At 62.6% G+C, this 54,825-nt stretch carries 59 protein-coding genes and 1 pseudogene (2 of these 60 running past the window's edge); 31 read left to right on the top strand and 29 right to left on the bottom strand.

What is annotated here, in order from left to right; translation table 11 throughout:
• A protein-coding gene (locus Hrd1104_RS02660) for a MarR family transcriptional regulator (RefSeq protein ID WP_154551294.1) crosses the window boundary here: on the top strand, window positions 1-75 show its 3' portion. 528 nt of this gene lie to the left of the window's left edge; 75 of the gene's 603 nt are visible here — the last part of the coding sequence; its start codon lies off the left edge, out of view; its stop codon occupies window positions 73-75.
• A 10-nt stretch (window positions 76-85) separates the two neighbouring features.
• On the opposite strand, the gene Hrd1104_RS02665 is transcribed toward Hrd1104_RS02660, so the two are convergent.
• A complete protein-coding gene (locus Hrd1104_RS02665) occupies window positions 86-334 on the bottom strand; it encodes a hypothetical protein (protein WP_154551295.1) in 249 nt (82 codons plus the stop codon).
• 158 nt (window positions 335-492) lie between these two features.
• A complete protein-coding gene (locus Hrd1104_RS02670; RefSeq protein WP_154551296.1) occupies window positions 493-891 on the bottom strand; it encodes a TRAM domain-containing protein in 399 nt (132 codons plus the stop codon).
• Between the two features lie 145 nt (window positions 892-1,036).
• Between Hrd1104_RS02670 and Hrd1104_RS02675 the strand changes: the two genes are divergently transcribed.
• On the top strand, window positions 1,037-1,804 hold the full coding sequence (locus Hrd1104_RS02675; protein WP_229770516.1) for an aldo/keto reductase: 768 nt from the start codon (window positions 1,037-1,039) through the stop codon (window positions 1,802-1,804).
• Between the two features lie 27 nt (window positions 1,805-1,831).
• Here the strand turns inward: Hrd1104_RS02675 and Hrd1104_RS02680 are convergent, their stop codons facing one another.
• Window positions 1,832-2,482: a YkgJ family cysteine cluster protein gene (locus Hrd1104_RS02680; RefSeq protein WP_154551297.1), complete on the bottom strand. Its 651-nt coding sequence runs from the start codon at window positions 2,480-2,482 to the stop codon at window positions 1,832-1,834.
• Window positions 2,483-2,537: 55 nt separating this feature from the next.
• Window positions 2,538-2,816, bottom strand: coding sequence for a helix-turn-helix domain-containing protein (locus tag Hrd1104_RS02685; RefSeq protein WP_154551298.1), 279 nt, complete (start codon window positions 2,814-2,816; stop codon window positions 2,538-2,540).
• A 142-nt stretch (window positions 2,817-2,958) separates the two neighbouring features.
• On the opposite strand from Hrd1104_RS02685, the gene Hrd1104_RS02690 reads away from it, so the two are divergent.
• Together Hrd1104_RS02690 and Hrd1104_RS02695 are read left to right on the top strand one after the other, a co-directional pair.
• Window positions 2,959-3,663, top strand: a complete 705-nt coding sequence (locus tag Hrd1104_RS02690) for a class I SAM-dependent methyltransferase (RefSeq protein ID WP_154551299.1) — start codon at window positions 2,959-2,961, stop codon at window positions 3,661-3,663.
• Window positions 3,664-3,715: 52 nt separating this feature from the next.
• Complete coding sequence (locus Hrd1104_RS02695) at window positions 3,716-4,618, top strand: glycosyltransferase family 2 protein (protein WP_154551300.1); 903 nt, start codon at window positions 3,716-3,718, stop codon at window positions 4,616-4,618.
• 27 nt (window positions 4,619-4,645) lie between these two features.
• Here the strand turns inward: Hrd1104_RS02695 and Hrd1104_RS02700 are convergent, their stop codons facing one another.
• The 6 genes from Hrd1104_RS02700 to Hrd1104_RS02725 form a co-directional block, all read right to left on the bottom strand.
• Window positions 4,646-5,455 carry an amidohydrolase family protein gene (locus tag Hrd1104_RS02700; protein WP_154551301.1) on the bottom strand — a complete coding sequence of 270 codons (810 nt, stop codon included), beginning with the start codon at window positions 5,453-5,455 and terminating at the stop codon, window positions 4,646-4,648.
• Between the two features lie 206 nt (window positions 5,456-5,661).
• Window positions 5,662-6,207, bottom strand: coding sequence for a GTP-dependent dephospho-CoA kinase family protein (locus Hrd1104_RS02705; protein ID WP_229770589.1), 546 nt, complete (start codon window positions 6,205-6,207; stop codon window positions 5,662-5,664).
• 84 nt (window positions 6,208-6,291) lie between these two features.
• Complete coding sequence (spt4, locus tag Hrd1104_RS02710) at window positions 6,292-6,492, bottom strand: transcription elongation factor subunit Spt4 (RefSeq protein WP_154551303.1); 201 nt, start codon at window positions 6,490-6,492, stop codon at window positions 6,292-6,294.
• The gene (locus tag Hrd1104_RS02715) at window positions 6,489-7,061 is read right to left on the bottom strand and encodes a DNA-directed RNA polymerase (RefSeq protein WP_154551304.1); all 573 of its coding nucleotides are present in this window, start codon (window positions 7,059-7,061) and stop codon (window positions 6,489-6,491) included. Before Hrd1104_RS02715 ends, spt4 begins: the two co-directional genes overlap by 4 nt.
• A gap of 1 nt (window position 7,062) precedes the next feature.
• A complete protein-coding gene (locus Hrd1104_RS02720; protein WP_154551305.1) occupies window positions 7,063-7,437 on the bottom strand; it encodes a PIN domain-containing protein in 375 nt (124 codons plus the stop codon).
• Window positions 7,434-8,669 carry a translation initiation factor IF-2 subunit gamma gene (locus Hrd1104_RS02725; protein ID WP_154551306.1) on the bottom strand — a complete coding sequence of 412 codons (1,236 nt, stop codon included), beginning with the start codon at window positions 8,667-8,669 and terminating at the stop codon, window positions 7,434-7,436. Before Hrd1104_RS02725 ends, Hrd1104_RS02720 begins: the two co-directional genes overlap by 4 nt.
• Before the next feature lie 418 nt (window positions 8,670-9,087).
• Here Hrd1104_RS02725 and Hrd1104_RS02730 point away from each other — a divergent pair, with 418 nt between their 5' ends.
• On the top strand, window positions 9,088-9,915 hold the full coding sequence (locus tag Hrd1104_RS02730; protein ID WP_154551307.1) for a hypothetical protein: 828 nt from the start codon (window positions 9,088-9,090) through the stop codon (window positions 9,913-9,915).
• 688 nt (window positions 9,916-10,603) lie between these two features.
• The gene (locus Hrd1104_RS02735; protein WP_154551308.1) at window positions 10,604-11,680 is read left to right on the top strand and encodes an archaeosine biosynthesis radical SAM protein RaSEA; all 1,077 of its coding nucleotides are present in this window, start codon (window positions 10,604-10,606) and stop codon (window positions 11,678-11,680) included.
• A 35-nt stretch (window positions 11,681-11,715) separates the two neighbouring features.
• Here the strand turns inward: Hrd1104_RS02735 and purQ are convergent, their stop codons facing one another.
• Together purQ and purS are read right to left on the bottom strand one after the other, a co-directional pair.
• Window positions 11,716-12,390, bottom strand: coding sequence for a phosphoribosylformylglycinamidine synthase I (purQ, locus tag Hrd1104_RS02740; RefSeq protein ID WP_154551309.1), 675 nt, complete (start codon window positions 12,388-12,390; stop codon window positions 11,716-11,718).
• Complete coding sequence (gene purS, locus Hrd1104_RS02745) at window positions 12,387-12,638, bottom strand: phosphoribosylformylglycinamidine synthase subunit PurS (RefSeq protein WP_154551310.1); 252 nt, start codon at window positions 12,636-12,638, stop codon at window positions 12,387-12,389. The genes purQ and purS overlap by 4 nt, the downstream gene beginning before the upstream one ends.
• Before the next feature lie 293 nt (window positions 12,639-12,931).
• Between purS and Hrd1104_RS02750 the strand changes: the two genes are divergently transcribed.
• The 6 genes from Hrd1104_RS02750 to Hrd1104_RS02775 are packed head-to-tail and all read left to right on the top strand — an operon-like array spanning window position 12,932 to window position 16,828.
• Window positions 12,932-13,198 carry a hypothetical protein gene (locus tag Hrd1104_RS02750; protein ID WP_229770517.1) on the top strand — a complete coding sequence of 89 codons (267 nt, stop codon included), beginning with the start codon at window positions 12,932-12,934 and terminating at the stop codon, window positions 13,196-13,198.
• Between the two features lie 5 nt (window positions 13,199-13,203).
• On the top strand, window positions 13,204-13,785 hold the full coding sequence (locus tag Hrd1104_RS02755) for an NADH-quinone oxidoreductase subunit B family protein (RefSeq protein ID WP_154551312.1): 582 nt from the start codon (window positions 13,204-13,206) through the stop codon (window positions 13,783-13,785).
• Complete coding sequence (locus Hrd1104_RS02760) at window positions 13,760-14,233, top strand: NADH-quinone oxidoreductase subunit C (RefSeq protein WP_154551313.1); 474 nt, start codon at window positions 13,760-13,762, stop codon at window positions 14,231-14,233. The genes Hrd1104_RS02755 and Hrd1104_RS02760 overlap by 26 nt, the downstream gene beginning before the upstream one ends.
• Window positions 14,233-15,486: a nickel-dependent hydrogenase large subunit gene (locus Hrd1104_RS02765; RefSeq protein WP_154551314.1), complete on the top strand. Its 1,254-nt coding sequence runs from the start codon at window positions 14,233-14,235 to the stop codon at window positions 15,484-15,486. Before Hrd1104_RS02760 ends, Hrd1104_RS02765 begins: the two co-directional genes overlap by 1 nt.
• Window positions 15,483-16,472 (top strand): complex I subunit 1 family protein, encoded by a 990-nt coding sequence (locus Hrd1104_RS02770; RefSeq protein ID WP_154551315.1) that lies wholly within the window; start codon window positions 15,483-15,485, stop codon window positions 16,470-16,472. The genes Hrd1104_RS02765 and Hrd1104_RS02770 overlap by 4 nt, the downstream gene beginning before the upstream one ends.
• Window positions 16,469-16,828 carry a 4Fe-4S binding protein gene (locus Hrd1104_RS02775; protein WP_154551316.1) on the top strand — a complete coding sequence of 120 codons (360 nt, stop codon included), beginning with the start codon at window positions 16,469-16,471 and terminating at the stop codon, window positions 16,826-16,828. Before Hrd1104_RS02770 ends, Hrd1104_RS02775 begins: the two co-directional genes overlap by 4 nt.
• A 139-nt stretch (window positions 16,829-16,967) precedes the next feature.
• Here the strand turns inward: Hrd1104_RS02775 and Hrd1104_RS02780 are convergent, their stop codons facing one another.
• Window positions 16,968-17,393, bottom strand: coding sequence for a hydrogenase maturation protease (locus Hrd1104_RS02780; protein ID WP_229770518.1), 426 nt, complete (start codon window positions 17,391-17,393; stop codon window positions 16,968-16,970).
• Between the two features lie 185 nt (window positions 17,394-17,578).
• On the opposite strand from Hrd1104_RS02780, the gene Hrd1104_RS02785 reads away from it, so the two are divergent.
• The 5 genes from Hrd1104_RS02785 (at window position 17,579) to Hrd1104_RS02805 (ending at window position 22,800) form a co-directional block, all read left to right on the top strand.
• Window positions 17,579-19,078, top strand: coding sequence for a complex I subunit 5 family protein (locus Hrd1104_RS02785; RefSeq protein ID WP_154551317.1), 1,500 nt, complete (start codon window positions 17,579-17,581; stop codon window positions 19,076-19,078).
• Window positions 19,075-19,605, top strand: a complete 531-nt coding sequence (locus tag Hrd1104_RS02790; protein WP_154551318.1) for an NADH-quinone oxidoreductase subunit J — start codon at window positions 19,075-19,077, stop codon at window positions 19,603-19,605. The genes Hrd1104_RS02785 and Hrd1104_RS02790 overlap by 4 nt, the downstream gene beginning before the upstream one ends.
• Entirely contained in the window at window positions 19,602-19,886 is a 285-nt protein-coding gene (locus Hrd1104_RS02795) for an NADH-quinone oxidoreductase subunit K (protein ID WP_154551319.1), read from the top strand. Before Hrd1104_RS02790 ends, Hrd1104_RS02795 begins: the two co-directional genes overlap by 4 nt.
• Complete coding sequence (locus Hrd1104_RS02800; protein WP_154551320.1) at window positions 19,880-21,760, top strand: NADH-quinone oxidoreductase subunit L; 1,881 nt, start codon at window positions 19,880-19,882, stop codon at window positions 21,758-21,760. Before Hrd1104_RS02795 ends, Hrd1104_RS02800 begins: the two co-directional genes overlap by 7 nt.
• Before the next feature lie 83 nt (window positions 21,761-21,843).
• Window positions 21,844-22,800 (top strand): formyltetrahydrofolate deformylase, encoded by a 957-nt coding sequence (locus Hrd1104_RS02805; RefSeq protein WP_154551321.1) that lies wholly within the window; start codon window positions 21,844-21,846, stop codon window positions 22,798-22,800.
• A gap of 50 nt (window positions 22,801-22,850) precedes the next feature.
• Here the strand turns inward: Hrd1104_RS02805 and Hrd1104_RS02810 are convergent, their stop codons facing one another.
• Both Hrd1104_RS02810 and Hrd1104_RS02815 read right to left on the bottom strand, forming a co-directional pair.
• Window positions 22,851-23,072 carry a hypothetical protein gene (locus tag Hrd1104_RS02810; protein WP_154551322.1) on the bottom strand — a complete coding sequence of 74 codons (222 nt, stop codon included), beginning with the start codon at window positions 23,070-23,072 and terminating at the stop codon, window positions 22,851-22,853.
• Window positions 23,073-23,404: 332 nt separating this feature from the next.
• Window positions 23,405-24,433: a phosphoribosylaminoimidazolesuccinocarboxamide synthase gene (locus tag Hrd1104_RS02815; RefSeq protein WP_154551323.1), complete on the bottom strand. Its 1,029-nt coding sequence runs from the start codon at window positions 24,431-24,433 to the stop codon at window positions 23,405-23,407.
• Window positions 24,434-24,731: 298 nt separating this feature from the next.
• Between Hrd1104_RS02815 and Hrd1104_RS02820 the strand changes: the two genes are divergently transcribed.
• From Hrd1104_RS02820 to Hrd1104_RS02840, 5 genes are all read left to right on the top strand, one after another.
• Window positions 24,732-26,504 (top strand): PAS domain S-box protein, encoded by a 1,773-nt coding sequence (locus Hrd1104_RS02820; protein WP_154551324.1) that lies wholly within the window; start codon window positions 24,732-24,734, stop codon window positions 26,502-26,504.
• A 70-nt stretch (window positions 26,505-26,574) separates the two neighbouring features.
• Entirely contained in the window at window positions 26,575-27,924 is a 1,350-nt protein-coding gene (locus tag Hrd1104_RS02825; protein WP_154551325.1) for an ATP-binding protein, read from the top strand.
• Between the two features lie 66 nt (window positions 27,925-27,990).
• Window positions 27,991-29,139: a Gfo/Idh/MocA family protein gene (locus tag Hrd1104_RS02830; RefSeq protein WP_154551326.1), complete on the top strand. Its 1,149-nt coding sequence runs from the start codon at window positions 27,991-27,993 to the stop codon at window positions 29,137-29,139.
• A 136-nt stretch (window positions 29,140-29,275) separates the two neighbouring features.
• Window positions 29,276-30,154, top strand: coding sequence for an MBL fold metallo-hydrolase (locus Hrd1104_RS02835; RefSeq protein WP_154551327.1), 879 nt, complete (start codon window positions 29,276-29,278; stop codon window positions 30,152-30,154).
• A 76-nt stretch (window positions 30,155-30,230) separates the two neighbouring features.
• Window positions 30,231-30,464, top strand: a complete 234-nt coding sequence (locus Hrd1104_RS02840; protein ID WP_154551328.1) for a hypothetical protein — start codon at window positions 30,231-30,233, stop codon at window positions 30,462-30,464.
• Window position 30,465: 1 nt separating this feature from the next.
• Here the strand turns inward: Hrd1104_RS02840 and Hrd1104_RS02845 are convergent, their stop codons facing one another.
• Genes Hrd1104_RS02845 through Hrd1104_RS02865 form a run of 5 tightly spaced genes read right to left on the bottom strand, consistent with a single transcriptional unit; the run spans window position 30,466 to window position 35,804 of the window.
• A complete protein-coding gene (locus Hrd1104_RS02845; RefSeq protein ID WP_154551329.1) occupies window positions 30,466-31,431 on the bottom strand; it encodes a DUF5787 family protein in 966 nt (321 codons plus the stop codon).
• 60 nt (window positions 31,432-31,491) lie between these two features.
• Complete coding sequence (locus tag Hrd1104_RS02850; protein ID WP_154551330.1) at window positions 31,492-31,905, bottom strand: VanZ family protein; 414 nt, start codon at window positions 31,903-31,905, stop codon at window positions 31,492-31,494.
• A 36-nt stretch (window positions 31,906-31,941) separates the two neighbouring features.
• Window positions 31,942-33,690: an archaeosine synthase subunit alpha gene (arcS, locus tag Hrd1104_RS02855; RefSeq protein WP_154551331.1), complete on the bottom strand. Its 1,749-nt coding sequence runs from the start codon at window positions 33,688-33,690 to the stop codon at window positions 31,942-31,944.
• 27 nt (window positions 33,691-33,717) lie between these two features.
• Window positions 33,718-35,208 carry a tRNA guanosine(15) transglycosylase TgtA gene (gene tgtA / locus Hrd1104_RS02860; RefSeq protein WP_154551332.1) on the bottom strand — a complete coding sequence of 497 codons (1,491 nt, stop codon included), beginning with the start codon at window positions 35,206-35,208 and terminating at the stop codon, window positions 33,718-33,720.
• A gap of 47 nt (window positions 35,209-35,255) precedes the next feature.
• Window positions 35,256-35,804, bottom strand: a complete 549-nt coding sequence (locus Hrd1104_RS02865; RefSeq protein WP_154551333.1) for an NUDIX hydrolase — start codon at window positions 35,802-35,804, stop codon at window positions 35,256-35,258.
• Between the two features lie 308 nt (window positions 35,805-36,112).
• On the opposite strand from Hrd1104_RS02865, the gene Hrd1104_RS02870 reads away from it, so the two are divergent.
• The 3 genes from Hrd1104_RS02870 (at window position 36,113) to Hrd1104_RS02880 (ending at window position 38,294) form a co-directional block, all read left to right on the top strand.
• Complete coding sequence (locus Hrd1104_RS02870; RefSeq protein ID WP_154551334.1) at window positions 36,113-36,637, top strand: DoxX family membrane protein; 525 nt, start codon at window positions 36,113-36,115, stop codon at window positions 36,635-36,637.
• Window positions 36,638-36,651: 14 nt separating this feature from the next.
• A complete protein-coding gene (locus Hrd1104_RS02875) occupies window positions 36,652-36,963 on the top strand; it encodes a hypothetical protein (RefSeq protein ID WP_154551335.1) in 312 nt (103 codons plus the stop codon).
• An 83-nt stretch (window positions 36,964-37,046) separates the two neighbouring features.
• Complete coding sequence (locus Hrd1104_RS02880) at window positions 37,047-38,294, top strand: cysteine desulfurase (protein ID WP_154551336.1); 1,248 nt, start codon at window positions 37,047-37,049, stop codon at window positions 38,292-38,294.
• Window positions 38,295-38,349: 55 nt separating this feature from the next.
• Here the strand turns inward: Hrd1104_RS02880 and Hrd1104_RS02885 are convergent, their stop codons facing one another.
• Both Hrd1104_RS02885 and Hrd1104_RS02890 read right to left on the bottom strand, forming a co-directional pair.
• The gene (locus tag Hrd1104_RS02885) at window positions 38,350-39,663 is read right to left on the bottom strand and encodes a PH domain-containing protein (RefSeq protein ID WP_154551337.1); all 1,314 of its coding nucleotides are present in this window, start codon (window positions 39,661-39,663) and stop codon (window positions 38,350-38,352) included.
• A 449-nt stretch (window positions 39,664-40,112) separates the two neighbouring features.
• Complete coding sequence (locus Hrd1104_RS02890; protein WP_154551338.1) at window positions 40,113-41,369, bottom strand: hypothetical protein; 1,257 nt, start codon at window positions 41,367-41,369, stop codon at window positions 40,113-40,115.
• Window positions 41,370-41,525: 156 nt separating this feature from the next.
• On the opposite strand from Hrd1104_RS02890, the gene sufU reads away from it, so the two are divergent.
• Window positions 41,526-41,960 (top strand): Fe-S cluster assembly sulfur transfer protein SufU, encoded by a 435-nt coding sequence (sufU, locus tag Hrd1104_RS02895; protein ID WP_154551339.1) that lies wholly within the window; start codon window positions 41,526-41,528, stop codon window positions 41,958-41,960.
• Between the two features lie 11 nt (window positions 41,961-41,971).
• Here sufU and Hrd1104_RS02900 read toward each other — a convergent pair whose 3' ends face one another.
• Together Hrd1104_RS02900 and Hrd1104_RS02905 are read right to left on the bottom strand one after the other, a co-directional pair.
• A complete protein-coding gene (locus Hrd1104_RS02900; protein ID WP_154551340.1) occupies window positions 41,972-42,322 on the bottom strand; it encodes a hypothetical protein in 351 nt (116 codons plus the stop codon).
• Window positions 42,323-42,422: 100 nt separating this feature from the next.
• Window positions 42,423-44,411 (bottom strand): heme-binding protein, encoded by a 1,989-nt coding sequence (locus tag Hrd1104_RS02905; protein ID WP_154551341.1) that lies wholly within the window; start codon window positions 44,409-44,411, stop codon window positions 42,423-42,425.
• Between the two features lie 128 nt (window positions 44,412-44,539).
• On the opposite strand from Hrd1104_RS02905, the gene Hrd1104_RS02910 reads away from it, so the two are divergent.
• On the top strand, window positions 44,540-44,893 hold the full coding sequence (locus Hrd1104_RS02910) for a helix-turn-helix domain-containing protein (protein WP_154551342.1): 354 nt from the start codon (window positions 44,540-44,542) through the stop codon (window positions 44,891-44,893).
• Entirely contained in the window at window positions 44,890-45,198 is a 309-nt protein-coding gene (locus Hrd1104_RS02915) for a hypothetical protein (protein ID WP_154551343.1), read from the top strand. Before Hrd1104_RS02910 ends, Hrd1104_RS02915 begins: the two co-directional genes overlap by 4 nt.
• 302 nt (window positions 45,199-45,500) lie before the next feature.
• Here the strand turns inward: Hrd1104_RS02915 and Hrd1104_RS02920 are convergent, their stop codons facing one another.
• From Hrd1104_RS02920 to pyrH, 4 genes and pseudogenes are all read right to left on the bottom strand, one after another.
• Window positions 45,501-47,267 (bottom strand): site-2 protease family protein, encoded by a 1,767-nt coding sequence (locus tag Hrd1104_RS02920; protein WP_154551344.1) that lies wholly within the window; start codon window positions 47,265-47,267, stop codon window positions 45,501-45,503.
• 105 nt (window positions 47,268-47,372) lie between these two features.
• Window positions 47,373-49,079 (bottom strand): site-2 protease family protein, encoded by a 1,707-nt coding sequence (locus Hrd1104_RS02925; RefSeq protein ID WP_154551345.1) that lies wholly within the window; start codon window positions 49,077-49,079, stop codon window positions 47,373-47,375.
• A 48-nt stretch (window positions 49,080-49,127) separates the two neighbouring features.
• Window positions 49,128-50,767: pseudogene (gene lysS / locus Hrd1104_RS02930) on the bottom strand (lysine--tRNA ligase).
• 60 nt (window positions 50,768-50,827) lie between these two features.
• Window positions 50,828-51,520, bottom strand: a complete 693-nt coding sequence (pyrH, locus tag Hrd1104_RS02935) for a UMP kinase (RefSeq protein WP_154551346.1) — start codon at window positions 51,518-51,520, stop codon at window positions 50,828-50,830.
• 341 nt (window positions 51,521-51,861) lie between these two features.
• Here pyrH and Hrd1104_RS02940 point away from each other — a divergent pair, with 341 nt between their 5' ends.
• The 3 genes from Hrd1104_RS02940 to Hrd1104_RS02950 all read left to right on the top strand — a co-directional run bounded on the left by Hrd1104_RS02940 (window position 51,862) and on the right by Hrd1104_RS02950 (window position 54,393).
• Window positions 51,862-52,122: a hypothetical protein gene (locus Hrd1104_RS02940; RefSeq protein ID WP_154551347.1), complete on the top strand. Its 261-nt coding sequence runs from the start codon at window positions 51,862-51,864 to the stop codon at window positions 52,120-52,122.
• Window positions 52,123-52,257: 135 nt separating this feature from the next.
• Window positions 52,258-53,406 carry a site-2 protease family protein gene (locus Hrd1104_RS02945; protein WP_154551348.1) on the top strand — a complete coding sequence of 383 codons (1,149 nt, stop codon included), beginning with the start codon at window positions 52,258-52,260 and terminating at the stop codon, window positions 53,404-53,406.
• A 54-nt stretch (window positions 53,407-53,460) separates the two neighbouring features.
• On the top strand, window positions 53,461-54,393 hold the full coding sequence (locus tag Hrd1104_RS02950) for an LTA synthase family protein (RefSeq protein WP_229770519.1): 933 nt from the start codon (window positions 53,461-53,463) through the stop codon (window positions 54,391-54,393).
• 42 nt (window positions 54,394-54,435) lie between these two features.
• Here the strand turns inward: Hrd1104_RS02950 and thiL are convergent, their stop codons facing one another.
• Window positions 54,436-54,825, bottom strand: the end of a protein-coding gene (gene thiL, locus Hrd1104_RS02955) for a thiamine-phosphate kinase (protein ID WP_154551349.1). 492 nt of this gene lie beyond the right edge of the window; 390 of the gene's 882 nt are visible here — the last part of the coding sequence; its start codon lies off the right edge, out of view; it ends in the stop codon at window positions 54,436-54,438.

Genomic DNA, 54,825 nt, shown 5'->3' on the forward strand with positions numbered 1-54,825 from the left:
TACGCGGACTCGTTTGGCCCGGACGCCATCGCTTTTGCGGCCACTGCCGACGAGCACATCTCTTATGAAACATAACGCGACGCTCTCAGGCGTCGACCATCCAGGTCGTCGACGAGGAGTACCCCCACTTCTCGACGGAGATGTCGAAGTTGCCCTCCGCAATCGCCGTCATGTTCGTCCCGACTTCCTTGGCCGATAAGTCGAGTTCCTCGCCGATGAGCCGTGATTTGAAGTACGTTTGGTCGTCGGCGTTGCCACGAAGATACTCGAGGATCCGGCGTTGTTTCTTCGAGAGCGGCTGGGTTTCGTTGTCACCGACGGTTCGAACACTCATATCTGCTAGTTCGGCCGAGACCGGTTTAGGGGATTTGGTACAGTCGGTTAAACCGGCTGCTGTCTGTCGATTTTCATTCGACGGTATCGCGATTATAGCGGTGAGCGGCCCGTCGTCCGGTCCGGTCTGGTACAGGCGGGAAAACAGGAGGGAGGGGCTTAGATGTCTTCTTCGATGATCTCGCCGACGGCGAAGTTCGACTTGACTTCGGTGACTTCGACTTTGACACGATCACCCACGTCAGCACCGGGGACGATGATGACGTAGCCACGCTCGACACGGGCGATACCGTCGCCTTGCTTGCCGATGTCTTCGATTTCGACGTACCTGATTTCGCCGTTTTCGACCGGCGGTTGGGGCTCTGACGGTGGCCCCTCGCTGGTCGGCTGTTCTTCGGCCGATTCCGCGTCGCCGGAGATGACCGCAACCCGGTAGGTGTCCCCGGGATCGATCGAGCCGGTCTCGATTTCCCGGCGAGGGACTTCGACGACGTATCGGTCGTCTTCGGCCGTCACTTCCGCACTGAACAGACACAAGAGCTTCTCTGAGATTTCCACAGTCAATCCTCCGTTCGCGGCGTCGGCGCCCTCCCTAAAGAACTTGACGACGCCATCCCCGGTAGAGAGTGTCGGTAACTCGGCTCAATCGGACAGTTACCGCCCTGGCAGTGGACTTTTAGCGTGGCTGGGCGAGAGAGGGCGTATGGACGACCTCCAGGCCGTTGGCCTCGGGACGATGGGTATCGACGACCCCGCGACGATCGAGACAGCGATCGAGCTCGGGTACCGCCACCTCGATACGGCCCAGATTTACGGCAACGAGTCCATCGTTGGCGAGGGGATCGAACGATCGGCGCTCGATCGAGACGCCCTCTTCGTGGCGACGAAAGTGTGGATCGACAAGCTTGGGCCAGAGAGCATCGAGGAATCGACGGCGGCCAGTCTGGACCGATTGGGACTGGCGAACGTCGATCTGCTGTCTGTCCACCGACCCCGTGGTGACTACGACCCCGAAACGACGTTGCCGGCCTTCGACGACCTCCGGGCGCGGGGCGTGATCGAACACGTCGGCGTCTCGAATTTCACCGTCGAACAACTCGAAACCGCCCGTGAATACCTGGCGGTACCGATCTTCGCCAATCAGGTCGAGTACCACCCATTGTACCAGCCAACGGCGGCACTCGCGGACGCCCAGGCCCACGACTACTATCTCGTAGCATATTCGCCGCTGGCAAACGGGCGAGCGAACGACATCCCCGAAGTCGTCGAGATCGCCGACAAACACGATGTGACACCGCAGGCGGTCTGTCTCGCCTGGCTCACTGCAAAGGATAATCTCGTCACGATCCCGAAAGCGAGCAGGGAAACGCACCTGCGTGCGAATCGCGAGGCCCCAGACCTGACGCTCGATCCGGCGGATCACGAGACGATCGACAGTATCCAACGCGAGGACGAAATCTTCCCGGAGTGACGCGCTATCGACGGTGTGGCTCGGCAGTCATCGTGATCCATCCAGGGACGTCCCGTCCGGTCGTTTCTGCCCCTCCGAATCGTGGACGACTACGCCATCGGCGTCGACTGGCTCGTAGTTGTCCCGGACCGCGATAGCCTCTTCGAGTTCTCGAATCGCCCGCTCTTTGAGGGTTGCCGCCAGTTCCTCGGCTTCTTCCCGCGTGATATCCCGGCCGAGTCCTTCACACTCGTGGGCACGGACTGGGCCATCGGTGTCGACAACGCTGCCCATCGGCTCGCTCGTACCGACATCGTCCTCGCCGAGTGTGATACTGAACGGGTAGGTCTCACAGAGGAGCGGTCGATCGTCGTAGATCGAACACGCCTCGCCGTCGGCGTCGTAGAACGTACAATCACCACAAACGTCGGTCTGGAGCGCCCACTCGAAGGTATCGCCACTCGGGTCGTCGTCCGCGAGTCCGAACGGCATCGGGCGAGCGACGTCCCGCCAGTCGTACTCCTCGGAAGCTTGAACCGCTCGGATTTCGTCGGGAAAGACCGTCGCCGTATGCTCCTCGCCCATCCCGCGACAGCAGTGCCCACAGCGCGTACACTCGAAGCCGATTCGGTGCACAGCCTCGGCAATCTCACCCACGTCCAACTCGCGGGCGGCGGCCAACTCGGATTCGAGCGTCATACAACCGGTATCCGATCAGGGGAGAAAAACGCGTCGGGCCGCGACCGGGGCCGGTTCACTCGCTGGTCAGGTAGTACACCTGTTTGCGGGCGTCACGGAAGCTGTACCGAGCCGAAACGAGTTCGGCGTCTTCCAGCCGATTCAGTGCGTACCGGACGGTCCGATCGGGCAGGAGTGACTCTTCGGCGAGTTCGCCCTGCGAGAGTGGCTGGTCCGTCTCCAGAACTTTCGCGATCAACTTTGCGCTCGGTGGCAGTTCGCGCAGGCGCTCACGGAACTCCGCGGCCGTGAGGACGACTTCCGTCCGGGACCCGTCTTCGACTGTCGTGCTCATATCTCTCAGGTCACCGGCAGCGACTGGTAAAGTTTGTCTATATGGAAGACATAATTCCTTAATTTATTTAAGGTCATTCGCCCCGTCGAGAGCGATAGCGATCAATACCGTTTTAGTCACCCCGAGGTGAACACGGAGTAGCGTGAAAGGACAGGAGTGGTACCAGGCCGACGAGATCGCCGAGGCCTACGAGGACAAGCGATTCTCAGGTGGCGGACGGCTCATCGATCGCCGCGAGAAGCGAGCGGTACTCGAAGCGATCGGCCCCGTCGAGGACAAACGAGTCCTCGAAATTGCCTGCGGGACCGGCCGCTTTACCGTCATGCTCGCCGAGCGCGGCGCTGACGTCGTCGGTCTGGACATCTCGACACCGATGCTCCAGCAGGGCCGAGAGAAGGCCCGGGCGGCCGGCGTCGACGAGCATCTCCAGTTTTTCCGGGGCGACGCCGGGCGGCTCCCGTTCCCCGACGATCACTTCGACGCCGTGGTGGCGATGCGGTTTTTCCACCTCGCAGATACGCCGGGTGCGTATCTTGCGGAGATGCGGCGGGTCTCCAAGGAGGTCGTCTTCTTCGATACGTTCAACCGCTTTAGTGCCCGATCGGTTTACAACTGGGCGCTCCCGATGGGGTCGCGACTGTACTCCCGATGGGAAGTCGACAACTTGCTCGAGGAAGCCGCTCTCGAGCTCGTCGGGTCAGATCACGACTTCATCGTGCCGTATGGGTTCTACCGAGCGATCCCCGACGGGCTTGCCTCGGCATTCCGGAGCGTCGATCGGGCGGTGGGTGCGGTCCCGGGTGGCGATCGACTGGCGTCAGTCTCCTACTGGAACTGTCGGGTCTGAGGTGGATCCGATCCCGCGACGTTTTTACTCGTCCATAGCGCTATAGCGTACTATGGACCTGTCCGTGGTCGTCCCGACACTCAACGGGCGCGAACAACTGGCGGCGACGCTCGATTCGCTGTCCGCCAACGCGCCCGACGCCGAGGTGATCGTCGTCAACGGTCCCTCGACGGACGGCACGACAGGTATGGTTCGCCAGCGCGACGATGTCGACGTCCTCGTCGAGATCGCCGACCGCTCGGTCAACGCCGCACGGAACGCTGGGATCGAGTACGCCTCGGGGGACGCCATTACACTTCTCAATCAGGGACTGTCCCTGACCGACTCCTGGCTGGATGCCCTCGAATCCGGTTTCCAGCGTGCCCCTGTCGTCACCGGACCGACTCACCGGCCGGTTCGGGCCGGAAAGACGACCGAGGATGCCGAAACACGCACCATCTGTGGCCGGTCGATCACGTACGTCAACCCCGGCAATCTGGCCGTCACGCGGAAGCTGATCGACGACCTCGACGGATTCGACGAATACCTTGCGGTCGGTGGCGCACGCGACCTCTCACACCGTATCGCCGGGATGGATCGAGACGTGACTTTCGAGCGCCGGATGGCCGTCGAAGCAGTCGTCGGCGCCGATGGCGGGAGTCCGGAGGAAGACTGGGGCTGGAAGTATCGCTCGCTCGCCTATCGCCTCGTGAAAAACTACGGGGTCCGCCCCTCGATCGTGGGCCGTCTCGGCCGCCACGCCGTCGGTGACGCCGCCGACACGTTCCGAGACCTTCTCGACGGTGAGCGTCCTGCTTCGGCGTGGCTTGCCAGTGGCCGTGACGTCCTCGTTGGGAACACTACCGGGTTCAAGGACGGACTGGTCGCCCGGGCGAGCGATCGCACAGATCGACGCAATCCACACGGACGGTCCGTCCACCGCGATCGGGTCGTCACCGATTACGACACCAGGTGACGACCGCGACCAGGGACTCGGGGGCGTCTACGGCGCCAGGGCGTCGACGACGCGACTCGGATTTTTCGAGAGTACTTTCACCATCGCGTCCTCGGGCACGTCGAGCGTTAGTATCTCCATGATCGCCACGGTTGGATGTGCACACGGTGCCCCACTCCCGAACATGATCCGGTCCGGGTGTTCCCGAAGCGCGCGTTCGATCGGCTCTCGGAACCGGACGAAGCTCGTGTCCAGATAGCACTGGTCGTTGCGATCGAGCAGCGCGATGGCTTCGTCCATGCGGTCCCGTCGGAGCGGGTACCCGCCGAAGTGGGCGACGATCGTCGGAATATCGTACGAGAGGATTGTCTCTTCGACCGACATCGGGGGAAACGACTCGCCGCCGTGGACGATCAGCGGGAGGCCCGCGTCTTCGAGCGCTTCGAAGACGGCCTCGTCGGGGAGTCCGTCTGCCTCGGGATGGAGCTTGAATCCGACGAACCGGTCGTCGTAGGCGTACTGTTCGATATCCGCGGGTGACGTGTGCTCGTCTTCGCGGCTCGCAGTGAGATTTCGTAGGCGCGATCCTGGCCCCTCCCCTGGGTCCCGCGGCCCGTTGATGCGGGCGACGGCCACGAACGGGCGCCCGACACTCATTCTGGCGATCGCGTTGTTGGCTTTCAAGTAGTCGTCTGTCTGGGTGTCCGGGAACACCAGCGAGCGAACGATTCCCGCCTGATGCATCTCCCGTTCTAGGCGTTCCGGACTGCCGGCGGCCTCACCTGATCGGCTGTCGGCCCCAGGCTCGAGTCTGGCGTGGACGTCGACCACCCGGAACTCGTGTTCCAGCTCCAGCATCTCCCCCGAACTACCGCAGGTTGCGGTATTAAATCATCGTTCCCGACCAACGATCGGATCGAGTCCACGCTTCCCTCAGTGGCCGTCGTTCTCTGGGACGTATCGCCAGTGAGGACGGCTGTCCCTCCATGTCCATCGTTAGATCCTGTCGGTGAGGGAAATTAGAGCGGGCGAAACTACTGACAGGCTACGGGCTGTCTGCCGGCTCAATCGGCGAGCATCGACAGTGCCCGCGGCGGATCGCCATTCATCCGTTCGAGCAGCGACCGACAGTGCTCTTTGACCGTCGTGTCGACCTCGACGTGTACCATCCCTGCGCCCGGTTGACCATAGACGACGCTCGCTCCATCCGGTGCGGCTACAATCGCTGGGAGGGTTGCCAGATCTTCCTCGCCGTAGACGGTAACAATCGTCGGCGGCCCACCATCGAGCGCCGCGAGGAGTGCCTCGAGCAGGGACACCGTCAGCGTCGCCGAGGGATTGGCGACTTCGAAGCGACGATCGAACCACGCTTCTCCGTTGCCGACGACCGTCTTTCTGACACCGTTATCGATCGCCGATCGCTCGGTCCGCTCGTCGACGAATGCCACGTCTGGCGGACGGCCAGCTTCGACGAGATGATAGGTTACCATGTCGCCGACGGCGATCACCGACTCGCCGGCAACCGAAAGCAGGGCCGCTGGCTCCTCGAAGATCGGCCCCAGCGGATCCTTGAGTTCGGCTCGCAACCCATCTGGTAACTCGAGGACGATCTCGGTTTCCGGTTGGGACTCGGCGCTTTTGACGTCAACAGTTGCACCGCTTTCCGCCTCCGTAGATGGCTCGTCCGTCACGATCTATCTGACCTTCAGCGCGTACTTGCCGGCTTCGCTAACGTCCATTTCCGCAGCGATCTCGCTGTCTGCTGGGTGGGCGATCACGACGTACCCTGCCCAGTCTTCGGTGAGGGAGCTCGATCCACAAGCCTGGCAGATCTCGACTTCCGGCTGGTCTTGGACGCGGTGACACTCCCGACAGACGTACCGGTCAGCCATCAGTTCTCACCCGCAGTCTTCTCACGTTCCTTGCGCTCCTCGTCGAGCCAGCCGTGCTTGCCCAGCCCCACCTGCTTTGCGGTGAGACCGATCTTCGAATCACGGGGATTGCGCTCGTCGATAGACTTGGTGACGATGCGTGCACGAACGCTGTCACCGACCGTCATCGACCGGTTTGAGTCCCGGGAGGCAAGCGTCTGGTTCTCCTCGTCGTATGCCAGATACTCATCGGAGATCTGGGAGACGTGGAGAAGCCCATCCACCGGTCCGATCCCGACGAACGCACCGAAGCTGACGACTTCGACGATCTCGCCGTCGACGACTTCCTGCATCTGGGGATCGAACGTGAGTGCGTCGAACTCGGCTTCGTAGTAGACGCCGGGCTCGTTGGGGACGACCGCCCCTTCACCGACGTCGTGGACCTCGGTCACACTGACGACGCTGCCGACGTCCTCATCCATGCGACCCTCCAGTTTGTCTTGCAGTAGTTTCTTCACCAGCTCCGGCGTCACGTCCGCCAGATGCTCGGGCGGTACCTCGACCGTATCGCGGAGACGAACCCGTTTGTACATGTTATGGTTGAGTGATCGCGAGTTTGTTCCGGCCCCTTAAACCAATTACTGGAACGTCTTGGGCCAGCAGCCGTTCTTTGAGTGGCCCATCGTTGGTGACGGCGTAGGTCTCTTCGGCAGTGGCGAGTTCCAGTACCGCATCGTCAGCGTAGTCGACCTCGTGATCGCGGACTGTACAGCGATCGACGAGATCCCGACCGACACTCGCCGCCGTGGCTTCCTCGGACGCACCCGCAGAGAGGTCGTCGAGTTCGGCAACGACGGCCCGGGGAACCAGCCGCTGGCCGGCACCCAGTAACCGATCGAGTTCCTCGAAAACTCGAACGTCACATTCGACAGGCATCATCAGGGCGTTTGTATCCAGTACAGCAGTCATCCACGGAGCCGTCCGATGCCGATCAGCCGCCAGCGTGCGCCGATCCGCCGGTTGATGGCGATCGTCGCATCTTCGTGGGCACAGACCGGGCGCTTCAGGGCGACTTCGGCCTCCCCGTCGCGGGCGCTCGTGACCGAACCGACGGTCGTCGCCGTACCGATCGTCAGCATGAGTGGCTCACCAGTCGAGATCTCCTCGATATCGTCGTTATCTTCCCCGACGATCCGATCGAGCAACTGGATGTCCATCGTGAAGCTATCGTGGACCGGCGGCAGCGTTCCGGGCGGGCCAGCGACCTGTCCCGCGAGTGCATCGCCTTTCGTCAACGCCGGGTCGAGTCCGGTGCCGACGCCAAGCAAGCCACCGGGTGTTACCTCCTCGACACCCTCGCCGCCGGCCTGCAACGAGCGAGCCGTCGTCGTGACCGGCCGCCACTCTGACTGGCCTTCCTCTTCGACTTCGCGTCCGGGTCGTAGCTCCAGTTCGTCGTCGGGCGCCAAGCGGCCCTGGACGAGACTGCCACCTAGAACGCCGCCCATCAGCGAATCCCACGTCGTACCCGGCCGATTGATGTCGAAGCTCCGCGCGACCAGCATCTCGGGATCGGCGTCGGGGTCGCGGTCGGGCGTGGGGATCTCTTCTTCGACGGCCTCGATGAGGAGATCCATGTTCACGCCTTGTCCGGCGCTGATCGGGACGATCGGCGCATCCTCGGCAACCGTCCCCTCGACGAAGTCCTGAATCTGCTGGTAGTTCTCCCGGGCGCGCTCGGCGTCGACCAGATCGACCTTGTTCTGGGCGACGACGATGTTGTCGATCCCGATGATGTCCAGTGCCATCAGGTGCTCTTCGGTCTGTGCCTGCGGGACGTCTTCGGTCGCCGAGATGACGAGGACGGCTCCGTCCATGATGGCCGCGCCGGCCAGCATCGTCGCCATCAGCGTCTCGTGGCCCGGCGCGTCGACGAACGAGACGGTTCGAAGTACCTCCGTCTCGCTGTCGTGCTCCGAACACGTCTCTGCGACGGTATAGCCGGCTGGCTGTCCACAGTCCGGACAGCTCCGGAACGTCGCATCGGCATACCCAAGCCGGATCGAGATCCCGCGTTTCATTTCCTCGGAGTGTTGGTCCGTCCACTCCCCGCTCAAGGCCTCGACCAGCGTGGTCTTGCCGTGGTCGACGTGCCCGACCAGTCCGATGTTCACCTCCGGTTGTCCGTGTGTTCCCGTCATCTCCACAGTAATCGTGCCCGAACTTTCCCCCGTGGCGAAGATAAACTTACTGTTCTTGGGTCGCTGACTCGAGTGGGTCCAATCGACAGGCAGACTCAGCTATCGCCCCGGTGGGTCCACCCGGCTCCGACGCGCCGGTTTGCCAGCACGACGAGGGGACCGTCTGATCTAACTCTCTTTGTGTGACCAGTTTCGATCATCGTGCTTGGCCATATTCTAACGCTCTCGAAATGGCCAGGGGCACTGGCGTTCTCCGTAGAGCGTGTCCGCTACGAGCGCGACCCTCCAATCGAGCGCGATGATAGTTTCGCCCGAACGACTAGCCAGGCCGTCGAACGCCAGTGTGCGATCGAAACTGTGGGCGGCAGTTTCCGCCCGTTCCGCGGTACTTAGTGGCTTGGCGCCCTACAGGGTTGGTATGGAATGGCGTCTCAGTGCGATGGTGGTTCTGATCGCGCTGGCGGGGTGTAGCGGCTTCGGCGGCGAGACCCCGACAGAGACGTTGAGCCCTGTTCCTGTTCCAAGCGAGGCCCCCGAAAGCGGCCCCGGGTCGACGATCCTCCCCGGTATCTCGCCCGACGGGACAATCGAGTCGGCTGTGTTAGCGGATGCCCACCGCAGTGCCCTCAGGAACCGCTCGTTCGTCTGGACGGAGTCTTACGAACGGCGCGCCCGCTTCGGTAGCGTGACGGATCGAAAACAGGCCGATCGGCACCTCGTTTTCGAAAGTCCAACGGAGTACTTCTACAGTGCTTCGGAGCCCGTTCTCTGGCGTGACAGCACCTCCGTGTTCCTCGATGGCAGTGCAGTCTACGCTGACGGCGACTATCGATATATTCGCCGTTCTGCCGACGGTGACGTCCGATACGATCGCCGGTCGTTGGATACTGCTGCGCCAGCACGCTTCCGATCGCTCTCGGCACGGGCAGTCGAGCGCTATCTCGCCCTTGACTCGGTCGACGTGACGCCGATCCAGGTGGCTGGAACGCGCCAGTACCGCTTGGTCGGCGGACGCCCGGCCGGCAACTGGAGTGACCAGCTCGATGCGTTCAACGTCACTGCTCGCGTCACAGCTGAGGGGCTCGTCCGCAATCTCTCGGTGTCGTACGCCCTCGGCGGTAACAGTTCGTCTCGATACATCACCTATCAGTTTGACTTCACGGCAGTCGGTGCCGCGAGTCCGACCGAGCCGCCGTGGCTGACGGCCGCCAGAAACGCCTCCGACGCACCGACTGTGAGCGGCTGAAAACGCCCAATGCTGCTTTCGGTCGCGAGTGTGTTGGGGTCCGCCCCTGTGGGGTCGACCGCCACCGTTCCGGTCTCATCGCGAACGTGAAACGGTTCGCCTTCCGTTCCCATCTCTTCGATATGATAATTGGACTCTCGGTTATCACCCGTACTGCCTGCGTCTCTGTCATGGTGCTCCCACTCGTACGTCAGACACGTCTGCTCGGCGTATTTTCCTGTTACAGTCCCGTTGAGTTTCGCCGCCGTCCGGTGAACTCGACGGGACCGTCGCTGGCTGTTTTGACAGTCTGGATATCATCCGGATCGTTCTGTCCGAGACGGAATGCTCTGTAGAAGTGCGTGCCCCCGAACAGTACTGTTGGCAGGATGACCACCACGACGAGAACCACAACCACCAGTGGTATTGTCACAGATATATCGATCGTTGATTCGACGACAACGTAACCGATTCACCGACGTCTCTCTGTGAGAAACGAAGTCACCGTGCTGACTGCACTCTCTGTATGCCGGTCTTCTGTAGTCACAATTCCCTAATACGTTTTACGCCGGTTGTACCGCAGTAAATGGGCTGTGAATGGTTCTACGACGTGGCCCTCATGCACTGTCACACTGACTGACTTGCGGCGGTGGCGACGGTCGGCTCCGGCCCGCAGGGGCTTTAGTCCCCCAGTGGCTACCGGAGTGCAATGAGCCAGCCAAGTCCGGACGTCTACGAGGAGGGGCGGGGCATGGACGCCCACAACCAGGTGATGCGGGAGATCCGTGCCCGCAACGATGCGTCGTACGAACCCGACGAACCGACGAGAGTCTGGATCGACGAGGACAACACGCCAGCGGGCGTGCTCGATTCGCTGACGATCGTCCTCAACACCGGCGGGTGTCGCTGGGCGCGAGCCGGCGGGTGTACGATGTGTGGCTACGTCGCCGAGAGTGTCGACGGCGGGACGGTTGCCCACGAGGACCTCCTCGCCCAGATCGACGCCGCTCTCGACCAGGAACGTGAGACCCACGACGGGACCTGCCGCCAGGTCAAGATCTACACCTCTGGCAGTTTCCTCGACGAACGGGAGGTCCCCGCAGAGACGCGCCGGGCAATCGCCGAGCGCTTTGGGGATCGCGACCGGATCGTCGTCGAGTCACTGCCCGATTTCGTCGACCGCGAGAAGATCGCCGACTTCCGCGACCAGGACCTCGAAACCGACGTCGCGATCGGCTTAGAGACCGCGACCGATCGGGTTCGTCACGACTGCATCAACAAGTACTTCGACTTTGCCGATTTCGAGGCTGCTTGTGAAGAAGCTGTCGCCGCCGACGCCGGCGTGAAGGCGTACCTGCTCATGAAACCACCCTTCCTCAGCGAACGCGAGGCGATCGAAGACATGATCTCTTCGATCGAGCGTTGCGGGGCCGTCGAGGGGTGTCACACCGTCTCGATGAACCCGACGAACGTCCAGCGCTACACGATGGTCGAACAACTCTACTTCGATGGCGGCTATCGCCCGCCGTGGCTCTGGAGCGTCGTCGAAGTGCTCCGAGAGACCGCCGATCAGGCCGTGACGGTCGTCTCCGACCCCGTCGGACACGGCTCAGACCGGGGGCCACATAACTGCGGGGAGTGTGACGATCACGTTCAGACCGCGATCAAGGACTTCAACCTCCGGCAAGACGAGAGTGTCTTCGCACAAGTCGACTGTGCGTGTGAGCGTACGTGGGAGGAAGTACGGGACCGCGAGCGAAGTTACTCGCTTCCCTTGGCACAATAAGGTCGTTCTCGTTGTCGCTGGCTCAATGCGGTCGATCAGGCGAACCCTTCCAGCACGCCTCGGCCGTCCGTCGGACCGATATCTGGCAGGGACATGCGCTCGGGGTGGGGCATCATGACGGCGACGGACTCGTCCTCGCCAGTGACGCCCGCGACGTTGTGTTTCGAGCCGTTGGGATTTGCGTCTGGCGTGACCGCCCCGTCGGGCTCACAGTACCGAAACAGGATGCGGTCGTCGGCTTCGAGGGTGTCGAGCCGATCGTCGCTGATCTCGAAGCGGCCTTCGCCGTGGGCGATCGGCAATTGGATGATCTCGCCCTCGTCGTAGGCACGGGTCCACGGCGTGTCGGCGTTTTCGACCCGGAGGTGGACGTGTTCACACTGGAAGCGAGCGCTCTCGTTGGTCGTGAACGCGCCGGGTGTCAGTGAGGCTTCACAGCCGATCTGGGCGCCGTTGCAGATGCCAAGGACAGGCGTCCCGGCGTCGGCGGCCGCACGGACCCCGTCCATGATCGGCGACTGGGCGGCCATCGCGCCTGCACGCAAGAAGTCACCGTACGAGAACCCGCCGGGAAGGACGATGCCCTCGACGCCCTCGGGTAAGTCGTCTTCGTGCCAGACCAGTTCTGCCTCGACGCCGACGGACTCCAGTGCCTGGACGGTATCTCGGTCGCAGTTACTCCCGCCAAACTGGATTACAGCCACCGTCATCGTTGTTCGACGTCGATTTCGTAGTCGTGGATCGTTGGATTCGCCAATAGGCGCTCGGTCATCGCTTCGGCACGCTCGTGAGCCGTCTCGTCGTCGGTCGCTTCGAAGTCGATCTCGAAGCGCTCGGCCGAGCGCAGCGACTCCAGTTCGAACCCGAGCCGTTCCAGGGCTTGCTGGGTCGTCTCGGCCTCGGGATCGAGGACCCCCGCCTTGAGCCTGACAGTGACGATCGCCGTATAGCCAGTCATCGCCTGAACGGGAGAGGCCACCCGCGAAAACTCTTGTGGAACGCCGTTGGCACCGCTGGGCTATCGGTGGGGAGTACGTATGCCGCTCCGCCTGGGTGCTCTCCGCTCGGAGTGGACTTCCTGGATTCGTCTCTATTACCTTTGAAGGCACTCCTCTAGCCACAATCGAGGGAAGCTTTATCTGCGCTACGTCACAATTTCTAGGCACTATGGAGCCTGCGTTTCTTTTGGCGCCCCCGGTCGCGTTTGGGCTGTTCTTACTGCTAGTCGCCCTTATTGATCGTGTTGGCGATATGATCTCGACTGAGCGGGTGAATCCGGGCGACGCGCTCGAGACGTCGTGGGCGAGTGGCGAGGCCCACCCCAACCGAGCAACTGAGCCCCGCTATCGCATGTATCATATCGGGATTGGCTTTACGATCGTCCACGTCGCCGTCTTGCTGGTCGCAACAGTTCCCGTCACCGTCGAGGGCGCTGTCCTGGCTCTGCCGCTGCTGGCGGTCGTGGGGCTTGGATTGTTCGCGTTGCTCGATTCGGATACGCCACACCCAGGGAGGTAACACACATGGGACGCATCATCGATTGGGCACGGAATCGGTCGCCGTGGATACTCCACCTCAACTGCGGGAGTTGCAACGGCTGTGATATCGAGACGCTCGATGCACTGATGCCGCGGTACGACATCGAACGGTTTGGAATCCGCAAGAAAGACACACCCCGACACGCAGACATCCTTGTTGCGACTGGTCCCGTCACCAAGCAGATGGCCCCCCGGCTCGAGCGCGTCTACGAGCAGATGCCCGAGCCGAAACTGGTGCTCGCTGCCGGTTCGTGTGCATCGACTGGCGGTGTCTTCCACGACTGCTATAACTGTCACGAGGGCGTCGACGACGTCATCCCCGTGGATATGTACGTCCCCGGCTGTCCAACCTCGCCGGAGGCACTGATCGACGGGATCGTCAAACTGCTTGACGAGGCTGGCCAGAAAGCACAGGCCGAACGGCTCGCCGACGCCAAACCCGAGATCATCGAAGAAGGCGCACGGATCGATCAGGCCGTCCCACCCGTCGACGAATCGACCGCACAACCGAGTGCCGAGGATAGCCAGGAGGGGCAAACGGATGAATCCGAGCCAGTTGAAGCGTGAGCTCGACGAGCAGTTCGCCGACGTGCTCGCCGCCTCGAACGAACGCGAGGACGGCCGCCTGGAGTTCATCCTGGCGGACCGAGACAACCTCGGAACGGCAGTTCGGACGCTTCGAGACGCCGGCATCACGCACCTGATCACCATCACCGGTGTCGACAGCGACGAGCAAGTCGACGTCCTGTATCACTTCCTCAAGTACGGTGAGTACGATGCTGGCGACCTCGGAGAGGGTATCGAACTGACACTCCGGGTGACTGTGCCCGATGCGGACCCAACCATCGAGACCATCACCGATCAGATCCCGGCTGCGGGCCTCTACGAACGCGAACTGATGGACATGCTCGGTGTCGAGGTGGCGGGCCATCCCAACCCCAAGAAACTCCTGTTGCCTGACGACTACGACGGTGGGCCACCGCTCCGGGCCGAGAACGTCGAGGTGACCGACTGATGGCAGACCAATCTGCCGGGACGGAGATTCCGGTCGGCCCCCAGCACCCCTCGCTGAAAGAGCCCGCCAACTTCACCCTGACCGTCGACGGCGAGGTCATCACCGGCGCGGAGATGAAACTCTCGTACAACCACCGCGGGATCGAGCAGGCCGTACTGGGTAACTCCTACATCGAGAACATCTACCTGCTCGAACGGATCTGCGGGATCTGCTCACACGCCCATACCTCGGCGTTCACGCAGGGCGTCGAGGAACTGCTGGATCTGGACGTCCCACCCCGTGCCCGCTATATCCGGACGCTGATCGGGGAACTCGAACGCATCCACAGCCACATGCTCTGGCTCGGCGTCGCGGGCCACGAGATCGGCTTCGATACGCTCTGGCAGTACGCCTGGCGCGATCGGGAGATCGTGATGGACCTCTTAGAGGAGATCACGGGCAACCGCGTCCACTACTCGATCAACACGATCGGCGGCGTTCGCGAGGACCTGACCGACGAGCAGCGTGAGACGATCCTTGAGGGCATGGACGACCTGCAAGAGCGGATCGACTTCTATCAGGAGACGGTTCCCAACGAGCAAACCGTCCGGATGCGCTGTGAAGACGTCGGGATCGTGCCGGAAGATCTCGCCCGGGAATACTGTGCGGTCGGGGCGGTCGGCCGCGCTTCCGGCGTCCCGACGGACGTTCGCAAGGACGCCCCGTACGCCGCCTACGACGACGTTGACTTCGACGTGATCACCGATGATCGAGGCGACCTACTGGCCCGGACGGTCGTCCGGATCGGTGAGATCGCCCAGGCAATCAGGATCATTCGGCAGGTCACAGAACGGATCCCAGCGGGCGACCTGAAAGCCAGCGCGAAACCGCCCCAGGCGTTGCTCGCCCAGGTGCCCGAAGACGACGTTGTCAGCCGCTACGAGGCACCTCGCGGGGAGTTGATTCACTACATCCGCTCGGATGGGACGGACACGCCCGCCCGCGTCCACATCCGAGTCCCGACCCTGGCCAACTGGCCGACCGTCGTCGAGTCGCTGAAAGGGAGTTACATCGCGGACACGCCGATCGTCGTCGCGGGGATCGATCCCTGCATCTCCTGTACGTCCCGGATCGGCGTCGAGACCGACGGCAGCCACGGCGGCGAGAATGCCTTCGATCTGGACGAACTCCGGGCATACGGCATCGAGTGGTACGACGAGCGCGGCGACGTCGAGCGACCGTCAGTCGATGCCCAGAGAGGTGAGCGTCCGTGAGTCTGGAACTCGATCTGGCGACCGGGTTGCTGTATCTGCTGGTGTTTCCCGGGTTCGCGTTCCTGTTCGCCTACGGCCTGACCGCTGAGTTCCTCGACCGGAAGTTGTACGCACGCCTACAGAACCGCGTCGGCCCGCCGCCGCTACAGCCCCTGGCGGACTTCCTGAAACTGCTCTCGAAGGAATCGGTCGTCCCGGAGAACGCGACCGCCCGCATCTACAACGCTGCCCCGTTGACGGGGCTCGCTGGCGTGTTCACCGCGATGTTGTACATTCCGGTTTGGACCGAACAGGCTGCATTTGCCTTCGAGGGTGATCTGGTCGTCGTCCTCTTTTTCCTCTCGTTGCCGTCCTTTTCGCTGTTTTTCGGCGGCTGGTACTCCGGGAACGTCTTCAGCCGGATCGGGACCACGCGGACGATAACCCAGTTGTTCGGCTACGAGATCCCGTTCTTCCTGGCGGCATTTGCGCCCGCCGTTGCTGCCGGGTCGCTGTCGACCTCCGAGATCACCACCTTCATCGGGGCCAACCCCTGGTACGTCGCGGTGCTGCTACCGGCCTTTGCGATCGCGCTGCTCTCCCTGCAGGCCAAACTCGAACGTATCCCCTTCGACATTCCCGAAGCCGAGACGGAACTGGCGACGGGGACGCTCGTCGAATACTCGGGCCGGAAGCTGGCGCTGTTCCGTCTGACGAAAGACGTCGAGCTGGTCGTCGGCGCGGCACTGCTGTCGGCGCTGTTCCTCGGTGGCCCGTATCCTGCGGGGGCGATCGAAGGGACAGTCGGCATCGCCGCGGGCCTGGGGGTCTTCCTCGCCAAGACGCTCGCAGTCATCGCGCTGCTGACGGTGCTGAAGGCCGTCGTCGCCCGCCTGCGTATCGAGCAGATGGTCAGCGTCTTCTACCGGGTACTCGTCCCGGTGACGTTGGCCCAGATCGCCGTCGTCCTGCTGGTCGGACTGTACACGGAGGGACTGATCCCATGAGCATTCCAGGCAAACTCATTCCAGAAGCACTGAAAACGCTGGGCAAAGACCGCGCGACCGTATCGTACCCGAAAGACAAGCGGACCATGCCCGATCGGTTCCGCGGGGCCGTCGAGTTCGAACCCGACCCCTGTACCGGCTGTGGCATGTGCGAGCGCCACTGTGCGGCCGACGCGATCACCGTCGAGACCGACGCCGACGGCAACGTCACCTGGTGTTACGACGTCGCCAAGTGCATGTTCTGTGGCCAGTGTGAGGAATCCTGCCCGACCGACGCCATCGAGATGGGGCAGAAATTCGAACTCGCCGGCAGCGACAAGCCGCGTTTCGAAGAGCGCTACACGTTCGAGCGGTGACCGTCACTCGCTGAGTGCCCGTTACGCCTTGATCGAGCGGCAAAGATTCGCGCGTGCTCGGGGACAGATAACACAGACAGTCAGTGACTCGTCCCGATCGTCTCGGCTAATCGTCCGGCCAGGTCGTCGAGACGCTCGGTCACTGCCGAAGACAGCCCCTCCCCTGCTCGATCTCGGCCGGTTGGACGCCGAACAGTGCGACCTCTGCCCCGGTCTCCCGGGCAAGGAAGGTCCGCAACATCGCGGGCGTCGACTTGTGTGAGGAGAACGATTCGCCACCGAGGTCGCCGGGATCGACCCACTTGCCCGACCCAGGGTCAGCGCCAAAGTCGACGGCATCGACGAGGACGATCCAGTCCGGGTCGAACCGCCTGATGACCCCAGTATGGTTCTCCGGGGCGACCCCGCCTTCGACGAACAGCAACCGGTCGGCTGCTGAGGCACCTGTCCGGGATTCTAGCCGTCTGAGTAGTTCGAGTCCGGCTGCGTCATCCCCACGCAGCTCCGACCCGATGCCCAGAATGGCGACAGACTCGCCGAGGTCGATCGACGGTGGGTCAGTCACGGTCCCTCCAACGTCACACGCCGCCTAAAGCGACGTGATAGGCTACTAGATGACCGGCGAGAGCCAGCACTCGACCAGCCGCCCTTATGCGCCCAGATGCCGACGAAGGTACTTGCACGTCCGAATAATTCAAGGCCGATTCCGACCAAACTTGCCGGTATGGACATTCCCAGGAGTGTGGTCGTGTGAGTGGCACACCTCTCGCTATCGCACCGTTCGTGGCGCTGTCTGGCGGTGTGTTTGGCACCTATCTGGTAGGTCGATCCCCGCGTGGCCGGTCGGTCGCCTGGGCGGGTGTCGTCGCCTCTGTGGCGGTGCTTCTCGCGTCGGGGACGACCTGGCTCCTGTGGTTGCGATCGCTCCCGATCGAGTACGCGCTGTTTGGTGAGGGCGTCGGTGTGCGGGTCACCGCACTGAGCGTGTTCCTCTCGACGGTGGCCTGCCTGGTCGGTCTGGCCGTGATCGTCCACGCGGCGGGAAGTACCGACAGCAAGGACGCTCCCGAGTTGTACTATCCGCTCGTCCTCGCAACCCTCGCCGGCGTCGTCGGTATCGGCCTCTCTGCAGACCTCTTCTCGCTGTACGTCTTCTTCGAAGTGATGGCCGTTGGGACCTACGCGCTGGTCCCCTTCGCGGTCGACCGAGCGACGGCCGTCGAAGCAGGTCTCAAGTACGTGATCATGAACGCCGCGGGCTCGTTGCTCGCCATCTTCGGCATATCGCTCGTCTATGCCCACACTGGCGGCGTGCTCGACTTCGCGACACTCTCCGGGGAACTTGCCGCGACAACCGGCCCGGGACCCCTGGAGGCGGCCGTCCTCTTTCTCGTCGTCGGGTTCGGCGTCAAGGCAGCGGTCGTCCCGCTCCACACCTGGCTGCCGGACGCTTACACGGAGTCGCCCGCGAGCGCGAGCGCGCTGCTTGCGGCCCTGGCGACGCCGGCCGCGATCGTGGCGATGGGCAAGGCACTCTCGGTAGTTCCTGACGGTGTCTCGGTCGGACTCCTGTTACTGGTGGTTGGTGCGCTGACGATGACTGTCGGCAACTTCCTGGCACTGGGCCAGCGCGATCTGAAGCGTCTGCTGGCCTATTCGTCGATCCCACACGTCGGCTACATTCTCTTTGGACTCGGTGTTGGCTTCTACGGCGGGTTCGGTATTGCCTTCGACGGCGCACTTTTTCACGTCCTTGCGAACGCGTTCATGAAGGGCGGTGCCTTCCTCGCGGTCGGCGCGATCGCCTATCGGCTGGCTGGGGCCGAGGGCAAGCACCGAACGCTCGGGGCACTTGCCGGTGTGGGCTATCAGATGCCAGTCGCCGCAGGCGCGATTGCCGTCGCCGTGCTGGCGCTTGCGGGCGTTCCGCCGCTTGCGGGCTTCTGGGGTAAGTTGTTCATCGTCCTCGGAAGCGCCGAAGTCTCGGGGGCAGTCGGCGTCGGCCTCGCTGTCCTCGTGATCGGCAACTCCTTTCTCTCGCTGGGATACTACCTCCCGGTGCTGGGGGCCATGTTCGATAGCCCGACTGACGCCGTGTCGTCGCTCGACCGGACACCAACACGACTCGCCGTACCGATCCTGGCGCTGACTGGCGGGACGATCCTGCTCGGACTCGCCCCGGCGTTCGGCCTGGATCTGGTCGGGCCAGCAGCCGACGTCTTGCAGCATGGACTGGAGGTGACGCCATGATCGCACTCACCACGGGCGCACTCGCGATCACGCTCGTGCTTGGCTTTGCCGCCGTCGCCGCGCGGGACTTTCTGGTCTCGATTCTCTCGCTATCCGGCGGGAGCGTTGCCCTGGCGGTGTACTTCTTCTTGGCTGGGGCGCCGATCGCGGCCGTCTTCGAGGCGGTCGTCGCCGCTGGACTCATAACCGTCCTCTTTCTGTTCGTGATCAGCCTGACCGAGACCGACACGGCCCAACGCGTCCACCCCGCCAAGCGCACGGTCGTCGGGCTCGCACTCGGGGGCCTCCTCGGTGTCGGGATCGTTGTTTGGGCACTACTCGACCCTGCGGCCGGCGAGGCTACCACGGTGACGACCTTCGCCCAGGAACTGTGGAGTGGCCGGTCGATCGACGTCCTCGCCGTCACGATACTCATGTTCGTTGGCGTCCTCGCCGTCGTCCGGTTGACGGCTGAGCATCTCGACCCTGCGACCGACACGGGAGAGGACCAACCAGGAGCGACCGCTCCTCCGGAGGGAGATACATGACTGCACTCGCCTACGGCGTCGCTGTGGCGCTACTGGTGATCGGTATGGCGAGCATCGTCGCCGGGCGAAACGTGGTACAGACGTTGATCGGCGTCGAGCTCGCCTCGAAGGGCGTCCTCGTCAACTTCGTGGCGACCGACCCGGCAGGTAGCCAGGGGATCGTCGTCCTCCTCATCCTGATCGATGCCGTCGTCGTCGCCGTGCTGCTGGGCGTGGCCGTCGCGGCGTATCGACAGTACGGAACGCTCGATCTCGACGCTATCGGGAGGTTGACATGGTAACGAACCGTCGCACGCTACTCGCATCGACGCCCGGCTTGGTTGTCGCCGGCGCACTCCTGGCCGCTGTCGCGGTGATGGCACCCGGCCAGCCGACACCGGCCGTCTTGGCCCTCGGCGCGATTGTGGTGCCGCTGGTCGGTGCCGTCGTGTTGCCGTTCGTGGCCGTCGCCGGCGATCGCGTCCGGAACGGGGCGGCCGTGTCGATCGGCCTCGCGACCGCTGGCCTGACGCTGGCACTCCTCCCGACGGCCCTGTCGGGCGATCCGACTGTCGTTCAGTACGACCTCGCCTGGGTGCCGGCCGCCGACGTGTCCTTCGGCCTCTACCTGGACGTACTGGGTGTCATGATGGCGACGATCGCGGGGGTCGTCGGCGCGCTCGCACTCGTCTTCTCGACGCGCTTTATGGAACGGGAGGGCGGGCTGACCCGCTACTACGCGCTCACGTTGCTGTTCGTCGGCGGCATGATCGGGTTCGTGCTGACCGACAGCCTCGTCGCGCTGTACGCCTTCTGGGAAGTGCTTGGACTGTGTTCGTTTGGCCTGATCGCCTTCTGGCTGGACGAGGAGACCTCTTTCGCGGCGGGCGTGAAGGCCTTCGTCACGACCCGCTTTGGCGACATCGGCCTGCTTGCCGGGATCGCCGTCCTGTGGGTCGGCGGCGGCACGTTCTCGATCCGCGAACTGATCGATCAGGCCGCGAGCGGCGCACTACCGGAGTGGACACTCGCCGCCGCTGGCGGACTCTTTATCCTCGCCGCGGTCGGCAAGTCCGCACAGTTCCCCTTACACGTCTGGCTCCCCGACGCGATGGAGGCCCCGACGACGAGTACGGCACTGATCCACGCCGCCTGTATGGTCAACGCCGGGCTGTACTTGCTGGTCCGGACCCGCCCGATCTTCGACGGACTCGAATGGTGGACGACCGCCGTGCTGGCCATCGGGACGATCACCGCATTCCTGGCCGCCGTGCTCGCAACTGTCGAAAACGACTTCAAGCGTGCGCTGGCCTATTGTACGATCAGCCAGCTTGGCTACGTGACCGCGGCGATTGGCCTCGCCGGCGGTGTCCTGCCCGCGAGCTACCACCTCCTGAGTCACTCGATCTTCAAGGCCTTGCTCTTCCTCGCAGCGGGGTCGGTCATCTACGGGATCGGCGGGACGGTCCACAAACACGTCGACATGTTCGAGTACCGCGGCGTGGGTAACCGCGAGCAGATGCCCCTGACCAACGTCGCCTTCCTCGTCGGCATTTTGGGACTGATCGGCGTGCCCGGGTTCAACGGCTTCTGGAGCAAGGAACTGATCCTCTCGACGGCACTGGAAGGCAGCGCCATCGAGCAGGTCGCCTTCGCCGTGCTGGCAGTGACGGCCGTGCTGACCGCGGTTTACTCGATCAGGATCTACTATCTCGTCTTCTACGCTGAGCCGACGGCGAGTGCCGAGGAGTCGCCCCTCGCGATGACCGGCCCGCTGGCCATGTTGGCTGGCCTGACCCTCACTTCCTGGCTGGCGATCGGGCCGCTCTCTTCGGGTCTGGAAACGTATTTCCCGGGCGCGGAGATCCACGGCTATACGATCGTGGGCTTCGTCGAGCACACGCTGACGCCCCGGACGGCAGTCCTGACGGCTGGCATCCTCGGCTTCGGCTATCTCGGCTTCCACTCCCGGGCATCGATCAACGACGCCGCACCCGGTGGACTTCTGGCTGTCCTTGAGGCCGGCTACGGCTTCGACCAGCTATACGAAGGGTTCGTCGCGGCCTACCGCTGGTTGTGTACCCGCACGCGGGCCATCCAGACGGGTGATGTGAACTACAACGCCGTCGGCATTGTCGTTGCGCTGGTGATCGCCGCGGTCGTCCTCGTCATCTGACGGCCGAAAACGCACCCTTTTTGCTCGCGTGGCCGCCATGACTGGACAATGAGCGCCAGTACGCGACCCACGAGGTGGCGGCCATGACTCGCGATCTGACCGAGATCACCGTCGTCGGCGACGACTCGACTGGATTGATCGCTGAAGTCACGTCGCTACTCTTCGAGCGCGGGGTCAACATCGAAGATGTCGATCAGGCTGTCCGGGAGGGCGTCTTCCGGATGACGACGATGGTCGACACCAGCGAGATGATCGTTACCCAGGAAACCCTGCGGGAAGATCTGCAGGAACTGGCCGACGACCTCGGGGTCGACATCACTGTCCGATTCCCCGAGGATCGGGACACCCAGTCCATCGCTGTCCTCGTCACCAAAGAGAGTCACTGCCTGGAAGCCATCTTCGAGGCCTGGGCCAGCGGCGATATCGACGCCGACGTCGAGGTCGTCATCGGCAACCACCCGGATCTCCAGCCGCTCGCTGAGAAGTACGACGTTCCCTTCCACGACATCGGTGACGAGAAGGGCACGCCCGACGAGGACGAACTTCTGGATCTGCTCGCCGAATACAACGCGGACCTGATCGTCCTCGCGCGGTACATGCGCATCCTCAGCCCGGACGTTGTCTTCCGCTACGAGAGCCGGATTATCAACGTTCACCCGTCCCTCCTTCCTTCCTTCCCCGGGGCTTCGGCGTACATGCAGGCCATCGAGGAAGGTGTCCGGATTGCCGGCGTCACCGCCCACTACGTGACGACCGACCTCGATCAGGGACCGATCATCTCTCAACGCGTGTTCAACGTCCCACCCGAGGCGACCGAGGAAGAACTCCAGCAGATCGGCCAGCCCTTAGAGGCCCAAGCACTGCTCGAGGCGATCGATCTCCACCTCAATGACGAGATCTACGTCCACCGTGGCCGGACTCGGTTGCGCGACCCCGAGGAGACCGACGCCCAGCTCGGTGCACCCGAGCAACTCGAGCAACTCAATCCGGATCGGCCGATCGACGGACTCGGTGAAATCGTCAGCGACGCTGACGACTGAGCAGTCAGCCTCTGTGTTGGGCCGGCGAGTGCCGCCGGGAGAAAAACCGCTTATTCGAGGCCCAGATCTGCGAGTGAGTGGGTGTGCTGCCACGCGCCAGCGACCGCACCGACGTCGAAGGTAAGAACGCCGTCTGTGAGTTCGAGTCGAACCGTGTCGCCGTCGATCTCGGTGTCGTGGAGGTGAAGCTCAAGCGGCTGGCCGAAGTCCGCGACTGCGACCATCAGCTCACCGTTCGTTTCGAGCATTTCCTGTAGTTCGTTTGCTTCCATAGCACTCGCTGGTAGGCCCGAACGGCCCAAAAAGATTGCTACGTCATGGATATTCCCGACGTTCGTTCCCGCCGTGAGTGGCGCCAGTGTCTGTTTTTGGCCGGCCTAAAAACAGGCAGAACCCGCCTCTTCTAGAAGGGCTAAACACGTCGGTCCCCGCGCTTTGGACATGCAGGTCACCCATTACGACACGTGCCAAGACTGTGGTGCCGAACTCACCGAGACCACGACCTACCGCAAACACGCCTACTGTGGCGATTGTGGCGGGACACTCGCGTGAGCGACGATAGAAACAGTCTGCACAGCGTGGCTTTCACCCCACAGCAGTCTACTTACAGCCGCTCGACCCGCTCGAGTGTGTCCTCGATAGCTGGTGCGTCGAAGACCTCTTGGCCCACATACGCGTTCGTTCCTGCCTGATAGAGGTTACTCGCGACCTCGATACTGTGACCTTCGAGCGGTTCGGGCTGGCGTTCACACAGTGCTTTCCAGTCGGCACGGTTCCGTTCACTCGCCGTCGCTTTTGCCTCGCTGACGGCCTCGACCCACGCCGGCTGCGTTCGCTTGTGATACTGCCGAATGACTTCTTTGCTGACCTCCTTGCCCTCGTAAGAAAAGCGGTTCTCGTCGAACGTCCCTACGACGTCGGCAACGTAAATCTCTCCCTGGTAGTAGAGACATTCGATTTTGCCGTCTTCGTGAGCGAAACCTGCCTCGGCGGCCTGCCGGTTGAGGTACTCGTTGACCTCCCGTGCGACGGCTTCGAGGGCGTCGATATCGGCTTGGCCGGCGATCCGGTCGGCTTCCTCGCGTGGGAGGTAACGGTCCTGTTCCTCGTACTTCGTCGAGAATTCGACGACCGGCTCGGGCAACTCGACCACCTCGTCGGGCCACTCCGCAGTATCGAGTCCGTGGTCTGGCGGGGCCGAGCGCTCGCGTAGACTCGACCCGACAGGGACGGTGTTGCGAAAGACGATCTCCAGGGGCACGAGGTAGTTTTCACCGGCCGTGTCGTGATAGGCTTCGTAGTCGTATCCGTCTGTCTCGTGTGGTAGCTTCGGGACTTGCGTCAGACTGATCGCCATCTCGCGTGGTTGGCTGCCCGCGTCGATGGCCGTCTGTAGGTCCGTCAGTTCCCCGTCGACGAGGACACCCTCGTAGTGGGTTCCGATCCCGGCTGCATCCAGTTGTTCGAAGTTGTACGCGCCCATCGTACACAGCGACGCCCCTTTGGCCGGGATCTCGTCGGGCATCTTCCCCCAGTCGAACACCGAGTAGTCGTCAGTGAAGACAAACGCCCCCTTGCCCAACTCGGTCGCGGTCGGCTCCTCGTCGATCCGGAACTCCTTGACGCTGGTCATCGAATCGGGGTTCCGAGCCGGCGACCTTAGAGGTTGTACATCCACACAGACGCGCGCGTCGCCGTCGAGTGGAACCTACTCACCTCACAGGCATCTCTGCAACTGCTGTGAACGGCGCCCGTCCGTCTCAGTATCGATACTCATGCTACGTGTGTACCCCGGGGACTCAAGAATGGTTATCAGTTACCGAACTGTCGCCCATCTGGAGTAGCTGGCTGAAACGTGAGCCAAATTTATACCAGTGGCTTTTGTTATCAAGATAGACAGAGCCACTCATAGCAACGGCCTCCATTCTACAATGTGCCCCCAAGACGTTCACATTCTCTACGTTCCTGCCCTCACTCCCGATCGGGAGATCGGGACGCGACTTGCCAATATCGACCGATACGACGTACATAGGAAGACACGCATTCAGGCGGCGCTTGACGCCGTCGCGACCGAGGACATCGATTGCATCGTCACAATCGACGACGGGAGCGACGCCAGCACCACGCTGCTCCGCCGTCTCAGGTCGCGAGAGGGCGATACGACACCGTTCGTATTCCTCGCGGCAGATCCGGATGAAACGATAGTACGAGAAGCGTTAAACGCCGGTGCCGATCGATTTCATCGCGTCGACGCGGTTGTCGACGACCCGACGCTGTTGGCTACTGCGATCGACGAGAGTGTTCAGCCTCCGCGCCGAGACTGGCACGCCGCCCAGCAACGGTGGGAGTGTGAGCGGTTGTTCGAACACATGAACGTGGGGGTTGCCTCGCAACGAATCATCACCGATGACGAACACGACCCCATCGATTACGAGTTCGTCGACGTCAACGGAGCTGGCTGTGACACTCTCGGAATCGACTCGGCCCAGGCGTTGCCCGTCTCGGCGTCGGCGCTGTTCGAGCAGGACCCACCGCCGCTTCTCGACCGGTATCAGACTGTCCTCGAAACGGGCGAGCCACTCTCTTTCGAAACGTACCTCCAATCGCTGGAATCGTGGTACAGCAGTGTTGCATACTCGCCCGACGGCACTCGCATTGTGACGGTTTTCGAAGACGTGACGGCCAGACGGGAACGGCAACGCGAGCTAGAACTGTTCCGGGAGATGGCCGACCAGGCCCAGGACGCAATTTTCGTCACCGACGCGGAGACGGGGATCATCGAAGACGTCAACGAGACCGCGTGTGATCGCCTCGGATACGAACGCTCGGAACTAGAGGGTGCAGGCGTCTGGGACATCTCGGGTTACTTTTCGGACCGAGCGGCATTTCGACGCCATCTCCGCCAACAGGACGGTGACCCGTCGTCACACATCGAGACAGTCCACGAGCGCAAAGACGGGACCGAGATCCCCGTCGAGATAATGGCTTCGACCGTCGAGATGGACGAGCATACGTGTCGGGTCGCAATGGCCCGTGATATTACCGAACGCAAAGCGCGTGAACGGGAACTCAGAGACGAAAAAGAGCGCCTCGAAGAGTTTGCAAGTGTGTTGAGTCACGACCTCCGGACGCCTCTGGAAGTGGCGACGGGACGCCTCGAGTTGGCGAGTGAAACAGTCGAATCCGACCACTTGTCCTCGGCCAAGCGAGCGCTCACACGTATCGACGAGATCATCGAAGACGTCCTCACGCTTGTCCGGGACGGGAGCACGGTCGACGCCGACGCGATCGAGACCGTCTCGTTGGCGTCGGTCGCGCGCTCGTGCTGGCAGACAGTGAGCACGGCCGAGGCAGCCCTGCGAGTCGAAACGGACAACCGGATCGACGCTGACCCGGGGCGGCTCCGAGAACTGTTCGAGAATCTCTATCGCAACGCGGTCGAGCACGGCGGGGACGACGTGACTGTCGTGGTCGGTGACTTCGAGGATGGGTTTTACATCGCCGACGACGGCGCAGGGATTCCACCGACAGACCGGGAGGCCGTCTTCGAGGCAGGGTACTCGACCCGGGAGTGTGGCTCAGGGCTGGGCTTGAGTATCGTCGAGTCGATCGCCCAGGCCCACGGGTGGTGTGTCGACATCACCGAAAGCGAGCGTGGGGGCGCCCGATTCGAGTTCACTGGCCTGGAAGCGAGCATCGACTGAGAATCGTCTGACTACTACCTTGCGTGGCGCTTCGAGTGGCTTATGTCGATCGCGCTACAATGGCCCGGAGATGAGCAATCCGGAGCGTGACGTCGTCGAATTCGTCCTGACAGCGGCCGTTTATACCGATCAGGATGACCTCGAACCCGACGATCTGCCACCCGAATATCGGGCGGTGTTCTGGGAGGATGGGACGATCGAGCGACCGGTCGTCGCGACCGCTGAAGCGGCACGGGAAGCGACGGGCGTCGAGCGACCCTGGGCGGCCGTCTCGGAACTGATGTTTACCGACCGCGACGAATTCACCGGGGAAATCGAGTTCACGGATCGGGAGATGGCCCACGAGTGGCTCGAAAAGCGCGTCGACGCCGCACACGTACTCGAGAACCCGACCCTCGCAGCGGCCTTCGAGGACAGTTTCGAAGACGTCGGCCGCGAGCAGGCTCGCCAGCAGGTCCGCCCCGCGCGGGCCGATCGGGCCTGGATCGACAGTCTGCTACAGGAGTACTTCGCCGAGGAAGAAGAAGAGGAGATGCTCGATCTCGTGGAGATCCGCGCCCCTGAGGAAGTCGACATGACTCTCGACGAACTCGTCCTCACGTCGGATCAAGAAGACGAGATCAACAAGCTCGTCAAGGCGATCGAACACCGCGAGTATCTCGCGAAGATCGGCCTCCGAGAGATCGGGAAACTCCTGTTCGTCGGTCCACCAGGCACGGGCAAGACGAGTGTCGCGCGCGCACTTGCCCACGACCTGGATCTGCCGTTCGTCGAGGTGAAACTGTCGATGATTACCTCTCAGTATCTCGGCGAGACTGCCAAAAACGTCGAGAAGACCTTCGAGGTGGCAAAGCGCCTCTCGCCGTGTATCCTGTTCATGGACGAGTTCGACTTCGTGGCCAAGACTCGGGCCAGCGACGAACACGCCGCCATCAAGCGCGCGGTGAACACGCTCTTGAAATCGATCGACGAGGTGAGTCTGATCCAGGACGACGTGCTGTTGATCGGCGCGACCAACCACCCGGATCAACTCGATGCCGCAGCCTGGCGACGCTTCGACGAGATCGTCAACTTCCCCAAACCGGACGACAAGATGCGTGCAGACATTCTGGGCGTCGTCACTCGCGACATGGAGATCGTCGACTTCGATCCCGCGGCCCTGGCGGAGATGACAGAAGGGCTGACTGGCAGCGACCTCCGACTCGTTCTCAGGGAAGCAGTCCTGGATGCACTGACCGAAGAGCGGACGACGCTCACTCAGACTGACCTCGAAGACGCCGTTGCCAACTTCGAGGAACGGGATAACCTCAAGAACCTCGATATGATCGAGGGAGACCACGACGCTCTGGTCGCCGGCGGGACTCCGGACACGGGTGACGAGCACGATCACGCCGAACACGCAGACCACGCCCAGGATTGATCGTCGTCCGCTCCCCCGAGTCTTTGTCGACCCAATCTTTATTCTCCGTCCCTGGGTGAGTTCCCTATGACGATCGATATCGGCATCGTTGGTGCTGGGGATCGCGGGCACACCCACGCAGGTGGGTACGCAGCAATCGACGCGGCCTCGGTCGTCGCCGTCGCAGACGTCGATCGAGAAGCAGCGACGGAACTCGCCGAGGCGTTCGACGTTCCGGCCGTCTACGAAAGTGTCCGAGCGATGCTTGCGGACGCGGATCTCGACGCGGTCAGCGTCTGTGTACACAACAACTTGCACCGGCCCGTGGTTGAAGCCGCAGCCGAGGCCGGCGTCGATGCCTTCTGTGAGAAACCCCTGGCTGGGACCTATGCCGATGCGAAAGCGATGGTTGAGGCTGCTGAGGGTGCGAGAATCGAAGTTGGCGTCCAAAACGATGACTTGTTCTCCCCGGAGACGCGGGCTGCAAAGACACTCATCGAGGGTGACGATCTCGGCGACCCGTACTACGCTCGTGGCGTCGTCTCCCGGCGGCGTGGGCGACCGTTCGTCGACGGGTACGGCACTCCGGAGTTCGTCTCGAAGGAATCTGCAGGCGGCGGACCAGTCATCGATATCGGGACCTACGTCCTGGGCCAGTTGCTCTATCTGCTCGGGAACGCCCGCGTCCAACGAGTCGGTGGCGCCACCTTCGAGCACACCGACGCTACCTACGACGCCGCCCTCGTCGGCGAGAACCGAGACACCTACGCCGACCGACTGGCGTCGTCGGGCTACGATGTCGAAGATGTGGGTCTCGGGTGGGCGCATCTGGCCGATGGCTCGGTACTCGAACTTCGGGCTGCCTGGCACATGTTCCTCCCCGATCGCCCGAGTGTCGTCGCCGGGACACAGGGCGGCCTCCAGCTCGACCCCTTCGAGTTCTACACGACGACCGAAGACTACGAGGCGACCGTTTCGATCGACCTCGAAGAGTACGAAACCCGCCAGGCACTCTTAGAGAGCGAGAGTGGCTACGACTTCGAGCGGGACGTCGGTCAGTTCCGCCACTGGATCGAGACGATCGACGGTCGGGCCGAAAATCCGATCGATACGGCCGGGCTGGCGCTGAACGCCATGCGGATCATGGACGGAATTTATCTGTCGGCAGCGGCCGGACGCGAACTGACCAGCGAAGAGATCGCCCAGCGCTCGGGCTCAACCGCCGCCGATCTGTGAGCCTCGGTCCGGCGAGTCTGGCCCCTCCCATGGACACCGTTCCGGCACGACCCGAGCCTGTGTAGACGTTCCGGGACGGAGACTGGCCGACTCCCAATCGTGTGCTTTAGGCGCCTCCGGAGCGTGGCAGGCCTCGATGGAAGTCACCCTCCTCGGGACGGGCGATACGACTGGCACGCCGACGGTCGGCTGTGACTGTGCGGTCTGTCACCGTGCCAGGAACCCCGAGCCGTCCCTCCGTGACAAACTCGACACGCGCGGCGTCGAGATCGGACCCCGCGGCGTCGAACGAACACGGTTCTCGCTTCACATTCGCAACGAGCACACCGACGAGACACTGCTGATCGATGCCAGTCCGGACTTTCGGCGGCAATTTCTCCGCGAGGACTTCGATCCCCCGGATGCCGCTCTTATCACGCACGTCCACTTCGACCACCTCGACGGGCTGGGCAACGCCTATCGGCTCTGTCGAGAGCTGCCGGTATACGCCTCGGGCGTGGTCGATCCGGAAACGGGCCAAAGCGTCGCCGAACACGTCCGTGATCGCTACGACTACCTCGACCCGCTCGATGTCCGGGCTCGCCAGCCGTTCGAGTCGTTTTCGGTCTGTGGACTCACGATCCGACTGGTGCCTGTCGACCACCCCCCGCTCGATACGTACGGCGTGGTCGTCGAAGATCCCAACACCGGCGGGCAACTCTCGGTTACGGGCGATACGAGCTATCAGCTTCCAGCTGAATCGAAGGACGTACTGGCCGAGCCAGACTTGCTCGTCGCAGACGGGATCCTCCCGGCGGATCGCTGTGAGTCCCACCCGGCCGGGGGAACCCATCACGACGAGCACGGCGTCCCGATGACCTATGGCACCAAGCATATGACCATCGAGGGAACGCAATCCCTTGCTGCCGATCTCGGCGCGACCGAGATGCGTGTCGTCCACCTCTCACACTATCTCCCGGCTGAGACAGCGTTCGACCGTCCGCTTGGTGTCGACGGCGAGCGGTTCTCACTGTGAGTGTGGCCGAGCCTCTCTCGGAACTGGCACTCGACGCCCAGCATAAGGCCTTTGTGCTGGCGACCGAAGCCAGCGCATGGACATCGATTCGGAGCTCGATCCGGCGACGGTCGAAGGGTTGCCCGCCCAGCGGCCCCTCGTCGCGATCGGCCTCGCCGCCGTCGTCGCGACGGTCGTCTACCTGGCGATCCAGCTGGCGATGGATGGGACGGTCGAACTCGTCGAAACAGCCGCGTTTACGATCGTCTTCACTGGCGTCTACGTCGCTTTCTTGTACCTCCGACGCCAGCTCCAGACGTCCGAATCGTAATTCACTCGTAGCGATCGAGCCCCGCCTGCCGTCGTGTCCGCCCTTCTGGATCGGGCCGCCACGGACTGGCGTTGGCCCGTCTTGCCGTCAGATCGACAGGCGGACACTCGCCCGACTCGTATCCCCGACAATCCGGCCCGCACTCACTCGCCGGGTCGACGATCCGACCGGCCCATTCGCAGTATGGGGCTGTCTCGGTCGGGCCATCACCGGGGACACACCGTGTACAGCCCGGATAGTCGAACGTGCGCCACCCTTTCCCGTATGCACGCTCGGCAAGTCGGCGACGCGCCCGTGCCTTCTCACTTGGTGAGACTGTTCGAATGTCAGTCTGTCCCGGCATTCGATCGAGGATTTCGATGCCCGTCCGGTCGGTAGCAAGCGACGTCGGATCCCTGAGGACGTCTCGCTCACCCGACTCGGGATCGAACTGCCAGATGCCGACTTCTTCGGGGATCCGGTTTCGGTGGGCACCGGTCACGTGGGAGGCCGTCGCCAGCACGACCGCATCGAAGATACCCAGCGAGACGTCGGTCTGGAGTTGGCCCTGGAGATCGCCAGGCCGGTCGAGATCCGGCTTGTTCTCGATGCCGACGAGTCGGTCGAACCACCGTTCGGGATAGCGACACACTTGCCGGACTGCCGGGTCACCACCGACCCGCTCGCGCTCGAAAAAGCCCGCTTGCACGGCCCGCTCGACGAGCCGCCCGCGTTGCTCGGGACGCCGATCTGGAAAGACATCTCGGAGCGCCCTGGCAGTCCCCGGGCCGACTGGCGCCTCGATCGCGGCGGATGGGATCGTCCCATCGGTGATCGCGGCCCGACGATCGACGGCTGGCCCCGGCTCGATGGCGACGACATCGATGATGCGACGGCCCTGGACGTGTGCGCCCAACTGGCGAGCAACGAGTGTCTCCTCGTCTTCGATCGCTCCACACAGCGCCAGTTCGAACGCGTACTCGCGCACGCCAATTGCTCCGGTAGCGACGCGCAAAAACGTCTCGCCCGGGCGGTCGGCCCCCTCCTCTCACCAGCGACGAGATTCAAGATCGCCAAGCCAGCGACGGCCCAGCGACCAGACGACCGCGACGAGTACCGCGCCGGCGGCGTTCGTGAGGATGTCCCCGATGGCAAAGGTCCGATACGGCAGCGTCGCCTGGAGGAGTTCGATGACTGCCCCGAACCCACTCACTGCGATCGGAACTGTGGCGGCCGAGACGGCGGTTTTGAGGGGGCTTGCAAGTAGCGCGTAATAGACGGTCAGGGTCAGAAACCCGTAGCCGCCGAGATGGGACCACCTCGCCCACGTCAGCCCGAGCGGGCCGGAACGAGCGATGCCAGCCCCCGGATCGACGACCGAGCCGAGAACAATCGCCGTCGCGACGACGATCGCCAGGAGCCATCGGATCGTCCGGGGAACGCGACGCGACACGTGAGCCATAGCTCCCGTTTCCGGGGCCCCAGACTAAACTCCTTCTCAGCGCTCGGTGACGTGGCGGACGTCACTGGCGATACCGCGTGTGCTCTGTACCATCTCCGGACCGCTCATGTTCGCCCGGCCGACCGCGAGCGCCGACGGCCCCTCAAAGACCACTTCGTCCCCGACGCGGATCGACTCGTCGGCGTCGACGATACCCGGTGCGAGGACGCTGCCGTGGGGCACGAAGTCGTCGATCTCGACGCGCTTGACCGGAACGTCTGCCTCCAGCCAGCGGCGCGCACCGGCAAGCGTCAACGAGAGGACGCCGTACTCGGGGACCATCGCGGCGAGTTGTTCGCCATCGGCATCGTTGACTCGAAGCTTCGGATAGCGACTTTCGACCTGCAGATCGTCGAACAGCGCGTCGCCGGCTCCCTCGCCGAACTGGTAGTCCGCAATCGCCCGGACGACGTTGTGCTGGCGCTCGCGCTTGCGGTATTTGGACTCGCCAGCGAGAGTTTCCGAGAGAGTCGACAGCGACTCCTCGGTCGTCGGGTGATCGGCGACCGTGTACTCGAAGGACTCGCCGAGCCGTTCTTCGACGCGTTCGGTAATCTCACGGTAGTCCTCGGGGACGTGGGCGATCACGCGCGGATAGTCGTTGTCTCGGAGATACGCCTCCAGTACGTCGGCGACGAATGCGATCTCCGTCTCTGACCAGCGTCCGGTCACGACGGTGTCGTAGTGCTGGGCGGGATAGGTGAGTTCCAGTTCCTGGGGGACGACGCCGATGGGCGACGTGATCGAGGCCAGATGGCCCCGGAAGTTGATCGCGTCGTGGAACTGGTCGTGACTCTGGGACTCGCTGTAGGGTTTCGTCGCCGAACACGGGACGAGCACCAGCGGCGCGTCGAAGCGACACTGATAGCGCTCGGTGACCCGCTCGGCAAAACGCTGGATCTCGACTCGGCCGAGCGTGTCGTCACTTGCCGCGGTTATCTCGGCTTTCCGGACCAGCGGCGTCCGGGTTTCGAGATAGTCGTACTCGTCGTCGAGCCGCCGCATCGTGGCCGTCAACCACTGTTCGTGACGGGCCTGGCCTTCGAGGTAGTCTCGCAGTCGGCCCTGTCGAATCCGATTGCGGACCGTCCGGAGTTCGGCTTCGAGGGTCGCGACGTTGTGCTCGACACAATCCTCGCGATCGAACGCCTCGATCCCCTGCTGGCAGGCCGAACAGGCACAGGGCAGTTCGTCCAGATTGTCGAGGCGGTACTCGCCGTCCGCGGTGAGATACCACCCCTGTGTGCCCCGGACGACGGCCCGGTCGGTGTCGAACAGATCCGCGCCGGCGGCGGCGAGCGTCGCGACGTTGCCGGGCGTCGCGATCCCCGGGAGGTACACTCCGGCGTCCGGGGGGATCGCCTCTCGGGTCGCAATGATCGCCTCGACGAAGGCCGCACTGTGGCCCGTAAACCCGGACGCGCCAGCGAGGACGTACGCGTCAGTCCCGTGGTCGCCGGCTGTCTCGGGCGAGACGACAGCGGCACTCGGGAACGCGACGTCAGGATAGTTCGGCTCGAAGGCTGTTTGGACTTCTGTGGGCGTCCCAGCGGGGAACGCGCGGTGGGGCAGTACCGATAGCGTCGATTCGTCCCCGTCGGGAACGGCCTGCTCGCCACTCCAGAGACTGCCTGTCTCCTCGAGAACGTCGTCGACGAGGGCCGGCGTGGTGATCGCGTCCGCGAGCCGCAGGGTGCCGATCCTGGCGGCCCCGTCGCGGTCGATCACTTCGAAGTACTCGGTCATGGCCATCCGGACGGTCCGGGCGATGAATTATCTTTCCTTGTCGTCGGTGGTCTCACGCGCATCGATCACTGTTAGCGCCGCCGGTAGCGACGCGAGGGCGGCCGCAGGCCACCCGTCGTGAGCGAACGTAATCGACCCGTCACTCTCGGCCACGAGCCGATCGATTCCCCGGGCCGCTGCTCGGTAGGCTGCCCGATCGGTCCGGTCGGGCAACTCGGCCGTCAGCGGATAGGTCTGGTCGAGTTCTGGTGGAACAGGGCCAAAGGGTGGAACGACCGTCCAGGTCTCGTCGTACTCGCCGTCCGGTCGCGTCGCGTCCTCGGCGACCAGCAGGAGCTCACCGGCGGGCCCAATCCGGTCGAGGCGGTCGTGATGTCGCCGCACCTCCGGGCGTCGGGCGCTCTCGGCCGAGAGGTAGAACAGCGCGTCTTTCGAGGCCGGATCGGTCGTCTCTAGTTGGTCTGTGTGATCGAGCAACGCGCGATACCCGTCAAGCATTGTCGGGTGGGCACGCGCTCTGGCCTCGACGAGTTCGAGCAACTCACCGCGGCGGATGGCCTGCTTGATCCGGCGCATCTCACCGAAGGAGACGTAGAGATTGTGTTCGGCCAGTTTCTCGACGCGCTGATCTTCGGGGAGATTCCGGACCTCCTCGGGACCGAATCGTGAACAGATCGGACACTCACACGGGAAGTATTCGAGTTCGTCTAAGTGTTTGGTCCCGCGAACGGTCAGATACCGCCCGTCTCTGGCGTACAGCGCGTAGGCTGCCGAGTCGAACAGATCACAGCCGAGCGCGACCGCCAGGGCAAACATCATGGGGTGGCCCGCCCCGAACAGGTGGACTGGCGCGTCAGCCCCGAGCCCACGTTTGGCTGCGGCGACAGCAGCAACCATGTCCGCGAATCGATACTCGTTCATCAGGGGGACGATCGCGCCGATGGGAAACACGTCCAGGCCGCTGGCGTAGGCGTCTCGGGCCGCCCGCTCTCGGAGGTCGGGATACGTCGATCCCTGGACTGGCGCGTTGACCAACATCTCACCGAGATCCATCTCTGTCGCGGCTTCGATCCGCTCGGCCGTCGTCGCGAGTTCCGATTCAGCCTGTTCCCGACTGACGTCCGGTGGCGTCGGGAGGTCGACGGGCGTCCCGATATCGGAGCCGATCTCCTGTTGGAACCGGAGGATCTCCGGGCTCGTAACGTCGATCTCCCCGTACTCGGCCAGTTGGAACGACCCCGAGTCGGTCATGATCGCGCCGTCAAACTCGAGCAGATCGTGCAAGCCATCTTCGAGGGCCGGCTCTCGGACCTCCTCGCTCCCGTAGATGACGTAGCTGTTGGTGATGAGCATCTCGGCTCCGAACTCCCCGAGACGGCTGGGTGCGATCGTTTCGTGGTGCGGGTTGATCACCGGCAACAGGGCGGGCGTCTCGACGGTGGTATTTGCCCGTGGGACAGTTAGCTCTCCTAACCGCCCACTGGCGTCGTACCCCTGGAGTTCGAAGTGCTCGCGCATGACCGCTCGTGGGGAGTCGGCGGGCCTAAGCATTCCGTTTCGCCGGCCTATCGCTCGAACAGCGCGTAGTACAGGACACCGAGCATCGTCCGCCCGTCCCGGAGGTCGTCCTCGCGGGCGGCCGCGATGAGGGCCTCGATAGTCGTCGTTTCGACCCGTATGGACTCGTTGTCATCCAGATCGCGTTCCCCGGTTGGTGCACAGTCCTCGGCCAGGAAGTAATGGAAGACAGCATCGGCAAAGCCGTTGGCCGGCTCGACGGTCGTGAGATGCTCGACCTGGCCAGGCTGGTAGCCCGTCTCCTCTTCGAGTTCGCGGTGGACTGCCGCCGCGGGGTCCCCGTCGTCGGGTTCGAGGCTCCCGGCGGGCAACCCGTAGTTGATAGCACCGACGGCCTGGCGCCACTCCTCGATGACGACAACCTCCTCGTCGGTCGTCACCGGGAGTATCACGACGCTCTCGCCTTCCGTGAGATAGTCGAACTTCGTTTCGGTGTCGTCGGGCAGTGCAACGGTGTCGGTCACCACATCGAATCCCGGACAGGTGTAGGCGGTCTGGCTTGAGAGTGTTTCCCAGGCGAGGTCAGATCGCTCCATGCACGGCGATTTATCCGGACACGGAAAACTGGCAGGGATGGCGAGGCTCTATGAGAAACCTGCGGCAGTGCACAATAAACGACAATGAACATACTATAGCTAGGTATTATTCAGATCCGTCATATGAGTGCTAGATAGATCAACGATCCGACCGTAGGTCCGTGAACGTGTACAAATAAGCGAGCTTTTGGAACTCCAAATAATGTTTCCGTCCAAATACTGCTCCTGGGATAGTTCCCAGAACGTGAAAATCACGGACTCCATTAATATACGGAACTGGTGAACATCTGTACGTGAGGTAGACACGAATGGCAAACACCGAGGTGGATACGACCCTGTTCGGGACAGACGTATCGTACGAGATAGATGGACGGTGGTTGGCGTATTTCACGTTCCTCCTACGCGCCGTCGTGGGTTACTGGTTCTTCCACGCTGGCATCACGAAGATCATCGATGGGTTCAGCGCGGAAGGGTATCTGAAGTTCGCGGCCGACTATACGATCATGGAACCGATCGTGAGTCCGTTCGCAAGCGGGATCGGACTCGAGTTCGCGAACTTCATGATCCCCGTCGGGGAGACGCTCATCGGGCTCGGCGTGTTAGTCGGGCTACTCGTCAGGCTCGCGTCGTTCTTCGGCGTGTTCCTGATGCTGTTCTTCGTGACGATCAACAACGGCTGGGGCCACAGTATCGTGACCAGTGATCTGATGGGATTGTTGCTCTTCGTGGCAATGATCGTGCTCGGTGCTGGTCGCGTCTGGGGGCTGGACGCCTACGTCGAGAAGATGGCGTTCGTCCAGAACAACCCGTGGCTTCGATACTTGCTCGGTTAAGGAGGTGACACACTATGGCAACTAACACAGACAACATGACGCTGGCAGATCAGATCGCAATGGGCCTCGGCGGCGGACTCTTCTTGCTCGGGACCGTCGGTATTGGCCTGCTCGAAATAATCGCAGGGAACATGAACCCGATGGTCGTCGGTACCAACGCCGACGGCGAAACCGTCAACGCGATATCGGAAGCTGCCGTCGAATCCGTGCAAAACGCACCAGTCATCCCGCCGAACGTGCGGGCATACCTGCTCACGTTCGGCCTCGTCATCCTGGGCGTCTTCGCGATCTACGCGTTCGCGACCCATCAACACCTCTACGAGTAGCACAGTCGTCCCCCGTTTTGCACTCGCCACCGTTTCTAGGCCGACCGAAGGAAAGTTGAGTCTCGGCCCCCGAGTATTGCCTGATGACGGTACGTGAAGCAGGGGACTTCGACGTCGAGGCTATCCGTGAGGACTTTCCGATCTTGGAACGGGAGTTCGATGGCACGCCGTTGGTTTATCTCGACAACGCAGCGACGACCCACACACCCGAACCGGTCGTCGACGCCATTGTCGAGTACTACGAGCGCTACAACGCCAACGTCCACCGCGGACTCCATCACCTCAGCCAGGAGGCATCGGTAGCCTACGAGGAGGCCCACGACCGCGTCGCCGAATTCGTCGGCGCGAGTGGCGGCCGCCAAGAGTTGATCTTCACGGGCAACACCACCGAATCGGAGAACCTCGTGGCCTACGCCTGGGGGCTGAACGAACTCGGTCCCGGTGACGAAGTGGTTCTCACGGAGATGGAACACCACGCCTCGTTGGTCACCTGGCAACAGATCGCAAAGAAGACTGGCGCGACGGTCCGGTACATTCGGGTGACCGATGACGGCCATCTCGACATGGACCACGCCAAAGAGCTGATTGGCTCCGATACGAAGATGGTGTCGGTCCTGCACGTCTCGAACACGCTCGGGACGATCAACCCCGTCGCGGACCTCGCCGACCTCGCTCACGCCGAGGACGCGTTGCTCTTCGTCGACGGGGCACAGGCCGCCCCCAACCGGCCAGTCGACGTCGAGGCCATCGACGCCGACTTCTATGCCTTTTCCGGCCACAAAATGGCCGGGCCGACCGGGATTGGTTGCCTCTACGGTAAGAAACAGATTCTCGAAGACATGGAGCCGTTCAACTACGGCGGCGACATGATCACGAAGGTCACCTTCGATGATGCCACCTGGAACGAGTTGCCCTGGAAGTTCGAAGCCGGGACCCCGAAAATCGCCCAGGGGATCGCACTGGCGGAAGCTGTCGACTATCTCGACGAGATCGGTATGGAGACGGTCGCCCGCCACGAGAACGAACTCGCCCAGTATGCCCTCGAACGTCTCGACGAATTCGACGATATCGAGACGTTCGGTCCGCCTGCGGGCCAAGAGCGTGGTGGGTTAGTCTCGTTCAACCTGGGTTCGGTCCACGCCCACGACCTCTCGTCGATCCTCAACGACTACGCGGTCGCCATCCGGGCGGGCGATCACTGTACCCAACCCCTACACGACAAACTCGGCGTCGCCGCGACGGCCCGAGCCTCGTTTTACATCTACAACACGCGGGAAGAAATCGACGTACTGATCGATGCCATGGACGACGCCCGCGAACTGTTTGGGTGAGCAGACGCGGCCTGTGACCGCATTTCGCCGATCCGAGGCGAGGCCGAAATAGCCCTTAGTCGCCGCCCCACTCCCACTTGGTCCGGTCGATCTTTTCGTTGATCGCGTCGATCTGCTTCTCGTAGTCGTCGGCGTCGATCGACGATGCCGTCTCGGCGACGGACTGGGCGTCTCGTAGCCGATCGACCGCTCGCTCGTACTGCTCTCTGGCGTCCTCGGCGTCTTCGTCTTCGCGTTGCTCGCCCGTCGTTTCGAGTTGCTCGGCGTGGGTCTCCAGCGCCTCGAGCGTCGACGCCGCGATCGACGAGAGGTCGACAGCCACGTCGAGGGTCGCGATGCCGTCGATCCGGTTCCAGCCGGCCTCACTGGCGGCGTTGATCCGGCGATACGCCTCGAGCCAGCGTGTCGCAGCGACGTCGGATCGATCAGCTTCCCGGGCGACTTCGAACGTCTTCGTGGTCGCCGAGACGTACTGTTCGTCCAGCCCCTCGACGCGATCGGCCAGCGAGTCGATCCGCTCGCCGGCGTTGTCTGGCGTTGCCTCGACGTCGTCGATCGCCTCTCGGAGCCTCGAAAGCGCTCTGACAGCTGTCGTATACGCCCCACAGAACGGTTCGAACTCCTCGCCAGCTAGCGCGTCTTCAGCCCGCTCGATGTCAGTCTCGCCGCGGTCCAGCCAGACGGCAACGTATCGGCGATCGCACTCTCGGGCGACCGACTCGATGCGCTCTTCGAGTTTCTCGGCTAGAACGTCGTCGCCCTCGTCGCCGAGCGGATGCGTGTCAGTGAGGCTGCTGACCTGATGGCGCGCATCCGAGAGTTGCGATCGTGCACGGAGTCGGAGGTTCTGCGTGGCGGTACCGCGTTGCTGCCCGGTCTCCCCCTCGATCTTCGATTCCAGTGTGTCGATTACGTCTCTGGCTGCCCCAATCGACCGGTCGACAGATCGGTATACGTCGGCGACGTTCTGGATGTAGTCCGTAACTCGATCGGGATCGCCGTCGGTCGGGGCGAAGTGAATCGATTCCGTCTCGTGCCCGACGACGAGTTTGGTGTTCAGAAACCCGCTCTTCAGCTTACACGTCGTCACCGATTCGAAGTCGAAGGCGATCTCGACGACCTCGGGTTGGTCGCCCAGGACGACCAGCAGTCGCTCGTCGGTCACGACGAGGTAGGCATCGTGGTCCCCCTCCGGCTCGACGGTTGTCGTTCGGCCTTCAGTCGTGTGCTCGACGCTATCGCTGGCCAGGACGTGCTCGGGACGTTCTCCATTGTCGAGCAATGCAGCGAAGGGGCCGGCGTCCAACTCGGCTTCACTGTCGTTCCCACCGATCAACGATCCCGACAGGTCGTTTACTCTCTCGAACATGGTCTCTTGGGAATCATCACTTCGTACCCCAAGCTGTGCAGACGTGGGATATTAATAGTGCGCCTTTCGGCGGTTGCTGTGTGAAACAGCTAGCTGCGTGGCCCTCGCCGCCGGCTGACGTTTTGTGGCACCGCTAGGTGTGTCCAGTCTCGCCAGCAGTATGCACTTCCAACGCCGTCTCGCTCACGAGACGTACTCACGCCAGCACGCAGGCATCGCAGGCCCAACGCTTTGTTTCTCGGGACACAGCCGCCCTGGAGAGGCACGACCCACAGCAGCGGGCAAGAACCGACGACGCGACGACTCAGTGACGCGACGGCCAACGACCTCACTGTCGCATCTCGGCCATGTGGCTTCTGATTCGGCCTACCTGGCGGCCCACTGAGAGGCCTTACACTGCCCGGTGGCGGCCGCTGCCACCGACCAAACAGTTCAGTCACTGGAAGTGATCAATCCGTTCCCCACTCCCACTCGGTGACTTCGACTTTCTCTTTGAGTTCCGTGAGCCGCTGATCGATCGCTGCACTGTCTCCGACTGGCTGTGTGTCGACGATCTCGTGGGCCTGGCGCATACGCGTAACTCCCTGCTCGAAGTAGCGCCGAGCTTCGGCGGCATCCGTCTCGAGTTCCTGCTCACCGGCTTTCTGGAGCGTATCGGCGTGATGCTCTAAGGCATCGACTGTCGCCTCGGCGATCGGTTCGATCTCCGAGAGTGGCAGCGCACACGAATCGACTGCTGTCGCCCAGCCGGCGTCGCGGGCGGCCCGCACACGCCGGTAGGTTTCGAGCCAGCAATTGGCAGTCACTGCGGGGTCGTCACTCTCTGTTGCGTTCTCGTGTGCCTCGCGGGTCGATTCGACGTACCTCTCGGCGAATTCCTCGAGTTTGTGGTCCATCTCGGCCGCTTCGCTGGTCACTTCTTCGGACGGGGAATCGAGATCAGCGAGTACGTCCTGCAGTGAAGCCACCCCATCCGTCGCCTCGACGTAAGCCTCGCAAAATGCCGCATACTCGCCTTGGTCGAGTGCGGTCTCGGCTTGTCCAACTGTGTCGCGAACGCGGTCGATCCAGGCGTCGGCGTACCGTCGGTTGAGTTCCGTCTCGGTGGTTTCGACTCGTTCGAGCAGTCGGTCAGTCTGTACTGCCTCCCGTGTGACCGACTGGCGTGCGTCGGATAGTTCTGACTGGACTTGGAGGCGAAGATAGCCAATCTTGCCGCCCTCTCGGACCTTCGTTTCGAGTTCTTCGGTCATCTCCTTGGCCGACGCGATGGCGTCTTCGACATCGGTGTAGGCCTCTGCCATCACCGTAATGTACTCTGCGACCGCTTGTGCATCGCCGTGTGTGGGCGAGACCCGTATCGATTGGTCTCCCTGCTCGACGACGAGCGTCGTGTTCAGTAACCCGCTATTGACCGCTGCTCGCGATATCGATGGTAACTCGAACTCGATCTCGCACTCGGAGGGCTGTTCTCCAAGTACGACCAACACGCGTTCGTCGGTTGCAATCAGATAGGTGTGGTACTCACCGTCGGGCTCTACCGTCGTCGTCCGTTCTCCCGTCGTGTACTCGACGCTCTCGCCCACCAAGACAGTCCGTGGCTGCTCGTGTTCTCTCAGCAATCCGTCTATCGGATCGCTCACCGAGCCAGCCCCGGCAACGTTTCCTAGCGCCGTGTCCGGCAACTCCTGTATGCTATCGAACATTTACGTGCCCCTCGTTGCAACCAACGACCGGATACACTGTACGGGGGACCATAATATTACTGATGAAATTCATTTCGCGAGGCTGGAGGGGCCGTTCACATGAGAGGATTTGCCGCGGAACGTTTTTCCGCCGGTATCGCTAATCGTTTCCTACCAATGGGCATCGGCGGCAGCGATATGTATCGACAGCAGATCCTCGATCACTACAAGAACCCACGCAATTACGGCGAGATCGAGGACGCGACGTTCACCCACGTCGGCGAGAATCCGATGTGTGGCGACACTATCGAGATGGATGTCGTCCTCGACGACGACGAAGAGACTATCGACGCCGTCGCCTTCCAGGGAGATGGCTGTGCGATCTCCCAGGCGTCGGCGTCGATGCTCTCGGAGCGACTCGAAGGCATGTCGATCGAGGACTTAGAGGCGCTGGATCGTGACGACGTCATCGATATGCTCGGCGTCGATATCTCGCCGATGCGCGTCAAGTGTGCTGTCCTGGCTGAAAAAGTCGCCCAGGACGGCGCCGAAATTTACTTCGGCGAGAAAGACCTCGAAGAGACGACGACTGAAGACGACGATCCCGAATAACTCCCGTCTCGTCATTCTGGTGCGTGGACGATCGTTTCGTGGCCATCGTCACCGACGAGCGTGACGTCGTGATTCGTGTGGCGGGCGTGCGTTGCTGCCCACCGACGGGCGCCACGTTCTTCTAAGCGCTGTACTGATTCGGGACAGTGCCGACAGTCTGCCTGCCAGACAGCCAGTCCATCCGGGAAGTGCCCGGTGTGTCGCTGATGATCGAGCGCGAACTGCTCGATCGCTTGGTTGCCAACGGCCATCGCTTCGAGTTCGTAGCCGAGGTCCCACTCGCGTCCGCAACGATCGCAACTCACGGTCGGGACGTTTTCCTCGCTCGCTGGTGGCTCCTCGTCAGTTTTGTGGTCTGCCATCGCCTGTGGTAGGCTCGGCGAAGGCTTGAAGCTGTGTTTCGATCCCGAGCGAGGCGATCGTCCACTCCGAGAGATAGCTCTCGGGCGGGGGAAAACGGCTTCAGGCCAGGAAGACGTGCCGTGGTCGATCAGCGAGTACCTCACGGCCCCATTCGACGGTATCACGGAAGTCTTCGGAGCGGAAAAACGCCATCGCGTCCTCGCGGCTGGCCCAATTCGAAGCGATGAACATGTCGTTCTCGTTTTCGTGGTTGACCAGTAGTGCGGTGCCGTAGTGGCCGTCCATCGTCCCGAGCGTTTCACCGACAGTCTCGAAGGTCTCGAGGAATTCCTCGCGGTACTCCGATTTGACGGTGTAGAACATCCCCATCGTCCCGAACCCTTCGCCTTCACCGGCCCGGCCGACGACTTCCGGTAGGTCAGCGAGGGCGTCTCCGGCCGCTTGGGCTGCTGATTCGGTTTCCCAGCGGCTCACGACCGCTGTCGGCTCGGTATCGTCGACGGCCGCAACCTCGCCGGGTCCGGTCTCGTAGACCGCTGTCTCGATGTGAGCGTCGTCGGCCCGGAACGTCTCCCGGAGCTCGGCGACGTCGCTCATTAGTGACTCGATACCGGCCGTCGAATAGACGACCAGTGCGTAGACGTCTTCGCCGTGGGGCTGGCCGGCGTAGACGTCGTGCTCGGCGAGCTCACGCCTGATAGCCTCACTGGCGGTGTCGGTCCCGTCGTCTGTGGTACTGTCCTGGGCAGACGACGCCTCGTGAGAGTCGAGTACCCCGCCGTATCGTTCGTCGATTCCCGGCAGATCACCCAGGAAGCCAGCAGCGGTCTCGGCGGCGTCTTCGGCCGTCCACAGCGACGCGACCGCCGAACGCCCGCTCGAGGCTCGTACGACTGTGGCGACGTGTCGGTCGTAGTGATCGAAGTTTTCCCGCAACCCGGCGACGTCCTCAGCCAACTCCTGGGCGTCGACATTCGAATAAAACAGGAGGCCATACTCGCCACCCTCGTAGTCCGCTCCCTCACGAATACCAAGCTGGAACAGTCGCTGTTCGAGGTCGTCGACAGTCGCATACTCGCTGTCCGAGACATCCGGTCGAGAGCCGCCCCCCGGATGCCCGCTGTCACCGTCATCCTCCGGTTCGGCGTGGGGATCGTCACTCTCTGAGGCCTGCTCGGCGTGGGGATGGCCGTCGTCGGTCGCTTTACCGTGTGGGTGGCCCGACGTATCGCCGTCGTGCTCGACGGCATCGGCCGGCGTTGCCGGCGCAGCCTGCCCCTCAGCGGTCTCACCCGTCTCAGGGGCGATCGCATCTCCAGCGAGATACGCGTCGAGGTCTGCCGGGGCCAGTCGACGGCCGATCGTGAAGGGGCCAAACTCGGCGTACTTCGAACTCGACGGGTCAAAACGCATCTCGTAGAGCAGATCCTTGACGTCGGTGAGATCGTCGGCCCACAGCGTCACGCCCCACTCCCAGTCGTCCAGGCCGATCGCACTGGAGATCATCTGGGTGACCTTGCCGGCGTAATCGCGACCGATATCCCCGTGGGCGTCCATATGTTCGGCCCGTTCCTCGAAGGGCAGGTCGTACCAGTTGTACTCCGGTTCACGCCGTTTGTCCATCGGATAGAAGCTCACGTGCTCGGCGTCTGGGATGTCGGGCTCGATCCGTGAGCGCATGTACTTCGCGAGGCCGGAACTCTCGTCGAGATCACCGTCGAAGAACTCTCGGGCACGCTCGGAGTACCCTGATGCTTCCGTCACCGAGACAAACGAGTCTGTTCGCTCGGTAAACCTGGCTAGTGTCGTCTGTTCGAAGGCCCGCTCTAGGTGATCGAGAGCGGCGGTCGTCGGTCGCAGGTGGACGAACATGAGATCGGCTTCCTGGCCCAAGACACCGTAGAGTGCCGATGTGCCTTCTTGGGCATCGGCCACCGAAACCGCGTCTTCGAGGTGTTTTTGGCCCTCTTTGAGGGCTGCATCCCGCGTTCGCTGGGGTGCGTCCCGCCAGTCGTCCCACGCGATCGTTCGGAAGTCGTGTAGCACGTACCACCCTTCCGCCGTGGGCGGCGCTTTTCGTCTGCTCATGGTACTCGGTGGTTCGAGCCTCTTGGTAAGGAACCTTGCCCTCCCGACAAAGCCGCCCCCTTCCGATCGACTGCGAGGGTTGCAGCCGAGGGGAGGGTTTTAACCGCCGACGGCAGTCAGAGTCCAGTGTGAGCGAGGACCGCGACGACGGAGAGTTGCTCGCCCTTTTAGAGGACGATTATGCTCGAGCGATCCTCGCAGCCACGAGTGCCCAACCCATGTCAGCCGAACGGCTCAGCGAGCGGTGTGACGCCTCGGATTCGACAATTTACCGGCGCGTCGACCGCCTGCAAGACCACGATCTGCTCGACGAACAGACGCGGATCGATCCGGACGGTCACCACTACAGCGTCTACATTTCACAACTGGAGTCGGTGACCGTCACGTTCGAAGACGGCGACTACCGGATCGACCTGCAACGACGCCAACCCACGGCGCCGGACCCGGCGGACCGATTCACCAGGATGTGGCAAGATCTATGATCGATCTCGTTCCCGTCGAGGTGGCGACGATCTCGATTCCGCTGGCGTCGGCCGCTCTCGGCCTGGTGATCGGCTATCAGGCCTATCGGGGCTTTCGTCGCCACGACAGCCCGTCGATGCGCTACCTCTCGCTCGGGTTGATACTGTTGACGGCTGTCTCCTATTCGCTTGCAGCGTTCGGGACGCTGTTGATCCGCTGGCGGCTCTTGCCCCTTGCTGCCGAGACGCCACTCCTGCTCGTGGCCCGAATTACGCAGTTTGCCGGCCTGGCGTTGATCACCTACTCGCTGTATCGACGTCCGTAGGGCGGACACCTGGGTTGGGCACACCCTTTGGCCGCTGCGGCCGGCGTCGGCACCGTCCAGTCTAGACGAGTAGCTGGGGGGCTGTGGACCACAAAGCGGGCCAAGCTGGGTACAACCTGGGACGCCAATCGAAAAGTGGGCACGGGCAGTCCGTCGCAGTCTCGACGGAAGTTCTGTAAACCGGCGGATTGGAGGGCCGATGGCGTCAACCGGGATCCGGCAATACACGCTCGGTCCTGGGTCCCCTTAGTACACGAACCTGACCTTCCGGTCTGGCAGCCCGGGGAAAGGTTTAAACCCACTCACGAGAGCAGGAGCGGCCCAAACAGCATGAGCATGAGGCTGGCAAACATCACCAGCCCTACCGAGACCGTCACGGTCCGGACCACCCAGCGCTTTGCAAACGGCGTCCGACTGGTGATCGCTTCCGCACTTGCCCGCAACAGGTGACCGCCGTCCAGTGGGAACAGTGGAATCAAGTTGAACACACCCAGGTTGACGTTGACCCAGGCGGTCCAAAAGAGCAAATTCGCGAGCGTGAACACGCCTCCACCCAGGAACGCGAGCGGTCCGGAGATCGTATAGAAGTTCGTTATTGGCCCCAGAAAGCCGGCGAAGTTGTAGGGAATGATCGCATTCGCGACAGTGGCAAAGGGCAGCGTGACGATCGAGAGGATCTGGCGGCCGAGGGGGAGATTCGTGTCTGCTCCGCCATTGCCGCCGAGAATCGTCAAATACGCTTCTGCGGGGTACTCTCGGATACCGAAGTCGTCGATAGCAACGCCGCTGATCCCCGGCTGGATGCCGGTGACGCCGAGAAAGCCACTGTCATCGCGCGGATTCTCCCCGAGCGTGACGGTGAATGGCTTGAGGCGGCCCTGGACGGACGCTTGCACCTGGACCGACTGGTTGGGAACCGTCCGGTCGAGGGCGGTAGCGAGATCCGTCTGGGAGACGATCCGTTCGCCACCGAAGCGTGTGATGACAAGCGACCCGCCAGCTGGCGCGCCAGCCTGTGCAAGTGGCTTGCCCGGGGCGACGCGACTCACGTACGCGCCGATCGGTCCCGTGGTCTCGGTCCCATTCTCGGTCTGTAGGGTCGCTATCGTCCGGTTTTCGAGTGCGGCTGTCAGCTCAGTGACCGTCGAGACGGCTGTCCCGTTGACGGCTGCGATCCGGTCGCCGCTGTCGACGGCGAGTGGCCCGCTCTTTAGGGCCGACGTGACGAAGACGGAACGTTCGATCTGGACAGCCTGGCCGTCGTGGACGGACACGGTGACCGTTTGTTCGTCCGTCTCAGCGAGTGTCTCCGTGAGGGCAGTCCTGTTCGAGACTGGAGTGCCGTCGACGTCGGTGATGACGGTCCCTTGCCCGAGGCCCGCGGTGTCGGCCGGCGAACCGGGAATCGCACCACCGACAGCGACGCCGCCGACGGCCTGAATCGACCCGGCGACGGGACCGAACAACAGCAATAGCGCGACGATTGCCAGTGCGAAATTGTTGGTGACGCCCGCCGCGAACATCCGCGTTTGCGCACCGCGATCGGCGTCCTGGCGGTCCTGTTCGTCGGGTTCGACGAAGGCACCGATCGGAATGATGGTGAACAGTGCCAGCCCCATCGACTCGATATCGATGTTTTCGACTCGGCACAACAGTCCGTGGCCCCCCTCGTGAACGACGAGCGCGAGGACCAACCCAAAGATGATCTCTGGGGCCGCTGCCAGTGGGAGGAAATCGTTGAATCCGGGGATCACCAGCGCGTTTTTGGGCTCTTGGATCGGGTTCGTCCCTGGTTGCTGGAGACTCATAATCCCGGAGACCACGACCGTCAGAAACATGCCGACGAGGACCAGCAGGCCAAAGCCGATCCCGACGTTGGCCCAGGCTCGAAAGAACCGGCGGTGGCGCGCCAGGCGATCGAGCAGTGCCTTTCCACGCTCGGTATGAATCGTCGTGATCGGCCCGGAGACGTGCAAATACGAGGGCAGATACCCGCGGCGTCGAAGGGCACCCATCCCAGCGACGTAGGCGAGAACGCCAGCGAGGACGAGCGTGAGCGTATCGACCATCTACCGGTGTGACGGGTTCACCAGCCAAGAGAATTGCGTCATCTCGTCTCCGTGTCCACTCGGCACCTGCCGTGAGATGCGCGACCAGTACCCGACAACACCACCTTACCCGAGCACTTGCCCCGCGAACAACATCGCCACGAGGCTGGCGAACATCACCAGCCCTACCGAGACCGTCACGGCTCGGACCGCCCAGCGCTTGTTCAACCGCGTCCGGGCGACGATCGCTTCTGTCCCTGTTCGCAGCAGGTGCCCACCATCGAGCGGAAACAGCGGAATCAGATTGAACATGCCGACGTTGACGTTGATCCAGGCGGTCCAAAAGAGGACGTTTGCCAGCGTGAACACGCCCCCGCCCAGGAACGCGAGCGGCCCAGAGAGCGTATAGAAATTCGTCACCGGCCCCAGGAAGCCGGCAAAGCCAAAGGCACTAGGATCGAGCAGCGAGATGAACGGGACCATCAAAAACCAGAAGAACTGTTCGGCAAACGACAGCGAGAGTCCAGTCCCTTCTCCACCCAGAACTGCGAGGTTCCGCTCGGTGGGATACTCCTGGACACCAAAGCCAAAGTCCCCGACCTCAAGGCCAGAAAAGCCGGCTTGTAGCCTCGCGACGCCGAGGAACGCACTGCCGTCGTCCGGATGTTTGCCGAGCGTAACGGCATACGTCGACCGATCGCCCTCGACGTATGCTTCGACCTTGATCTCGTCGCCGGGGGCCGTGCCGTTCAACGCCGAGAGGAGGGCCGCTCTGTCTCGCGTCCGATCGCCATCGACGCGCGTAATTACTGCTGGTTTCCCAGCCGGCACACCGGCGCCTGCAAGGGGTTCGCCTTCGAGGACTGTGCCCACGTATGCACCGACCGGAGCGGTCGTCTCGGTGCCATCGGGTGTCCGGAGCGTCGCTACTGTCCGGTTCCCGACGGCCTTCCGGAACTCTTGGAGCGTCTCGATCGCGGTCCCGTTGACACTGGCGATCGTGTCGTTGGCCGCAAGGTCGAAGGGCCCGTCGACGACCGCCCGCGTCACGACGACTGACCGTTCGAGCGGGACTGTCCCTTTCTCCTGGAGTGTGATCGTCGTCTCGTTGAGGCCCGTGATGACGTCTCCGCGCTCGATTCCAGTCTGATCAGCCGGCGACCCCGCGGCGACGCCACCCACCGCGACACCGTCGACGGCCTGAATCGACCCGGCGACGGGACCGAACAACAGCAATAGCGCGACGATTGCCAGTGCGAAATTGTTGGTGACGCCAGCGACGAACATCCGCATCTGTGCGCCTCGGTCGGCGTCCTGGCGGTCCTGTTCGTCCGGATCGACGAAGGCACCGATCGGAATGATGGTGAACAATGCCAGCCCCATCGACTCGATATCGATGTTTTCGACTCGGCACAACAGTCCGTGACCGCCCTCGTGGACGATCAGACCGAGGGCAAGCCCGAAGATGATCTCGGGGGCGGCTGCCAGTGGTAGAAAGTCGTTGACACCCGGGATGACGAGGGCATCGGTCGGTTCTCTGATCGGGTTGGCCGACGGTTGCTGGAGGGCGAGGATCCCAGAGAGGACGACAGTACCGAACATGCCCACGAGCACGAGCAGCCCGAATCCGAGGCCAACGTTGGCCCAGGCCCGAAAGAAGCGACGGTGGCGAGCCAGCCAGTCGAGGAATGCCTTGCCACGCTCGGTATGCAGTGTCGTGATGGGACCCGACACGCGCAGAGACGAAGGGAGATATCCCCACTGCTGGAGTGCCATCGCCCCAATCGAATACGCGAGAACCCCAACCAGTATCAGCGTAAGCGTCCCGACCATCGTATCAGTGAAGAACAATTCCCCTCAAAAAGGCGTTGCGATCGCTGCTCAGCGCTCGCGGCGCAACCGACCGACGACGAACTCCTGATCTAACGCCGCGAGGAACGGCCCGAGCTTTGGCCCTTCATCGAGGTCGAACAGCAACCGATAGCCGGCCGAAAAGAAGTCGCCGACGTCTAGGTCGTATTCGTCGGCGAGTTCGTAGATCCGACTCTGGATCGCCTCGCCGTCTTGCCCTGCCGCGACGAACTCGGCGAGATCGTCCAGTGCGGCTGCCGTCTCGGTGTCGAACTCGACGGCCGGGAGTTCCTCGCGTTTGAGATCGTAGTTGAAGGCGTTGTCCGTCCGACGCGCCCACGTCCGGGCCTTCTCGACGCGATCGAGGGCGTCTTCGACAGCCCACGCCGGCGCATCATCGGGAATGTGGCCCTCGCGCCGGGCGATCTCTTCCCGGAGGTCGGGGTCGTCGGTCATGGCCAGTACGGCGGCGAACGTGTAGGGAATCCGGACGCGTTCTTCACGCGGGTTCCCAACGGCGATGGGGTAGACCTGTGTGGCCCGCTCGCGCTCGTCGGTGTCGGCGTCGATCTCGCCGAAGTACACCCGTTCGAGGCGGTCGAATTCGTCGACGAGCTGATCGATGTTGGCGATATTGAAGTCACGCTGTTTGCGTGGGTCCTTACAGAAAAAGTACCGGAACACTTCCGGTTCGAGCAAGTCCAGGACTTCCGCGGCCGTGACGACGTTCCCAGCCGAGGAGGACAGCGCATCGCCGTTCAGCGTGAACCACTCATAGACCATTGCGACCGGCGGCTCGACGTCAAGGACGTTCTGGGCGATGTCGACACCCGACGGCCAGGACCCTCGGCGTGATCCTTGCCGAACGGCTCGAAGTCGACGTTGAGGACGCTCCACTGGGCCGGCCACTCGAAGCGCCACGGGAGTTTCCCGTCTTGGATGCCGACTGTCCCTTCGTGGCCACAGCCCGCAATGGTCTCGTCACCGACAGTAACGTCCTGGCACGTATACGAGACCGTCCCGGCGTCGGGATCGACGTCGGTGATGCCGTCCGTGAGGATCCCACAGGACTGGCACTCGGCCTGGAACGGGACGTAAGCCTCCCCGACGCTGTCTTGGTAGTCGGCCAGCACGTCACGGGCTGCTTGCTGGTTGGCCAGAACGTGTTTGGTAAGCTCCTCGAACGTCCCGTCTGCGTACAGATCGGTATTCGAGACGACCTCGATCGGGATATCGAGCAGCTCCGCACTGCGAGCTAGCAGGGTCGTGAAGTGTGCCCCGTAGGAGTCACAACAGCCGAACGGGTCTGGAATCGCCGTATAGGGTTTGCCCAGATTGCGCCCGAGCGCGCCCGCGTCAACGTCTCCCAGTTCGACGATATTCCAGTCGAGATCGGCGAGCCGCCGGGGCAGCTTCCGTAGTCGGTCCTTGTCGTCACTCGTGAATACCTGCCGAACGTCGTGCCCACGATCGCGCAGGACTTCCGCGACGACGTACCCGCGGACGATCTCGTTGAGGTGGCCGATGTGTGGGACACCTGACGGTGAGACTCCGCCCTTGATCACGATGGGTTCTGTCGGCTCACGCGCTTCGATCGCGTCTGCGACGGCCTGTCCCCAGAACGCGCGGTCGCTCTCTTCGATTGTCGTGTATGGATCGTGCTCAGTCATGGTTCGGTGGCGTCGATAGACAATCGCGTTCTGCGTTTACGTTCCGGTACATTGCATACACTAGGCGTCGTGGTCCGGAACGATCTCTGTCCCCTCGTGGGCGTCGTCCAGGACGGCGTTGACGATCCGCTGGGGCTCGCTGCCATCGAGGACAATGGCCCTGATGCCGGACCGTTGGATGAGCTTGGCAGCCAGCAGATCGACGGGTGCGTTGCTCCCGGCGTTCATCTCGATATCGGCGATCACATCGACCAGCTTGCCGACAGACAGTTCGTCGAACTTTGCGGCGTCGGGATCGACGTCCGGATCGGCACTGAACACGCCAGGCACACTCGTCGCATAGACGAGCAGATCGGCATTGACGTACTCGGCGAAAGCCGCGCCCACGGCGTCAGTCGTCTGGCCGGCGACCATGCCGCCCAATACCGGCAGGTCGCCCCGTCGAAGGGCCTCACGACCAGCTTCGTAGCTTTCGATCGGTTCGGGGGCCGCTCGATCGCCCAGTGCGGCGATCAACAGCCTGGCGTTTAGCCGTGTCGCGGCGATCCCGATATGATCGAGTTCCATCTCGTTGGCGTCGAGTGCCCGCGCTGTCCCGATGTAGTCTCTGGCGACGCTGCCGCCACCAGTGACAGCGCCAACCTCGTGGCCAGCAGCTGCCAGTTCGGTCAAGGCCTCTGCGTGTTCGGCCACGCGCGCTTCGTTCAGATCGGGCGCAAGTACGCTCCCACCGATCGAGACGACTATCTTCATTGGGTCGCCGTAGCTTCGATTCACTCTTAAGGGTTGTCAAGCAGTGCGTCTACGGCCCGTGTGAACCGACCACTCGATGGCCCAGAGCGTCACTCTCTCACGCCGAATGTGGTAGTATACCCGTGATTTCGACGGTTTGCATCTGGTTTATGGCGAATATATTCTCAATATACTACTAAGAAATAATCTCTAAGACACTCTTATGAAAAATCTTATCGGATCTAAAAACGTCCTAAAAGGTACCAGTTCACGACGTCGGTGCCTAAAACGTCCCGAACCAACCCGAAGCTTCTCCCCTATATATACCCCTCCATGCAATACTGATGGGTGAGGTGACTCACATGAGCGCAGAAACCCAGCCCTCCGGGGAACGCGACGAGACCGCAACAGCAAACAAAGAAGAGCGACTCCGCTCGTTCCTCAAGCAGAAAGCCGCCGACGGAGAGATGTACTTCAAGAGCAAGTTCATCGCTGACGAGGTCAATCTCTCACCAAAGGAGATCGGGGCACTCATGGTGAAATTGCGCGAGTCGGCGAGTGACCTCTCCGTCGAGAAGTGGTCGTACACGAGCGCCACCACCTGGCGCGTCGAACCAGCCTGATACGTCCACCACAACTACGTCTGGTCTGTCCACCACGACCGCCCGCATGGTCCTCCCGCCGGGCGGTGCTCGTGTGCCGTTTTGGCCCAGTCGGGCGTCGGTGTTTTACGTGCGAAATCCCTTATCCACATATTGATGTCTGCCGAGGAGTCGTCCGACGATCCACCTGCTGTTGGTGCCCTTGCGTCAGCCTTCCATGCCTATCGAGTCGAACGCGAGGGGGAGACGGTCCGGTACATCGGCGAGCCCCTGGTCTCTCCGCGAGAGCTCGGCGAGGAACTCGCCCCGCTGTTTGCCCGTCGTGGCTACGAGATCACTGTCGAGCGACGCAACGACCGTCAGGGTGCACCAGCCCCCTACGCTATCGTCGCTGAGCCGAAATCGGTCGGTGTCGATGGCATTCCCTGGGGGAACGTCATCATGTTCGTGCTCACAGTGGTCACGACGCTGTACGCGGGCACGTGGTGGTATCACATCGATCTGGCGAACGATCCACTGGCGATCGTCGAGGCCTGGCCCTTTACCGCGGCCGTCCTTGGCGTCCTTGCGACCCACGAACTCGGCCACTACGTCGTCAGCCGGTACTACAGCGTCGATGCTAGTCTGCCGTACTTCATCCCGGTGCCGCCACCGATCGGGACGATGGGTGCTATCATTCGAATGCGAGGGCGCATTCCAACTCGCAAGGCACTGTTCGACATCGGCATTGCCGGCCCGCTGGCCGGCCTGGTCGCGACGATCGTCGTGACAGTTATCGGATTACAACTGGATCCAATCACCGTCCCGGGATCAGTTGCCCAGGCAACCGGGGAGGGAGGCGGCTACATCCGGTTCAACGACCCACTCCTGATGGACCTCTTGGCTGATCTGGTCGGGCAGCCGACTGACTATGCCAGCGACCCGACCAAAGCCGTCAACCCAGTCGTCTTCGGTGGCTGGGTCGGCATGTTCGTGACGTTCCTGAATCTGATCCCCGTTGGCCAACTCGACGGTGGCCATATCCTTCGTGCCGCGCTCGGTAACCGCCACGAGACCGTCGCGGCAGCTATTCCAGGGCTGCTCCTCTCGCTTGCCGCCGGCCTGTACTTCTTGACGGACTACACACACTCGGTTGTGCTGTGGGTGATCTGGGGCGTGATCGCGTTCGTCATGGTTCGGGCAGGCTCGGCAACCCCCCTCGACGAAGCGCCGATCGGCCCCTGGCGATGGGGACTGGCTGCAGTGACCGTTGGCCTCGGGGCACTTTGTTTCATGCCAGTACCGGTCGAAATAGTCCTCGCTTGAGAAAATTGCGACCGAACAACGAAGGCTTTTCACTGGGTGCCAAATTACGAATCAGTGATCATTGTGCTGTCCCTCCCAGAGCCGTTGATGTCGTTCGTCCGGTGGTTCCCCGAAGAGTTCTCTACCTGGAGTGTCCTCAAACGGGAGGCCAAAACCCGTTTTGTGAGACCGTTCGTCCGTAACGAGATCGACGCAATCTCGTTCGTCGATCGGGACTGGGATTCGCTGGTCGTCTTAGACGCGTGTCGCTACGACATCTTCGACGAGCACAACCCGTTCGAACGCGAGGCCAAACGAGTCCACTCCAACGCGAGTCATACCGGCGATTTCTTGCGCCGCAACTTCGCCGACAGCTATCCGGATACGGTCTACGTGACTGCGAGCCCGCAGGTAGCCCAGCTCGGGGGTGAATTCGCCCACGTCGAGCACGTCTGGCAAGACGACTGGGACGAAAGTGAGCGGACCGTCTTGCCCGAGAAGGTGACTGACCGTGCACTCGAACTCGCCGATCGGTTCCCGCACAAGCGGCTAGTAGTTCACTACATGCAACCCCACTTTCCGTTCATCGGGCCCACAGGAGAGAACTCACACTCACAGGGCTCGTTTCTGAACGGGCATCGGAACCGTACGTATCCGTCTGTCTGGGAGCGACTCGACGCTGGCGAGGCTGACATCGAACTGGTCAGGGACGCCTACGCGGAGAATCTAGAAGTCGCGTTGCCGGCCGTCGAACGATTAGTCGATACCCTCGATGGGAAGTCAGTTGTCACCAGCGACCACGGCAACCTCTATGGAAAACGCGTTTCCCCACTCCCAGTCCGGCTGTACGGGCACCCACCAGGAATCCCCGACCCGGAGCTGACGGCCGTTCCGTGGGTCGAGTTGCCTTTCGAATCTCGGCGTGACATCACCGCATCGACGACGAGCGCCGCCGAAACGGACTCCGGGCGCACACAGGAACGATTACGCGCCCTCGGCTACGTCTGACCGAGGAGACGACCCTCTCAGAGTGGCTGTACCGAGAGGCGTTCACTCGGCCTCCCCGTGCGTGTAGCCACGGTCGGGCAGTGAGTCACCTGCGAGTGTCACACTCTTGTCCGCCGTGACGTGACCGATCGGCGTCAGCCGAACTGGCGAGGCTTCGCGGGCCGCAGCGACCTCTTCCGGCTCGATCGCACAGACGAGTTCGAAATCTTCACCGAAGAACACGCCCAGTTCCTGACGCTCTGTCTCGTCGGCCGCCACCTCTTCGACCACATCGTCGATCGGCAACGGCGAGTCGATAGCGATCCCGACGTCGCTCGCTTCGGCGAGTTGATGCAGCGAGCGGGCGAGCCCGTCGCTGGAATCCATCATCGCCGTTGCGTACTGACCGAGAACACGACCAGCAGCAACTCGGGGCACAAACTGGAAGAGATC

Origin of the sequence: Halorhabdus sp. CBA1104 (assembly GCF_009690625.1) — an archaeon.
Taxonomy (GTDB): domain Archaea; phylum Halobacteriota; class Halobacteria; order Halobacteriales; family Haloarculaceae; genus Halorhabdus.

What these genes read in the sequence shown, in the direction of transcription:
- Hrd1104_RS02715 (WP_154551304.1), bottom strand. Translation starts at nt 7,061, where the DNA reads ATGTACAAACGGGTTCGTCTCCGCGATACGGTCGAGGTACCGCCCGAG.
- Hrd1104_RS02890 (WP_154551338.1), bottom strand. Translation starts at nt 41,369, where the DNA reads ATGTTCGATAGCATACAGGAGTTGCCGGACACGGCGCTAGGAAACGTT.
- tgtA (WP_154551332.1), bottom strand. Translation starts at nt 35,208, where the DNA reads ATGCGCGAGCACTTCGAACTCCAGGGGTACGACGCCAGTGGGCGGTTA.
- Hrd1104_RS02750 (WP_229770517.1), top strand. Translation starts at nt 12,932, where the DNA reads ATGATCTCGACTGAGCGGGTGAATCCGGGCGACGCGCTCGAGACGTCG.
- pyrH (WP_154551346.1), bottom strand. Translation starts at nt 51,520, where the DNA reads ATGAAGATAGTCGTCTCGATCGGTGGGAGCGTACTTGCGCCCGATCTG.
- Hrd1104_RS02810 (WP_154551322.1), bottom strand. Translation starts at nt 23,072, where the DNA reads ATGGAAGCAAACGAACTACAGGAAATGCTCGAAACGAACGGTGAGCTG.
- Hrd1104_RS02920 (WP_154551344.1), bottom strand. Translation starts at nt 47,267, where the DNA reads ATGGTCGATACGCTCACGCTCGTCCTCGCTGGCGTTCTCGCCTACGTC.
- Hrd1104_RS02775 (WP_154551316.1), top strand. Translation starts at nt 16,469, where the DNA reads ATGAGCATTCCAGGCAAACTCATTCCAGAAGCACTGAAAACGCTGGGC.
- Hrd1104_RS02680 (WP_154551297.1), bottom strand. Translation starts at nt 2,482, where the DNA reads ATGACGCTCGAATCCGAGTTGGCCGCCGCCCGCGAGTTGGACGTGGGT.
- Hrd1104_RS02735 (WP_154551308.1), top strand. Translation starts at nt 10,604, where the DNA reads ATGAGCCAGCCAAGTCCGGACGTCTACGAGGAGGGGCGGGGCATGGAC.
- Hrd1104_RS02695 (WP_154551300.1), top strand. Translation starts at nt 3,716, where the DNA reads ATGGACCTGTCCGTGGTCGTCCCGACACTCAACGGGCGCGAACAACTG.
- Hrd1104_RS02865 (WP_154551333.1), bottom strand. Translation starts at nt 35,804, where the DNA reads ATGGAGCGATCTGACCTCGCCTGGGAAACACTCTCAAGCCAGACCGCC.
- Hrd1104_RS02725 (WP_154551306.1), bottom strand. Translation starts at nt 8,669, where the DNA reads ATGACGGGAACACACGGACAACCGGAGGTGAACATCGGACTGGTCGGG.
- purS (WP_154551310.1), bottom strand. Translation starts at nt 12,638, where the DNA reads ATGACTGGCTATACGGCGATCGTCACTGTCAGGCTCAAGGCGGGGGTC.
- Hrd1104_RS02945 (WP_154551348.1), top strand. Translation starts at nt 52,258, where the DNA reads ATGTCTGCCGAGGAGTCGTCCGACGATCCACCTGCTGTTGGTGCCCTT.
- Hrd1104_RS02720 (WP_154551305.1), bottom strand. Translation starts at nt 7,437, where the DNA reads ATGACTGCTGTACTGGATACAAACGCCCTGATGATGCCTGTCGAATGT.
- Hrd1104_RS02800 (WP_154551320.1), top strand. Translation starts at nt 19,880, where the DNA reads ATGGTAACGAACCGTCGCACGCTACTCGCATCGACGCCCGGCTTGGTT.
- Hrd1104_RS02815 (WP_154551323.1), bottom strand. Translation starts at nt 24,433, where the DNA reads ATGACCAGCGTCAAGGAGTTCCGGATCGACGAGGAGCCGACCGCGACC.
- Hrd1104_RS02685 (WP_154551298.1), bottom strand. Translation starts at nt 2,816, where the DNA reads ATGAGCACGACAGTCGAAGACGGGTCCCGGACGGAAGTCGTCCTCACG.
- Hrd1104_RS02840 (WP_154551328.1), top strand. Translation starts at nt 30,231, where the DNA reads ATGGACATCGATTCGGAGCTCGATCCGGCGACGGTCGAAGGGTTGCCC.
- Hrd1104_RS02820 (WP_154551324.1), top strand. Translation starts at nt 24,732, where the DNA reads ATGTGCCCCCAAGACGTTCACATTCTCTACGTTCCTGCCCTCACTCCC.
- Hrd1104_RS02875 (WP_154551335.1), top strand. Translation starts at nt 36,652, where the DNA reads ATGGCAACTAACACAGACAACATGACGCTGGCAGATCAGATCGCAATG.
- Hrd1104_RS02665 (WP_154551295.1), bottom strand. Translation starts at nt 334, where the DNA reads ATGAGTGTTCGAACCGTCGGTGACAACGAAACCCAGCCGCTCTCGAAG.
- Hrd1104_RS02795 (WP_154551319.1), top strand. Translation starts at nt 19,602, where the DNA reads ATGACTGCACTCGCCTACGGCGTCGCTGTGGCGCTACTGGTGATCGGT.
- Hrd1104_RS02700 (WP_154551301.1), bottom strand. Translation starts at nt 5,455, where the DNA reads ATGCTGGAGCTGGAACACGAGTTCCGGGTGGTCGACGTCCACGCCAGA.
- Hrd1104_RS02885 (WP_154551337.1), bottom strand. Translation starts at nt 39,663, where the DNA reads ATGTTCGAGAGAGTAAACGACCTGTCGGGATCGTTGATCGGTGGGAAC.
- Hrd1104_RS02880 (WP_154551336.1), top strand. Translation starts at nt 37,047, where the DNA reads ATGACGGTACGTGAAGCAGGGGACTTCGACGTCGAGGCTATCCGTGAG.
- Hrd1104_RS02905 (WP_154551341.1), bottom strand. Translation starts at nt 44,411, where the DNA reads ATGAGCAGACGAAAAGCGCCGCCCACGGCGGAAGGGTGGTACGTGCTA.
- Hrd1104_RS02925 (WP_154551345.1), bottom strand. Translation starts at nt 49,079, where the DNA reads ATGGTCGGGACGCTTACGCTGATACTGGTTGGGGTTCTCGCGTATTCG.
- Hrd1104_RS02900 (WP_154551340.1), bottom strand. Translation starts at nt 42,322, where the DNA reads ATGGCAGACCACAAAACTGACGAGGAGCCACCAGCGAGCGAGGAAAAC.
- Hrd1104_RS02755 (WP_154551312.1), top strand. Translation starts at nt 13,204, where the DNA reads ATGGGACGCATCATCGATTGGGCACGGAATCGGTCGCCGTGGATACTC.
- Hrd1104_RS02760 (WP_154551313.1), top strand. Translation starts at nt 13,760, where the DNA reads ATGAATCCGAGCCAGTTGAAGCGTGAGCTCGACGAGCAGTTCGCCGAC.
- Hrd1104_RS02825 (WP_154551325.1), top strand. Translation starts at nt 26,575, where the DNA reads ATGAGCAATCCGGAGCGTGACGTCGTCGAATTCGTCCTGACAGCGGCC.
- Hrd1104_RS02940 (WP_154551347.1), top strand. Translation starts at nt 51,862, where the DNA reads ATGAGCGCAGAAACCCAGCCCTCCGGGGAACGCGACGAGACCGCAACA.
- Hrd1104_RS02830 (WP_154551326.1), top strand. Translation starts at nt 27,991, where the DNA reads ATGACGATCGATATCGGCATCGTTGGTGCTGGGGATCGCGGGCACACC.
- arcS (WP_154551331.1), bottom strand. Translation starts at nt 33,690, where the DNA reads ATGACCGAGTACTTCGAAGTGATCGACCGCGACGGGGCCGCCAGGATC.
- Hrd1104_RS02675 (WP_229770516.1), top strand. Translation starts at nt 1,037, where the DNA reads ATGGACGACCTCCAGGCCGTTGGCCTCGGGACGATGGGTATCGACGAC.
- Hrd1104_RS02730 (WP_154551307.1), top strand. Translation starts at nt 9,088, where the DNA reads ATGGAATGGCGTCTCAGTGCGATGGTGGTTCTGATCGCGCTGGCGGGG.
- Hrd1104_RS02870 (WP_154551334.1), top strand. Translation starts at nt 36,113, where the DNA reads ATGGCAAACACCGAGGTGGATACGACCCTGTTCGGGACAGACGTATCG.
- Hrd1104_RS02835 (WP_154551327.1), top strand. Translation starts at nt 29,276, where the DNA reads ATGGAAGTCACCCTCCTCGGGACGGGCGATACGACTGGCACGCCGACG.
- sufU (WP_154551339.1), top strand. Translation starts at nt 41,526, where the DNA reads ATGGGCATCGGCGGCAGCGATATGTATCGACAGCAGATCCTCGATCAC.
- Hrd1104_RS02915 (WP_154551343.1), top strand. Translation starts at nt 44,890, where the DNA reads ATGATCGATCTCGTTCCCGTCGAGGTGGCGACGATCTCGATTCCGCTG.
- purQ (WP_154551309.1), bottom strand. Translation starts at nt 12,390, where the DNA reads ATGACGGTGGCTGTAATCCAGTTTGGCGGGAGTAACTGCGACCGAGAT.
- Hrd1104_RS02790 (WP_154551318.1), top strand. Translation starts at nt 19,075, where the DNA reads ATGATCGCACTCACCACGGGCGCACTCGCGATCACGCTCGTGCTTGGC.
- Hrd1104_RS02765 (WP_154551314.1), top strand. Translation starts at nt 14,233, where the DNA reads ATGGCAGACCAATCTGCCGGGACGGAGATTCCGGTCGGCCCCCAGCAC.
- Hrd1104_RS02850 (WP_154551330.1), bottom strand. Translation starts at nt 31,905, where the DNA reads ATGGCTCACGTGTCGCGTCGCGTTCCCCGGACGATCCGATGGCTCCTG.
- Hrd1104_RS02805 (WP_154551321.1), top strand. Translation starts at nt 21,844, where the DNA reads ATGACTCGCGATCTGACCGAGATCACCGTCGTCGGCGACGACTCGACT.